This window comes from Desulfobaccales bacterium (assembly GCA_041648175.1).
GTDB lineage: Bacteria > Desulfobacterota > Desulfobaccia > Desulfobaccales > 0-14-0-80-60-11 > 0-14-0-80-60-11.
In genome coordinates this window covers 115,343-173,013 of record JBAZPO010000007.1, presented here as the reverse complement: position 1 = coordinate 173,013, position 57,671 = coordinate 115,343, and the positions used below count along the sequence as shown (strand labels likewise).

Below are 57,671 nucleotides of genomic sequence, written 5' to 3'. Positions count from 1 at the left end.
TGTTGGTGGGGCCTGGCATGTACGAACGGAAAATCGATCACGGGATTACCGTGGTGGCCACCGGCGCCCATGAATACCAGCCCAAGGAGTTTCTCTACGGCGAACATGACCGGGTGATGACCCAGTTGGAACTGGGCGATTTTCTCCACCGAGCGCCGACGGAGGCCGCCGATTGGAACCGGGTGGTCATGGTGCAGTGCGTGGGCTCACGGAACGAAGAGAATCCCAACTGCAGCCGCATCTGCTGCCAGGGCGCGGTCAAGTATGCCTTGCAGTTGAAGGGTCTCAATCCCGACATGGACGTGGTAATCCTCTACCGGGATATGCGCACCTACGGCTTCCTGGAGGACTACTACCGGGAGGCGCGGGACAAAGGGGTGCTGTTTGCCCGGTTCGAGCCGGACCATGGGCCCCAGGTCACCAATGACAACGGCCAGTTGAGCGTCACCTTTGTGGACCATGTGCTGGGCCGCCCCATCAGCATGGCCGTGGATGCGGTGATCTTGAGCGCCGGGGCCCGGGCCGCTGATACTGAGGAACTGGCGTCGCTCTTGAAACTCCCCCGGAACGCCGGCGGGTTTTTTATCGAGGCCCACGCCAAGCTGCGGCCGGTGGACTTTGCCTCGGAGGGCATCTTCCTCTGCGGCCTGGCCCATTCTCCCAAGCTCATCAGCGAGAGCATCGCCCAGGCCATGGCTGCGTCTTCCCGGGCCGGGGCGTTTTTGGCAGACGTCAACCAGACTATCAGCGGCGTCACCGCGCATGTGGAACCGGACCGCTGCGCCGCCTGCCTGGTGTGCGTCCGGACCTGTCCTTACGGGGTGCCGCAGATCAACCGGGATAATGTTTCGGAGATCAACGAGGCCCTGTGCCAAGGCTGCGGCACCTGTGCGTCGGAGTGCCCGGCCAACGTCATCCAGGTGGCCCATTTTGAAGACGACCAGATCAGCGCCAAGATTAAGACTTTGTACTGAGGAGTCCAAGCGCAGCTTGGACGACATATAAGCGTTCCCAAGTGCAACTTGGGAACGAGAGAACTCTATATTGAGGAGTCCGCCGATGGAACCGTTTGAGCCGAAAATCGTCGGGTTTTGCTGCCACTACTGAGCGTATTCCGCTGCGGACCTGGCAGGTTCGATGCGATTGCAGTACCCGCCCAATGTGCGGATTATCGAGGTCCCGTGCACCGGTAAGGTGGACGTCATGCACCTGCTCAAGGCCTTTGAATACGGGGCCGACGGGGTCATGGTGGTGGGTTGCATGGAGGGGGATTGTCATTACAGCGTCGGCAACCTTTACGCCAAAAAGCGGGTCAACCGGGTGAAAGATATCCTCGATAAAGTCGGTATTGGCGGTGAGCGGTTGGCGATGTACAACCTGTCTTCCGGCATGGGCGGTCGGTTCGCCGAAATCGTCCGGGAGATTACCGAAAAAGTGTTGGAACTGGGTCCGAGTCCCATTCGAGTTGCGACAGGCAAGGCCCCCAGGCCCATTGCGGAGGTAACCACATGATCAAAGCAGTGCCCAAACCCCTGGAAGAAGTCCTCGACCTGGTCAAAGACTTCAACAAAGTGCTCATTGCCGGTTGCGACGGCTGCGTCACCGTATGCGAGGCCGGCGGTCTGAAGGAAGTCAAGGTGCTGGCCTCGGCCTTAAGGCTCTATTACACCCAGGCAGGCCGGCAGGCCCAGGTTGATGAAACCAGTGTGACCCGCCAGTGCGAAAAGGAGTACCTGGCGCAACTTTCCGACAAGATGGATACCTATGACGGGGTGGTCTCCCTGGCCTGCGGGGTCGGCGTCCAGTACCTGGCCGAGATGTACAACAACAAGATCGTTTATCCCGGCGTGGATACCTGTTTCATGGGGGTCAACGAGGAGCGGGGGGTCTACTCCGAACGCTGCCAGGCCTGCGGCCGCTGCATCCTGGCGGAAACCGGCGGCGTCTGCCCCATCGCCCGGTGCTCCAAGCGCATGCTCAACGGCCCTTGTGGCGGCTCCGATAAGGGTAAGTGCGAAATCAGCAAGGATGTCCCTTGCGGTTGGGAGCTCATCTACGAGCGCTTGAAAACCCTGGGCCAGTTGGACCGCTTTGAAAAACCTGTGGATCCCAAAGACTGGACGACCTCCCGGGATGGCGGACCGCGCAAGATCGTCAGAGAGGATTTACGGATATGAGCGTGACTACTCCCAGTAAACTGCAAAAGATGATTGCGTCGGGCAATTTTGCCATCACCTCCGAAGTCGGTCCTCCCCGGAGCGCCGATGGCGCCGTGATTGAGCATAAGGGCAACCTCATCAAAGATTACGTGGACGCCATCAACGTCACGGACAACCAGACCTCGGTCTGCCGGGTTTGCAGCCTGGCCGCCTGCATCCGCCTCAAGCTCATGGGGTTGGAGCCGGTGCTGCAGATGGTGACCCGGGACCGGAACCGCATTGCCCTCCAGAGTGATATCCTGGGGGCCGCGTCTTTCGGCATCAACAATATGCTTTGCCTCACCGGCGACCACCAGCACTTTGGCGACCATGCCAATTGCGCCAACGTCTTTGATCTGGATTCCATCCAGCTCATCCAGACGGTAAAGATGATGCGGGATGAGGGGAGGCTGTTAGGGGGCTTCGAATTCCAGGTGCGCCCCCAGATGTTCATCGGGGCCGCGGCCAACCCCTTCGCGGGGCCTAACGTTCCCATGCGAGTGGCCCGGCTGGCCAAAAAGGTGGCAGCCGGGGTGCAGTTCGTCCAGACCCAGTGCATTTATAATATGAGCACATTCAAAGAGTTCATGAAACTGGTGGTGGACCGGGGCTTGCACGAGAAAGTCGCCGTCCTGGCGGGCATTACTCCTATGAAGAACGTGGGCATGGCCAAATACATGCAGAAACGGGTGCCCGGCATCGATGTTCCCGATGAGATAGTGCGGCGCATCGGCGGGGTGCCCAAGGAAAAGCAGGCCGAAGAAGGCCTCAACCTAGCAGTGGAACAGATCGAGGAACTGAAAGGAGTGGAAGGCGTCAAGGGTTTCCACATCATGGCCATCGAGTGGGAGGAAAAAGTCCCGGGAATCGTGGAGCGGGTCGGCCTCTTTCCCAGGCCACAAGTGGCTTGAACCAGTGGGTGCATTTGAATATTTTTTCAAACGTCCAAGGGGCCTCATGCTTGTAATTTACTAATTTTGAGTTCATAATGGCACTACGTTCATCTTGAAAGGGGAGGTCTCATGTCTGCAAAGTACATACTGATCGTTGACGACGATCCGGATCTGGTGGAAACCGTAGCTATGATGTTGGAGTCCAAGGGCTTCGAAGTGGGGAAGGCTTACGACGGAATTGAAGGGGAAGAAGCCATAAAAAAGCGCCGTCCGGATGTGTTAATCTTGGACGTCATGATGCCCCGTAAAAATGGCTACGAGCTCTGTAAGGAGTTGAAATCCAATAAGTGGACCCAGGAAATTCCCATTATCCTGCTTACTGCAGTGGGCGAGGCCGTGCCTACCACCAGCTACAGCCATGCGGAGGGGATGGCCGTGGAAGCCGAGGACTTTATTCCCAAACCCGTGGATGCTGCCACCCTGGTGGAAGCAGTGCAAAGATTACTCTAACTAAGAGCATGTATCCGACGAACTTTGGAAAAATTTCACCGTCTCAGGATAGGTGGCCTTAAAGTCCTGGAGGGGGGCGCCTGTGTTACGTCCTCCTCCCCGATGGAAGACAATCGCTTGGGTCCGACGGTGTGCGCCCCTCTGGCCCAGCACCGCATCAACCTCACCTTTTTGACCCATGTGGCCGGCGACCGCGCCGTAGTGTGCACCGCCGGCAACGTCGGGGAAGCCGCCTTAACCCTGCTTCAGGCCCAAGCCGACCCCCAGGCGCGGCTTGCCTTGCAGCCGGGGACTGCCATTCTGGCTATTTATCCCCACGACAAGCGCCCGGAAGTCATCGGCACCTTCATCAAGAGCCTCGCGAGAGCCCGGGTGGTGATCCACGGCCTGGCCAGCTCTCCCTCCGCCATCTCAGCGGTGCTGTCGTCCAAAAGAATCAAGCCCGCGGTGGAACAATTATTCGAGCACTTTCGTTTTCCGGGCTTTGCCTCTACCCAGGAATTTTTTTCGGCCCAGCCCCCTCCCAGGGAATATCTGGAAAAGGTGGTGGCCACTTACCAGGAGAAGATTAATAAGGTGTATTGGATCATTCCCCAGCCGGACCTGGACCTCTGGGGCATGAGCATCGCCACCGCGGACATCCTGGCGGGCTTTGCCGCGGCGCTCATGGAGATGGGAGACCTGGGTCTGGCCGTGCCGTTTCTGGTGGCCTTGCCGGGGCTCGGGGGCCGGGAATTCATCCTGTCGTTCAGCACGGCCCGGCGTCAGCCCGGTGGGGTCGACCACGGCAGCGATGTCCGGCGTATTTTGAAAAATCACCTGCCGGATCTCAGGCCCATGCGTCTCACGCCGGTAGCAGGCATTTATCTCCATGGCCCTCATTTCGGCGACCGCTACGGTATTGCCCATACCCTGGTTTCGGCCCTGGAGCAGGCCCATATTTCCCTTTTGGCTTTGAGTTGCACGATCTCGTCCATCTCGTTGATCATTCGACAGCACCAACTGGCCGCAGCCCAGGTGATTCTCGGGAAAACCTTTGCGGCTCCGGTGGAAAACGCTCCCGCCGCGTCCGGGCATTGAGATGAGAAAAACAAGGCGGGAAGACCCCGCCCCTGCGTCCGAAGAAATAAGGAACGGGATATGAAACCGGAAGACCAGGCCCGTCGCGGCAAACCCAATCCATTGGCGTCGATGGGGACAGCACCCGTGCCGCTGGAATTCCTGGGCCCGCTCCTGACTGATTTTTCTGACCCCGTGGTAATCACCAACCAGCAGCGGGAAGTGGCCTTTCTCAACTGCGCCGCCCAGAAACTCTTTGGCGGCAGCCTGCGTCCGGGGGACCCCTGCCCTCTTTGTTCAGAGACTCACCTCATTACCGAAATCGGAGAAAATGCGTCCCGGTTGAAGCGGTGTCCCCAGAGGGGGGAAAACCCTAAGCAGGTTCCTGTGTTGCTGAAGGCGCGCTGGCCCCTCGGCTCCCCTCTCTCCCTCAGTGCAACGCCCATCCGAGGCGCCGATAACGAGAAAACCGGCTGCTTTATCCTCATCCGGGAACATACGGACTTGCTGGTCCACCCGGTGATGGAACAGCAAATGGCCACCTTGTCCAGCATCCTGGAAAATTTCCCCATGCCTTTTTTCCTGGTGGACCCCTTTTTGATGGTCACCCATATTAATGACCACATGGAAAGACTCACCGGCTACTCCCGCGGCGAGGTGGTGGGCCGGATGACTTGCGGGGAACTGCTCAACACCGCTGAGTGTACTACCTGCGATTGCATCCTCAAGCAGGTCATGGAGCAGAAAAAACCCGTCTCCGGGGTTCGCCGGGTGGTCCGGCCGCGCGATGGCCGGGAGGTCCAGGTGACGGTCTCCGCTTCGGTCATAACTGATTCCGAGGGCCGGGTTATTGGGGGGTTCGAGGCCATACGCGATATTAGCCGGGTGGTGGAAGCGGAACAGAAGCTGGACCTCCTCACCCAATTGACCCAGGAAGGGCTTTTGATGGCGGATGAGAACTATCGCATCATCTTTGCCAACACCCGGATGTTAGAAATTTTGAACGTCCCCAGGAGCCGGATCATCGGCATGCACCTGGGGGAAGTACTGACCCCTCAGCATCTCCATATGGCCCAGGAACTGGCTAGTCTGGTTGACCGGAATCTGCAACAGGAGACCCGCTTCTGCAGTATCCTGGACCGGCCCCAGGATGAGGACCACATCCCCCGGGTCTTCGAAACCTGCATGGCTGTCTCGCACCTGGGTAAGAAAGTCCTGACCTGTTTGTATCTGCGGGACCTCACCAGCCGCGTTCTTATGGAACGTGAACTGCAAAAGACCAATGCCTTTCTTGCCAACATCATCCAGAATTCCGTGGATGGCATCGTGGTGGTGGACGGCAAGGGAGTGCCTTTGATTTTCAATGAAGGGGCGGAGCGCATCTTGGGATACACGGCCGAAGAGATGATCGGCAACCCTGAGAATTTCCGCCGTTTCTATCCCGTGGAGTCGGCCTCCGAGATGATGCGGCGGATGCGTAGCGCTGAGTACGGTCCGCCGGATAAATTGAATACCACCCGGATGACCTTTATCAATAAAAATGGTGAGGCAGTGCCGGTCAACTTTTCCGCCGCCATTATTCGGGAACGGGGCCAGGTAGCCGGCAGCGTGGGAATTTTTTCCGATCTGCGGGAAATCCTCATGGTGCATCAGGAATTGGAAGCTGCCCAATCGCAGCTGGTGCACACGGAAAAAATCGCCTCCTTGGGCAGAATGTCCGCAGGGGTGGCCCATGAAATCAATAATCCCCTGGCCGGCATCCTGATTTACGCCGAACTGCTGCAACGGGACCTGGCCGCGGATGACGTCCACCGGGAAAATATCGAGATCATTATTAACCAGACTATGCGGTGCCAGCAAATCGTGCACCGGCTGCTGGACTTTAGCCGCCAATCCCTGGGGGACCAGAAGCTCTTTGACGTCAATGACATCCTTCACCGCTGTGTGGAACTTCTCAGCCACCAGGCTTTCTTCCATAATATCAAGGTGATCCAACACCTGGATCCATTTTTGCCCCAGATTGTGGGCGACCCGGGCCAGTTGCAGCAGGTCTTCACCAACCTGCTCCTCAACGCCGCGGACGCCATGAACGGCCAGGGGCAGATCACCATCGCCAGTCGGCCCTCACCCTCCGGAGACGGGATCGTCCTGACGTTTACCGATACCGGCTGCGGTATTCCCATGGCGATCCGGGATAAGATCTTTGAACCCTTTTTTACCACCAAACCCCCGGGCAAGGGTACGGGTTTGGGATTGTCCATCGTATACGGGGTGATACAGCGGCATGGGGGAACGATCAGCGCCGACAGCCCTCCGGAAGGGGGAACGACCTTCACCGTCAGGCTGCCCCTGGAGTCTCAGGAGCAGGTGCCAGCCATGAAGATCGGGGAGCAGTGAGCAGTAATCAGTAATCAGTAATCAGTAATCAGTTCGGAAGGAAAATGGTTTTCGCCATTATTATTCGCCATTAACCGCTAACTGGAAACTGGTAGCTGCTTTCTGATAACTGATCACTGATTACTGATTACAATTCTGCGCTTGCTGCTCAGGAAAATTAATGATGAACGATCAATATAGCGTATTAGTGGTGGACGATGAAGAGGTGCTGCGGATGGGGTGCACCCGGGTGCTGAACAGTGAGGGCTACCGGGTGACCACGGCGGCCAACGGTCAGGAGGCCCTGGATAAACTGGCCTCCGAGGCGGTCAACGTGGTCCTGTGCGACCTGAAGATGCCGGTGATGGGAGCCCTGGGGGTGCTGGAACAGGCCACCGTCCTTTACCCCGCCACCCCGGTGATCATCATGACCGGCCTGGGCACCGTGGCCGATGCCGTGGAGTGCATGAAAAAAGGGGCCTACGATTTCGTTACCAAGCCCTTCAGCATCGACCACCTCTGCCTGGTGGTCAAGCGCGCCCTGGAAAAACAGCTCCTGGAGCAGCAAACCCGCCAACTCCAGGAAGAACAGGCCCGCAACCTTTACAATCTGGCCCTGGAGCAGAGCCGGATGCACACCATCGTCAATTGCATGGCCGACGGGGTGTTGGTGACCAATCGGGAGGGCGAGGTGGTCCTCTGCAACTCCACCCTCCTGCAACTCCTGGGGGTGAACACGCCCCCGCTCCAACCCGGGCCGCTGGCGGGCTACCTGAACGACGGGGCGTTCCAAGACGCCATCGACTCTTTGTTGGTGGGAGCCGGAAATAACCCGGAAAAGCTTATTGCCCAAGAGCTCTGTCAGAACGGCATCCACCTGCGGGCCCTGTCGGCGCCTTTCTCCGGACCTGACAGCCTGGTCCTGGGCACGGTCACCGTATTTCACGATGTCACCCACTTCAAGGAACTGGATGAGATGAAGAACGACTTCGTGCGCATGGTGTCCCACGAACTCCGGTCCCCCCTGGCGGCCATCAAGCAGCAACATGCCGTGATCCTGGACGGCTTGGCCGGCGATTTGACCGAGAAGCAGCGGGAGTTGCTCAGCCGGGCCCACGCCAAGATCCAGGGTTTGCTGGACCTGATCAACGATCTTTTGGACGTGGCCAAGATGGAAGCCGGCTACGGGCAGATGGAACAGGTGCCTCTGGATTTGCGCCCCATCCTGGCCGAACTCCTGGAACTGCTCCAGGAACGAGCCGCCAACCAGCGGATCACCTTGCACTTGCAGATGGCGGAAAACCTCCCCCTCATCCAGGCCGACCGCCGCAGCATGGAAGAAGTGTTCACCAATCTGGTGAGCAATGCCATCAATTACTCTCCGGATGGCGGCGAGGTCACGGTTGCCGCTATCTCCCACGGCGACTACCTGGAAGTCCTGGTGCAGGATCAGGGGATCGGCATCGAGGCGGAGGAACTTCCCAAAATCTTTGACAAGTTCTATCGGGTCAAGAGTCCCAAAACCCGGCAGGTGATCGGAACCGGCTTGGGCCTGGCTCTGGTCAAGGGGCTCATTGAGGCCCACCGGGGGGTTGTGGACGTGGAGAGCCAGATCGGGGCGGGTACCACTTTCCGGGTTAAACTGCCCACCGTGGCCGGCGGGAAGGGAGTGCATGAAGGAGAGTGACCTCAACCGGCAGATCCTGGTGGTAGATGATGAGGCCGCGGTGCGCACCGGCATCGCCCAGGTATTGTCCCGGCAAAATCTGGCGGTGACTGTGGCCGCCGATGCCGCCCAGGCTCTGGAACAGCTGGCCCGTCAACCCTTTGCCATCGTCTTGTTGGACATCAAGCTGCCGGACCTGAGCGGGGTAGAGGTGCTGAAGTATCTCCGCCGGGACTATCCGGACACGGAAGTCATTATGATCACCGGGTATCCCACCATCCAGGGGGCGGTCGAGTGCATCAGGTTAGGGGCACTGGACTACCTGGTTAAGCCTTTCCGGATCAATGAGCTGGAAAGCGTGGTGCAGAAGGCCCGGGACCACCTGGCCCAGAAAGGCAAACGACTTGCCCCGGAGCCGGAGGGAGCCGGTGGCCTGGGCCTGGATTTTATCATCGGCGACAGTCCCGCCATGAGGAAGGTATTTGCCAAGGTCCGGCGGGCCGCTCCCAGCGACAGCACCGTCCTCTTAACCGGCGAGTCCGGCACCGGCAAGGAGCTCATAGCCCGGGCCATCCACCTCCTCAGTCCCCGGGCCGACAGGGAATTCGTTCCGGTGGACTGTTCAGCCCTGGTGGAGACTTTGCTTGAAAGCGAACTTTTCGGGCATGTCAAGGGTTCCTTCACCGGGGCCCTCCAGACCAAGCACGGGCTCTTCGAATTGGCCAACCATGGGACCTTCTTTTTCGATGAAATCAGTAACCTGAGCCACAACATCCAAGCCAAGCTCCTCCGGGTAATTCAAGAGCGGGAGTTCATGAAGGTGGGGAGCCAGAGACGCATTAAACTGGATATCCGCATTATTGCCTCGTCCAACCGCGATCTGAGCGAGGCCATTAAAGCGGGCACCTTCCGGGAAGACCTCTTTTACCGGCTCAGCGTCATCCCCATCCACCTCCCCCCCTTGCGGGAACGGACCGGCGACATCCCCCTGCTTATAGACCATTTTCTCCGGAAGCATAGTCAGAAAGGCCACCGGGAGATGACCGGGATTTCCAGCCGGGCACTGAAGCTGTTAAATGACTATTCCTGGCCGGGCAACGTCCGGGAGTTAGAGCATACCATTGAGCGTATTCTGATTCTGGAAGACGGGGCCATCATCCAACCGGAACATTTGCCCAGTTTCATCTCACAGCGTCAGGGGGAGTTGCAGGTCTTCTCCGACGATAACTATTCTTTGGAGGAGTTGGAAAAACGCTACATTCAGTTTATTCTGAGCCGGACCAAAGGGCGGCGACAAGAAGCCGCCCGGATTCTGGGGATCAACCGCAAGACCCTGGGGAACAAGATTGAGAAATACAAGCTGCGGTGAACTGGTTACGAGTGGCCAAGCAGCGCCCCTCAGGTAACCACCACATCAACCGCATTGGGTCCTTGATTTGCAGCCATTGCTGATAGCCTGCCAAAAATCAGAGAACATTTTACAAAAAGTTTTGGTGAGGATGGTCAGATCTAACCAGAGAGACCGGTGCTGAACGTACTCGATATCGTAGCGTATCCAGTCACTGAAATTGAGGCCGGCGTGTCTCTTAACCTGCCAAAGGCCAGTTACCCCGGGGGGCACGGACAACCGGGCATCCCGCCATCTGGGATTATAAAGCATTTCCTCCATCGACAGCGGCCGCGGTCCCACCAGGCTCATATCCCCGATGAGGACATTCCAAAACTGGGGGAACTCGTCCAGGTTGGTTTCCCGCAGCCATTTGCCCACCCGAGTAACCCGAGGATCAGAGACCATCTTGAACATTGGCCCATCCACTTCATTGAAAGGCTGCAACCGCCGCTTTAGGTCAGGGCTATTTTCTATCATGGTCCGAAGCTTGTAGATGATGAACTTGCGCCCATGCAGACCATGCCGTTCCTGGCGCAGCAACACAGGGCCAGGGGAATCGAGCTTGATGGCTAAAGCGATAAGCAGCAGAAATGGAGCGGTTATGACCAAGCCCACTGAGGAAAAGATGATATCTATCAGGCGCTTAACCATTAGATAGAGCGGGCCGGCAGGGGTAAGCCACTCGGTTTCGCACGGCGCACCCGCATAGTTGCGATTATTTCGCTCCCTAAGGGACAAGGGAACTTCGCCGCGTTCCCCGGACTGACCCTTGACGATGGCCACCTCACGGAGGATCACCCCATCGCTAATCGTGACATCCTCACCAATAATGCAACTGTCGAGATAAACCCCGCGGCCTAGCGCGGCTTTTCCCATTAAGACGCAATCATTAATAATGGAGCCTGCTCCTATTTGGCATTCTGGGCCGATGGTTGTAAGTCCGAGAATTAAACCATTCGCTTCGATGCGGGTGGAGGCCGCAATCATTGCGGGAGGAAGCAATTTAGCAGTGGGATCAATCTGAGGACCAGGAGTATCGTTTGGAGAACCTGTCGAAGGCATGGGGTTCCGGGGAGGCTTAACCAGCCCGAGCAACGCATCTTGGTTGGCAAAAAAATAATCTTCAAAGCTGGAGATCGTGCGGCAATAGTCCGGAACCTCCCAAACTCCGGTGGCAGCCCCCGTCTCATAGAGTGGAGGGAAGAGTTGTTCTTTGAGATCAAAATAACGCGCCTGGGGAATAAAATCCAGGACCGACTTTTCAAACAGATACAGACCCACTGGCCGCAGCTTGCTTCGCTTACACTGGAAGGGGTGAATCCGGTGGATAGCTCTGATCCCTTTGGCGGTGTCGGTCTCAATGCGCTCCATCCACCAAGGAGCCTCCTGGATTTGAATGGATGCTGCGGTGGCCAGGGCGCGGTGCTCGCGATGATAAGTGAGCATGCGCGTCAGATCAGTATCCACCAACAAATCCCCGTTAACGACCCAAAACGATTCGTCTTTAATCCTGTCAGCCACTTCTAACAACGATCCACCGCTGCCATATCCGGTTTCTTGGATCAGATAATCCATGGGCGGGGGTGCTGTGGACAAAAAATTGGCAACGTCGGACTGAAGGCCTTGCGGCACGCAGAATATCAGGAGATTGGCCCCGGAAGCGCCTAAGGCCTCGGCCGTATAATAATAGAGCGGGCGATTGGCGATGGGTAAGAAGCATTTGGGGGTGGGTGCCAGGGACACCCCCATAAAACTCGCCATCCCACCGGCCAATATTATTGCAGTAGAAGCTGGTTTCATGAACTTTTTTCAAGCTACCAATCTCTTGGGAGATTTTTCGGTAACCCCTTTCCACCTTGCCGGTTAGCCCTCTTCATCCTCCCTGCGCAGGCCATATTTTGCAGGGTTTCAGAAAAGACAGTATTAGCGTATTTATCGGAATGGCATTAATTAAACATGATTTTTCGCAGTCAGGAATCTGGACCGACACCGCCAGATCGGGAAACCCTCCTGGCCGGATTAGTTCATTTCACCGGGAATCTTTACCATAGAATGGTCCCATTTTGTGGAAATAAATCACAGTTAGGAGATTGCCGCATGTCCCTTAGGCAAACCGGGTTGGGCAATGGGTTTATGGTGTGATGGCCTGTTGATCCTTAAGTCGATTTCGTGATAGCCTTTGCGTGACTTTCCGGCTCTATTCATCCAATTTTATGGGATGGCTTGCCCTTGACAAAAACGCTGGAGGCCAGTATATATATGATTTGTGCCTTCGGGCCGTTAGCTCAATTGGTAGAGCAAGTGACTCTTAATCACTAGGTTCGGAGTTCGAGTCTCCGACGGCCCACCAAAGAATTCAAGGGGTTAGCCGATTTGGCTAACCCCTCTTTTTTTACCGTGTGTGGATTTGTGTGTGAATTTCCTCCAGGGGAGTATCCTGGCAGGCCCGCTCAAAGACTGCCATGGCTTCCCGCTCAGCCTCACTGATGGAGTGCAGGTAGATCTCGGTGGTGGTCCGGTTTTCATGGCCCAGGATCCGTTGGATGGAGCCGATGGGAACGTTGGCCCGCTCCAAGACCGAGGCCCCGAAATGCCTCAATGCGTGATAGCGGAAATACTTCACTCCGGCTTTACGGCATAAAATCCGCATCAAGCCCTTTCGGTCCTGGTAAGGACCTTCCACGAACCCTCCGGCTTTGCGGCTCCAGTGACGGCCCCAGAAGACCCAAGGCTTGGTCTTATCACGGTTCTTATACCTTTTGGCAAGCATGCTATGGAGCCTGGTGGTCATCGATACCTTCCTTGGGGTCAAGTGCCCGCCCTTTTTCTTTCGGGTGTAGAGCACCACGTACCTTGCTTCCAGGTCTACGTCCTCCCAGGTCAGACGGTTGATTTCGCTCACCCGGCCCATGGTGTCCATGATGGCAACCAGATAATCCTGACTATCCGGGTCTGCTGCCAGAAGTACCCTGGCTACATCTTCTTTGGAAGGAACGTACCTGAGTTTGCGCTCCACTGGCATAAACTCTAAACCTTTGGTGGGATTGGCTATGATTAAGCCTTGCTTGACACCGAAATTAAAAATTGCTCTAAGGTATCGAAGATCCCTGTTTGCGGCGAAGGCTGAATCTTTTCCCCGATGGATTAGATAAGCTTGGACCATCTGAGTCGTGATATCGCCGCAGTTAAGATCTTGCCAGTTTTTTAGCAGCTTCTTGGCCAGATAAATATGTTCCAGGTAGTAGCTTTTACACTTATAGGCCTGGACATAATCGAGCCGCAGATTAAGCAGATCCAAAAAGGCCATGTCGGTTGGGGTTTCCACCGTCGCCGGCGGGTTTTTTAGCTCCTCCCTTTTTTTGGCCTCGGCTTCCTTTGCCTCCTTTTTGGTTTTGAACCAGGCTTCCGTGTGCCTGGTACCCTGTTGGGTGAAGTCGTATCGCCACCCCTTGCCTTTCTTGAAATAGGTGCTCATAAAGGTCTCCCTTGCTTGGAAAAATGAGAGAACCCCCGAGCTTCCTGCCGCCCAATAATCTCCAGTTTTTATAAACCCAACTTTCACTTTTTCGGAGAAATTGAGCGACCTCCTCAGGGGTCATTATCTCAAAACGGTGATCAGATTCAATACCAGATGACGCCAATGTTGTTTCTCCCAATACCCAGCCGGCCGGCCAGGAAGAATGAGAGCTCAGGATAGGGACGTTGCCGTATTAACTGGCTAACGTTTAAAAGTTATGGACCGGCTAAATGCACTTTTACGAGCAACCGAGCCATCGATATAGCCTGGTATTATGTAGCCCTTAAGCTCCAACATATGTGTCAAAGCGGCGCCAGTATCGGCGTCACCATGCCTTAAAATGCAAAGGGCGCTGGATTTTGAAGGTCAGCGCCCTTGTCCTTAAATGAAATTGAAGCTTGCAAGATTGGTCGTTGCGATGTGAGCATGCCCAACTTGCAGCAAAAAATTTATTTCTCGATAGAACTCACCCCCCCCCTTATAATTTGCGGGCCATTCGGGCCATTCGAGCCAGACCCGCACGAACATGGGGACTTCAGGATTGATTAGTGGACCGTTTCCTCAAGATGTCCAGGCTCCTGGGCCGCGCAATCGATCCGAACCTCAAGGCCATCTTCCTCAGATACTTGCGGCGCTTCTTCCGCCTCCTTTATTTGTTCATCCACTCCAAGAGTGGTTTTGGTCAGGTGAATAATGCGACGCCTGTTTCCGTGGATCACTATTCGGTCAGTGTTCCGGCCCGGTTCCGTCGATGCCAGCAACTTTCTTTCCGCCAACCTTTTCCAGAGGGTGTGGGGTTTGATGGGGAATGGGGAACCTTGACTCTGGGCCAGCTTCTGAACTTCAGCAAACGCTGCATCGGGGTTGAGGTAAATATGTGGATCATCCACCCAGCCGATGCAATTTCCCATAGGCTGATATTCTCCAGGTTGGCCACCACTTCTCTGGCGCCAGCCCCAGTCGGTGCAGAATTTGGGCTCCATGTGCGAGTTATAATCAGCAAAGTGAGCCCGCCCGCTGGTGATTGTAGCCATGAGAAGCAGTATAAACATCCGCACCACATCCTCTGAAATCTGATGCTGGACTTGGCTTTTTGCCGCCTGGATAAGGGCCGACCAGCCCTGCTCCAGGAGGGTATCAGCCTCATCTGGAGAAAGAGCACCAGCTTCCTCCGTAAATTGCGCGAAGAGATTCAACCCTATCATGAGACTATCCACAATGTCTGGAGTCCTATCGTGAACCTGCTGGAGTTCTCCCCGTGCCTCCGTCCGTTAGAACTGCCAAATGTTCGGAATATCTTTTTTGATTTGGTCGAAGTCCCGGATCAGCCACTTCAGATAGGCTGACATGGCACTGGCCAAAAGGCCGTCAGCTGCAGCACGCTGGACCTGGGTGAGCTTATCGAGATTAACCATGCCGGGAGAAATCTCCAAGATCATCATCCTGCCCCGCAGACTATGCCCCTGAGGGATATCTTCACCACTGGTCAAGATCAACCCCCGGGGAAAATACTCTTGGCGAAGGCTTCCGTCGGCCTTCATCCTGGACCGTCCCGTTAGGTTGCCCTGGCCGCGTAGAAGGCGCTCTGCTTTGGCATGCATGGCCTGGATCTCCGTACCCATGGGGATAAAATCATCAATGGTGATGATTGCATCTTTAGCTATGAAGGCCTGCTTCTCCAGGGCATTGGCAGTACCAGTCCAGTTCCCCGGAAGATTCTTTCCATGAAAGCCAGACCCATAGTGTGCTTGGGCCTGGGCCGACAGATCAGACTTCTGCGTCCCGGTAAAACCGGCTATAAAGATAGAGAAATCAACTGGCATGATTTCTCCCACGGGTGCGCGGTAAATGCCGGCGAGCAAAGGAAATGTTATTCTCGGAGGCGCCAGATCCAAGAATTGCAACGATGCCCGGATGGCGTCACGCAGTTGATCTCCGGTCGGCGGGTCCGGCAAAATATATTCGGTCATCCGGCCCTGGCCCAAACTGACTGCAAGGTTGGGGATCGAACCGTTTTTCCCGATCCCCCCACCCCCATGGAGGTAGATCATTTCCCCGTCAATTTGCTTCCAGCCGACATGACCGTAAATCATTTCCCGGGCTACCTCGCCGCTCAACAACTGGATGGCTGCCCGGAGGTGATCCTTAATGGTCTGACCGGCATTGACAATGGCCTGTGTCCCCACAGTTGGCGGTCACCCATGACATTCCGGCGAACTGGCTGGCCGGCACTTCGATAGGGGGCAGAGGTTGCCCATTTTGGCGCGCACCTTCAATTTCAAATATGGTGGTTTTGTCTAAACCATCATCACAGACCTTCTCCCGTACAAGTGAAGCGGTAAAATTGCAAAGCGGTTCGACAACCTCACCATGGTCAGTTTGACGACGGCGGGCCAAAACTCCATCGATGGGCAGATAAGGGCAGCTCATACTCACTGTCTGGGTGCCATCGCTGCGATCATGGGCATGCCGAATGGCCTCGCCCAGCTCTTTCATCGAGATATTTGCTGCCTGTAAGCTCTTCCTGATCCGGGCCCATTCACCGGGGTCATTGCTCTTGACCACTCTCAGGGCCAACAAGATCGATGGCTCAAAAGCCACACCTGCGTCTGCTTTAACCTTGTCCGCCAGTCCGACGAGAGTCTTTTTGGCCGCGTCCAGCTCGTTCTGCTGGTCTGCAGCTCCTGGACCCGCCGCATACCTGGAAGAGATACTCTCGGCGATTTTTTCCACCTCAGCTTCCATTAATGGCGGTTCACATTGATTTTGGTTCACTTGCAGTAATACCTCCTTGATTTGGAAAAATTCCATGCCATTGCGTCTTAAGGAACCGGCGATGGAAGTCAACGTGGTGTTCCTCCTGCCCTGGGGGATCTTTCCCGTGGCGGTTGGAGTTACCGTTTTGGTCCGGGGCTTGCCCGGCAGAGATTGTTTTGGTTGGGCAGTGTCCCTGACCAGTCCCCAGTCGTTGATAATTTCGTCCAGCCTGGCTTCGGGGACCCGCACAATGGATTTAAGGACTTCCAGTTGATCCGAAAAAGGCTGCTGAAAATCCGTGCCCGGGTCCAGGAACAAGGTGTAGCCGTTTTGGGCCGCCTTCCCCTGGAACGGCAAGGCGATCAGATTGCCCAGCGGCCTGATCGGCGTAAGTTCATCCTGACTCGGGAACATCCTATCAAAGCTGGAGATTGTGGCGTCGTCATCAACGGCCTGCGCTTCCTGCAGCAGGGCAAAGCCAACCAAGCGCGCCTTCCAGGCCGGTACTGGCTCATCAAAGAAGATATGGACGTGATAGCCGTGCCACTTTTAGATCTCAGCAGGTAACACCGAATCCCTTGAACTTCACAGACCTCGTAAAATCTCCTCACATCTCGAAAGGGATCATGAGCTCCATCATGATTATCAAAATCAAAGGCCAAGCAATGACAGGTGTTATCTTCCAATAAGAGATAAACACCAAGAATATGATCACCTTCTATGTGCTTGATTAACAGGTCGTCACTTAGTGTGACATAGTCTTTATTGGGGCAATGTCTGCAAGGCTTTTGGCAAAGGTGTTTCTGCCATGCGTTGCGGCAAATAGGAGTGTAGCCGCTACTGTTAACATTGTTTTTTTTCCAATAACGTGGCACCACATCTTCTCGACCTTTAAAAGCTTCCTTATAAAGTTCCAAAAGTAGTTTATGATTATTAACATTAATATTTTGCATTATGTATCCTCTTTGTCTTATTGTTTTAAGAATTGGCTTAGAAAGTAATAAACTTATGGGCCTCGCGCAAAATTCATACCACTACTCCTTATGCTACTGATAAAGTATTTTGCTGCCTTAGAGGGGCGACTATTGTGCTAAACAGGCACTGATCATCTCTCTCAGTACTTTCCATCGATAGCTTCGACTGCGAAATAGAAGTTTCCATTTCATGCGTTCATAGATAAGCAGTTTCTTACATTCACGAGCAAAATGTATGAAATGCAAGTACCGTCAGCTATTCGCTGAAAGCATATACAGTTAGGATCGCAATTCTTGATAGTCTCAACAATCTCATCTATCATCACAGGGTTCGAAGTGTAATTCTGTTGCTTATATTCCACTATCTAACTCATGATTTGTCTTCATGGCCTGTTAACGACTGGATCAGATTGGCTTGTATGAAGTCTTCCAGATCCAAGGGCCTAAACAATACCCGGGCTCCTATCTTTATAAAGCTGAGCTTTCTTTTCCACACTAAGCCTCTTACTGTGTGGAGTGAAATGTTGAGACGTTCAGCCATCGTATCATGTCCAACAGGTTCTCACGACCAACTTGTTTCTGACAGTTTTTAAATTGCGGTTCGTTCATAGTATTATTACCATCTCAAAACATACGTCTCCATTTCACAAAAAAAGCACTCAAAGAGTGCCAATGTTTGCGAATGTTGTTTAAAGTTGGCCTCAAAAGCCGACAGCAATCCCTAAAGCTGGACAATTTTACCCAACAGAATGGATGCAGATTAAGTTGTGTTTGAATCAGATAGCTGTGAACAGGTAGGGTTTAGAAGAAACTACGAAACTTTTTTATGTAATAGTATTATTCTTCATATGCTCACCTCCTTGATCTGCTAAATAAATTGTTAGCATGGCCCGAATAGAGCCATTATGCCTGTTGTGCGATTTGAGCATTATCTTTGACTGGAGTTCTTTGCCTGCTAATGCAGTCTCTGCCGGCGGTTATTCTCTCCCAAGAGCCAATATCCTAAAGACAAACTTCTCCCTTCAAGACTTGAGACCGGCATTAAGATCAGCCAAGCTAAGCGGTGTCTCAACCGCCCAGGATCATGCCATTATTTGTGCCCGGGCCACTCACGGGCAGGTTGATTGCTTTTCGTTACTCTCTATAAACCCATAGTATAAAGATTTGTCGCTCAATCATCCCCATCAAGCAGGATTATTTTCCAATCATACCGATTTTTTTATCATGGAGGATATAGCCAACCCGCCTTTTGCAAAGGCCGAAAGTTAAGCACCTTACATCGATTTGTCAAGGAAAAATCTTCCCGGACACAATTTTCTTTGACCAGGGTACGGGTATCCAGGAAGTGGTTTTTGGACCCTGGCTGCTCTGGCGCTTCGGCTCGCCTTTTTCATGTTGCCATGATAAACGTGACTAAAATTCTGTCAAGCCACCTGTCCGCAGCCCTTGGTTGGGGAAAATGATGGAGGAGTACTGCCAGCAGATTTCGGTAGCCTCAGGATCAGACCCCCCTGAAAAACCACGGCATCTTTATAGAAGAACAGTCCATATCATCAACTGGAATTTTGTCAAGCTACCCGGCTTGGGTCCCGGGCGATGGCATGAGCGACCCAATGGGGGTCCCTAGTCTATGTCGACACCTTTTCACAAACACACTATCTTTTTCCCTCACCCAACCTCATTTCCGCATATCCAAAACCCTCCTGATCCCCCAGAAGCGGATTCCATGCAGTGATTAGTTCACTGAAAGTGCATCCAAGAGAGTCCAGCGGCTCGAACATAAGCGAAAAGATCAACTTTTTATCCCGAGAAGCTTTCCAACTTGGATGAGGGTTGCAGCTACAGAAGGGGGGGGTCTTCGCCCTCAAAATCCTCCATTTTGCTATATGGGCCAGTGAAAACTGTCACAATTTTTCTATACAATAATATTGCCTTTTTGCTTTACAAGATAGGTTATATTTGCTAACGTGCCTTCCGTGATGGTTGGTCTGTTCGGCTAATTCCCTGCCGCATACAAGGCCTGCTGCAATGGATTGCAGCCCCAAAGTGGGGTAACTTGGGATTCTAAAGGTTTTCCTGGGGCAGGGACGCAATTGGAAAATGCGGATTCCCAGATCGAAAGTTTCCTGCCAGGGTTGCGGCGACTGGATTGCTTGATCCAGCGAGCGGTCGTTGCCGCCGAAGCCGCCTATGGTCCCGGGGCATTTGCCGATTTTTACCGTGGCCTCTACATAACCCAGGAAGAAGTGGCGCAGTTATTGGAGCGCGAACCGGGCGCTTCGGTCCTGCAGACCCACGATAATGAAAATAGTATTCTCCTCTGCGAAGCTTTCACGGACCCTAATTCCCGGCTGGGATGGCTGGCCCGTGCTTTCGGCCTGTCTCCCTTTGACCTGGACCTAATTCTTATTGCCCTGGCACCGGAACTGGACCTGCGTTACGAGCGGCTCTACGCTTATCTCCAAGATGACGTCACCCGCAAACGGCCCACGGTGGACCTGGCCCTCAACCTTCTGTGTACTCAAAGGGAAGAAAAACTAGCACGGCGCTCCTTCTTTGAATCCGGGGCTCCTTTATTGCATCATGGATTGCTGCGGCTCCTGCCTGATCCTCACCAGAGCGAGCCGCCACTGCTGGCCCATTACCTGAAGCTGGATGAGCAAATTGTTCGCTTTCTGCTGGGCGGCGAACGCCTGGATCCGCGACTGCGCCTCTTCTGTGAATTACTAACACCTGAGGCCCCCATGGCAGGCTGGGAGGATTTTGCCCAAGGGCTGAACATTTTGCCGGCCCGGCTGTGCCGGGCCTGGAATACGGGGCAGCCGTTGCGCCTCTATTTCCATGGTTCTCCAGGCGCCGGGAAACGCCATGCCGCCGAGGCCCTGGCCTGGAAGGCAGGGGTGCCCCTGTTGACCGCCGATTTGGCTGGGATGCCGGCCTTTCTACCCGATTTCGAGGCAGCCGTGAAGGTGCTGGGGCGGGAAGCCTGGTACCATAATGCCTTGCTCTTCCTCGACAACCTGGATGCTCTGCGAACAAATGATCCGGGGCAGAGGTATAATGCCCTGATGGGCGCCCTGGCGGCCGATCGGGGCGTCACCATCCTGGCCGGGACCCAACCGTGGGTGCCTCCCCGACGCTTTCCTCTGGGTGTTCTTAATCTTTCCTTTTCCACCCCTGGTTTTACCCTGCGGCGTTCTCTATGGAGCGACCATCTTGCCGCGGTCGGCCTTAACCCCGATCCGGCCGACATAGAGACCCTGGCCGAGCGGTTCCGCTTGCTTCCCGGGCAGATTGCCGAGGCGGTCCAGGTCGTCCGCCACCTGTGGGAAGATGAGGGTGATGGGGACTTGGCCCATGATGAATCCTGGCCCAGCCTGCCGTGCCTGTTCGAGGCTGCCCGGGCTCAGTGCGGCCACGATCTGGCCAACCTGACCCGGAAAATCGAGGCTCGTTACGGCTGGGAAGATATCGTTCTACCCCCGGAGGCCCTGGGGCAGTTGCGCGAACTGTGCCACTGGTTGACCTATCGGCATCAAGTGTTGAAAGATTGGGGGTTCGATCGCAAATTATCTCACGGCAAAGGGATCAACGCCCTGTTCATCGGCCCCTCAGGGACGGGGAAAACCATGGCGGCCCAGGTCATCAGCCGGCAATTGGGGCTGGATCTTTATAAGATTGACCTATCCGGGGTGGTTTCTAAATACATCGGGGAAACGGAAAAGAATCTGGACCGGATTTTCACCGCTGCCGAAAATGCCAATGCCATATTGTTTTTCGATGAAGCCGATGCCCTGTTCGGCAAACGCAGCGAAGTGCGGGACTCCCACGACCGCTATGCCAACATCGAGGTCAGCTATCTTCTGCAAAAGATGGAGGAATATGAAGGTGTGGCTCTCCTGGCCACTAACCTGCGGCACCACCTGGATGAATCCTTTCTGCGGCGGCTGGCCTTTATCATCAATTTTCCTTTCCCCGATGTCGCTTCCCGACGCCACATCTGGGCCGGGGTCTGGCCGGCCCAAACGCCCGTGGCCGAGTCCCTGGACCTTGATTACCTGGCCCAGCGACTTCAGGTGAGCGGCGGCAACATCAAGAACATCGCCCTGGCCGCCGCTTTCCTGGCCGCGGCCGACGGCGGCTTGGTGACCATGAACCACGTCCTGCAAAGCACCCGCGGGGAATACCAGAAGCTGGGGAAGGTGATGGGTGAAGAGCTATGGGACGACATCAGCCCAGCCCCTGTTCAAGGTAATCGCACATGAACGATGCAAAGGCAGCCAGGGTTTTACAAGGAAAAGAGGGAAAACAGGCCAGACCCTCTGCGCCGGAATATCTTCCTATGAGGGGTATGTCCGGTCCAGTTGCCGATATCCTCGACCTGCAGAAATCAGCGGGCAATCGTGCTGTGGAAGCATTATTGCGCGAAGGCCTAAGCGGCGGCCGACCGGTGCCCCATAACCTACGGAGCGAGATGGAACAACGTTTCAATCAGGATTTCACTCAGGTCCGCCTGCATGATGACGCCAGCGCTGCCGCGACGGCCGAGGGGCTCACGGCCAAAGCCTATACCATCGGCAATCACATTGTCTTGAATCAAAGCCGCTTCTCCCCTGAAACCGACGCCGGCAGGCGCCTTCTGGCGCACGAATTGACCCATGTGGTGCAGCAAGGCCGCGCTGGCACTATGCAACCCACCCAGGATGGCTCCGGGCCGCTCGAACAGGCGGCGTCGAGGGCTGCCGACTCATTTGCCCAGGGCGCAGGGCCTGTCGTGGTTCAAGGGGCCAGCGCTCCCGGTCTGGCCTGCGAGCCGGATGATAATGGCCCGTGGTGGAAGCGCAAGCTGCAAGGCCTGCGACAGAGTGCCGGTATAGCCGCCGGCGTGGTGAAATCCTCTCCTGGCAAGCTTTTCCAAAACCTGAAAGAGAAATACGAAGACGTTGAACAGGATGTCAGTCAAGTAGTGGATCGGGCCAAAGAGAAATATCAGACCACCAAGGAGACCTTGGTCACCAAGGTCAGGCAGCTAAATACTGGGGGAAATCGCGAGAAAGTTCGTCAATTCTGGGAGAAGACGCGTCCGAGCACGTTATTGGCCTACGCCACGTCCGAGGTCCGGAAAGAGACCGAGGAATGGGCGGCCAGGTCCGAAGGGGGCCCCTCCCGGGCTGGCCGCGCAAAAGCCGCAAATAACCTGGCAAAGGCAGCTAATGATTTCGCTCAGGCTCTGAAGAAACTCGATATCGAGCCGGTTGAAAAATTCGCCGAGGCCACGATGAGGGGGGGGCCGATTGCCGGCGTCAAGGCCTGGCAAAACAGCATGGATGAGGGACTCGAGGGCCTGACCAGGAATTTCAAAAATGCAGTGAATGACTTTGAAGACGGCAAGTTCGATGTGCCCCCTCAGGCTTTCTTCGACCCCAGGGCGCACCCTACCCTGGCGAAGGCAGAAGCGGGCCTTCAGGCTGTCAGTGAGACTGTGGTTAAGGCAAAGCGCCAGGTGAGCGGGGGCGTCGCCAAATCCTTGTGGTCGATGGGAGCCGGAATCGCCAAGATTGGCGTGCATCCCATTCAAACCATCAGGGGTTTGGGGGAAATGCCCAGTATTCCCGGCGCCCCCAACCCATTAAAGGATGCTGGACAGGCTGTGGCCCTCCTGGATAATATCATCACCTCGGGGAAGCCCACCAAACAGGTCATAAAAGAGCATATGCTCCAAAAGTTCAAATATGATCCAAAACAAGAGTGGGAAAAATACAAAGGCTTCATGAAAGGGGTCGGCGAGAACTATATCGAAGCGGGCCAGCAAGGGCGCTGGTGCGAAATTCCCGGATTGCTCCTGGGGGACGTCGGTAGTTTCTTAATTCCCGGTGGCGCAGCCACAAAGGCCGGCGCAGTTGGTAAAGGGGCCAAGGCTCTAGGTACAATAAGAGAGGTTGGAAAGGGGTTGCAAGTCGCCACCAAGACCAGCGAGCTGGCGAAAGGGGTCGAATTAGCGGCCGGAGCAGCAAGGGAAGCCGAGATCGCCAAAGGCCTGGCCTCCGGAACCTCAAAGACCGGCGAGTTCGCGGAATTGGCCAAAGGCGGTCTAGTAACGGAGGAAAGCAAGGGCGCCTCCCTGGCCACCCAGACGGGTGAAGGGGTGAAAGGCGCTGAAGCGGGAGCCGCGGCCAAAAAACCGGCAGCGCCAACCGAAGCCGCCCCGGCGGCGGAAGCCAAAGCGGCTGAGACGCCCGCGGCCGCTGCCGAGGCAAAGAAGCCGGCAGTGGCTCCAAGCGAACCTAAAGCGCCGGCAATATCCGAGACCAAAGCCCCTCCAAAGGCTCCCAAAGCGGCTGCCAAACCTAAAAAGGCTAAGGCAGCGGTGCCAAAAAAGGGAAAAACAGCTGCGCCCAAAAAGAAAGCGACAGCGGCAGCTAAGACGCCGAAGGCCAAACCGGCTCGCAAGCCTAAAGCCAGGAGAGAGAAACCTGAGATTACCGCGCAGCCCAAACAAGGGCCCCGGCCGCCTGAAGGCTACGAGGATATTTACGAAGGCGTGGGGATGTCCGAAAGGAAGAGCATAGGCACCAAAGCGGTGCGTGAAGAAACTGAGGCCGGTCTTTTTGCGCATGAGCGCCTGGAGCAACTAGAAGAATTAATGCAAGATTTTAATAAATCGGCAGACAAATATGTCGACAATATCCCTAAAGGCGACCATATCAAGCCCGAATTTCAAATAGAGCACCCGGATTTTCCATCTGGACGAAAACCGCGTGTTGATCGGCTCGATTGGAAAGAGGCAAAAATATATGAAATAAAGCCTAATAATCCTTATTGGATCAACAAAGGTAAAGTTCAAGGACAACAATACGCTGAATGGATGAATAAATTCCATACAAGGACGGATGGCAAACGATGGACCTTTGGGGGTGTAATAACATATGACCAAGATGCATTAATGAAATTTTTACATGATATTAAATATTTTCCCAAATAAAGATAAAAGGTGTAATTAAAAATAATTTATTTCAAAGCAATAATATTGCTCATGTTGAGCTAAGCATCGACAGAAAATAATGATGCGACTAAATCAAAAAAGACCTATTGCCCATGTTCCAAAACCTTGACGACACTCTTATAGCCATAGTGGGGGACTCGGAGGTGCTTCCGGATCTCGATGATGTCGCGGTCAGTTTTGTTACCCCGGATAAGACTTTTAATTGGAAAAAAGATACCTTGAACCTCTTTCTCTATGAAGTGAAGGAAAACCGCAAGCGGCGCGAACCGGCGCCCTACCTGGAGCAAGTGGGTTTGCAGCTTTTCCAGCGTCGGCTGCCGCCCATCCGGGTGGACTGCACCTATCTGGTGACGGCCTGGGCTGACCCCAATGTGAGCGGGGATCTCAAGACCAACAAAGAGCACAAGCTGCTCGGGGCTGCGCTCCAGTGGCTCAGCCGCTTCGGCACCATCCCTGATAAATTCCTCGCGGGCGATCTGGCCAAGCAGCCTTATCCGCCGCCCGCCATGGCGGCCCAACTGGACGGCAAGCACTCCGACGGGGCCTTCTGGAGCGCCCTGGGCATCCCACCCCGACCCGCCTTCACCCTGGTGGTGACTATCGCCATGGACCTGGGGATCCCCGAGCAGAAGCCCACCCGCATGGTCACCAGCCTAATTTCCCGATACGGCCAACAGGACCAGCCGGGAACGGAAGAGAGACTTATTCAGGTGGGGGGTTGTGTGCTCGATGCCACTGTCGATCCGCCGGCGCCGGTGGCCGAAGCTTGGGTGCAATTAGAAACGCCCGGAGGCGAGGCTCTAGGAGCCACCCAAACGGCCAGTGACGGCTGCTTCATTTTCGGGTTACTGCCACCTGGAAATTACCGCCTGCGCTGGCGGGCCGCCGGCCGGCCGGAGCCTCCGGCCCGGCCCATTCAGGTGCCGTCGTCCACGGGCAACTACGACCTGAAGTTCACCTAAAATTTCGGCCAGGGCACACGGACCCCGGCGCACCAGACGGAAGGAGGAAAAATCATGCCGGTCCAAGTTTCTTATCCGGGAGTTTACGTCGACGAATTTGCTCCCGGCGCTCCCATCGAGGGGGTGGGCACCAGCACCGCGGCCTTCATCGGCACCGCCGCCTGCGGGCCCCTGGAGAAGCCCACCCTGATCCAGAGCTGGGATGGTTTCAAAAAGAAGTTTGGCGACATTCTGGTGGAGCAGCCCCCCAGTTACCTGGCGCCGGCGGTTTACGGTTTTTTCCTCAACGGCGGCACCGCCTGTTACGTCGTCAGAGTCGGCAGTGGCCAGAATTCGGCGGCTAACCTGGACAGCCACCAGGCCGGCAACAAACCCATCCTGGTGGCCCGGGCCCTGGCGGAAGGGCCGCAAGGCAACGCCCTGACGGTGCAGGTACAGGAAAGCAGCCGTCTGGCCACCATGCTGGAAAAGATTTTTCCCAGCAAAAATGCAATCACTGGCCTTTCCGTAGACCGGCGAACCATCACGGTGAGGGATATTCAGGGGTTCAGCGGCGGCGAAGTCATTGCCCTGGTCAAAGAAACCGATAGAGCAACGGTGCTGGTGGCAGAGCCCCAGGGGAATGACCAACTGGTTCTGGCCGGTGCCGTGCCCGGAAACGTTGTTTTCATCGGGGGTGAGGTGATCTCCGCCGGATTGCTGGCAGTAGTCCGGGCCGGAGCCAAAATTACAACTCTTGACGCCGATCGCCAGACCTTGACGGTGGACAACCTGAAAGGGTTTGCACCAGGCGACCGTCTATTGGTGAAAAAAGCCGGGGAAGCCTCCCAGCAGGCATTGCTGAAGGCCATAGAGGGCAACGATAAGCTTATCCTGGAAACCCCATTGCCCGGAGTGGTGGCCTTCACTGATGTGCGTTCCGATGATCTGGCTTCCGGCCAGCGCGCCTTCAGGGTGGCAACGCCCGCAGCCCTCAACCTGAGGCAGGCCCTGCCGAAGGGTACCGCCTTGAAGTTCAACCTTGCGGATCCAGGAACGGAGGAAATCGTCACCGTCGAGTCCGTCGCCGGCGATACCATTACTATAAGAGACGGCCTGGCGAATACATATTCCTTGGAAAATGCCGCCGTCCCGCCGACGGTCGGCTCCCTGGAATTCGATCTGATCATCCGGGACACGAGCAATCCAAAAAAAATTGTCGAATCCTTTGCGCAACTTTCCATGAACCGGGCTCACCCCTATTTTTGGCAGCAGGTGGTGGCCTCTCAACTGGTGAGCCTCGAAGAGTCTGCAGATCCGCCTTCACCTTTGCCGGCGGATCTCAGGCCGGTGGCTAAGCTCTACAATCTGGCTGACGGTGCTGCTGATGATCGGAATGCAGCGCAGGGTTTAATCAAGGGGAAGCCGGAACAATATCTGGATTTGCTTAAACCTTATGATGAAGTGGCCCTGGTCTGCGTCCCGGGCTTCACGGGCCAGAATGTGCAGAAAGCGGTGATCGACCACTGTGAAACGATGTGGGACCGCTTTGGCATTTTAGATTCAGAGCCCAAGGCCGGGCTGGACAAAGGCATCAGGAAACAGAGTGATGGCCTGGCTTCCGAGTTTGGCTTCGCGGCCCTGTATTACCCCTGGATCCAGGTTATTAATCCCGTAACCGGGGGGTTAGAACTCTGGCCTCCCTCGGGGCACCTGGCCGGCGTCTATGCCCGGACTGATGCCCGGGAAGGGGTGCATAAGGCCCCGGCCAATACCAATATCCGCGGAGCCGTGGGCCTGGAGCGCCTTCTCACCGATGCAGAACAAGGTCCCCTCAACATCAATTACGGGGTCAACGCGCTGCGGGTTTTCCGTGGTCAAGGCACCGTGGTCTGGGGGGCCAGGACCATCACCACTCAAGACCGCAACTGGCAGTATGTCAATATCCGCCGTCTCCTGCTTTTCATCGAGGAGTCCATAAAAGAAGGAATTCGCTGGGCCCTCTTCAAGCCTAATAATTTGCAGCTCTGGGAAAAATTAAAGCGTTCCATTTCCGACTTCCTCACCCGCGTCTGGCGGAGCGGGGCATTGTTCGGGGAAACCGCGGACAAGGCTTTTTATGTCCGGATTGACGAAGCGCTAAATCCTTTTGCCGAACAGGCTCTGGGACGGCTGAACATTGAGGTGGGCGTGCGCCCCACCTATCCGGCGGAATTTATCATTTTGCACATCGGCATCTGGGAGGGTGGCTCGGAAGTCACCGAATCGTAACCCGGAGAGGATAACACCATGGTAACGGGAAGACGAATAGACCCATTCATGAATTTCAATTTCATGGTGGAGATTGATGGCATTATACGCGCCGCCTTTCACGAGGTCTCGGGGTTCGACTCCACCATCGACGTGGTGGAACACCGGGAGGGCGGAGAAAACACGACGATGCGAAAGCTCCCCGGTCTCACCAAGTACAGCAATATTGTCCTCAAATGGGGGATAACGGACGATATGGAGCTGTATAATTGGCACCGCCAGGCTATCTTGGGAAACGTCCAACGGAAGAGCGGCTCCATTATTTGCCTGGACCGACAGGGTGTCGAAGTGGCCCGGTGGAATTTTACCGACGCCTGGCCCAGTAAATACGACAGCCCCAACTTAACCGCTGAAGGCAATGATGTGGCCATCGAAACTCTGGAGTTGGCCCATGAGAAGGTCGAAAGGGTGAAATAGTCATGCTGCAAACGGAATTTGAATTCACCCTACCCCTGGGCTATGTGGACTCGGAGGGGAACCTGCACCAGAAAGGGGTTATGCGCCTAGCCACCGCCGCAGATGAAATCCTCCCCCTGAAGGACCCGCGAGTACAGGCAAACCAGGCATACCTGGTTATAATTCTCCTTTCCCGGGTGATAGCCAAATTAGGATCAGTGACCCCCATGACCACGCAGGTCATCGAAAATCTTTATGTGGCTGACCTGGCTTACTTGCAGGCACTCTACAATCAAATCAACAGCAGGGGAAAACCCACACTTGAGGCCGTCTGCCCGAAGTGTGCGCATCAGTTCGAAGTGAGTTTGAACAGCCCGGGGGGGTCATAGGCTACCCCCTCAAAGAGCTGTACGAGGAGGTAGCCTTTATCGCCTATCATTTCCACTGGTCGCCCGAGGTCATCCTTAACCTCGAGCATAGCGATAGACGCCGATGGGTGGAAGAGATATCGAGGATAAATCAAAGGGTGAACACCACAGAATAGGCCAGAGAGAATGGGCACGATAACTTCTCCAGAGATGAGCATAACCGCACCATGGAGGCCTATAGTCCGCAGGATCGCTGCATGCAACCGGGCAGCAGATTTTGTCCGTGGCATCATCGGCCGTTATGTGCACTTCCACCAACCCTGGCCCATGACCGCTCTGGTGTTCAGGCTGCCTGACCGAGGTGAAGCCAGCTACCATTTCCTTAATTTCCACATTGCGCCCCGGTTACGTTTTGCCCTGCTCCAGTGGCATCTTGGTTCGACATCTTCCTCTGATCGTCCCTTGCCGCACCTAAGGTCTCTGGTAGAGAAGGAAATCCTGGAAAGGTTTATTAAGCAGATATCAGTCCGTCATCTGGCTGCGAGGGCACCCGGGGACATAGTTCGCCTCCCGGAGCCTCGTTTTGAGAGGGTCGAACTGCCTCCCGGAATGCAGTATTTCAGGGGAAGAAGAACCACCCATCCCGAGGCACCGGCAAATCGGCCAAGGGTGCTGGACGAAACAGAATACCAGACAATGCCAAGAATCTTCCGGCGATTATTGCCGGCAGGGCCTGACTGGCGCCTGTCCAGGACTGAAGAAGACCAGGGGCCCTTGTATCGGCGGAAAAAGCCGCAGGAACCTCAGAGGGCACGAAGCTCATCCGAGGCTTCCCTGGATCTGAATCATCTGACTGAACAGGTAATTCAAGCCATCGACCGCCGGATCGCCGCCCAGCGCGAACGGTTGGGGAGGCCGTAACATGGCACTGGAAAGGGCAGTCATTTCAGTCATTAAGAATAATGTCACAGAAGAAGAAATCCATGTGATGTTCAATCCCGAAGAATATACGGTTAATCGGGACAACAACTTTGCCCAAATTGCCGTGCCCGGGCTCAGGGCGCCCATCATTCAATTCGTGCATGGCAATATGCAGACACTGGAAATGGAATTGTTCATAGATACATACGAAGAGCACCGGGAAGCCAGCCGGGTGATCAACCGGGCCGGGGAGGATGTGCGCCAGCAGTTGTCAAAAATCACCAGGCTCATGGATATCGACCCCACCACTCATGCCCCTCCTACGCTTCTCTTTACCTGGGCGTCTCTGTCGTTTACCTGCGTCCTGGCCCGCGCCAGCCAACGCTTCACGATGTTCCTCCCAGACGGCACACCAGTCAGAGCCCGCGTCCAGGTTACCTTCAATGAATTTTGCAATATCGATCTTGAGGCCAAAGAAATTAAGCGAGAGACTTCCGATTACTCAAAGCTTCATATGGTCGAAGAGGGAGAAACCATCAGTTCCATTGCCTGGCGCACCTTCGGTAACCCCAAGCTGTGGCGGCCCATAGCTTTGCGTAACGGCCTGGATGACCCGCGCTGCCTGGCCCCCGGAACTCAGCTGATTATTCCCCAGTTGCCCTTCCGGGACCCTGAGACCGGAGAAACCTACCAATAATGGCGAACTTACTTTATGCCCCCGAATTCAAGGTAGTAATAAATAATCTGCCGATCCCATCGGAGTTGCGCGCCTCTATCAGCAGCGTCACTTTTCAGTCCAGCCTTGATGCGGCTGATCGGGTCGAATTGACATTGGTGAATGAAAATCTCCGCTGGCTAGATCACCCGCTGTTGGTCATGGACAAGAGCTTGGTTCTGTCGATGGGTTATGCGCCTGATCCGCTGACGCAGCTCTTTGCGGGAGAGATCGTCAGTCAAAACGCCAGTTTTCCGGCAAGCGGCACGCCAACACTCACGGTGGCGGCACAGGACCGCCGGCTCCGCCTCCAGAGGGGCAGAAAGGCCCGCTGGTTTGCCATCCCGGTTGGTTCATATGGGAATCGCCCGATACCCGATGTGGGCGTGCTGGGGATGGTCTCCTTGGAACACGGACTACTCCCCGTAACCGACCCCATTGGGGCTGCCCTGGCAGTCCTGCTCGGTGGTGCGGCCACCTACGCCGCCTGGGATGATGCCGAAGAGACCCAAAAAATTATTCGAAAACAGGCAAGCGAAAGTGATTTTGATTTCCTGAGGCGGATTGCGGCTGAGAATGGCTGGGAGATGATGATTGATCACTCAGGTGAGTTCAGCGGCTACAAACTCCGTTTCATGTCGCCACTAGATCACCTAAGCCCTGACGTGACGCTGAGGTATGGACAATCACTCATCGATTTCTCGCCGCGTCTGAGCAATGTGGGCCAGATCGCCGGTATTTCAGCTACCATTTGGCTGTCCTCCATTAAGACTGAATTCACCATCAATGTATCCTATAACTGGGACAGACAGGAACTTGAACTGGGAATTACCTCCGGCTTCGGCCTTCCGGGCAGTATGTCCCAGACGCCCGAGGCGCTTGCAGCATCCAGGGAGAAAGATCAAGGAAGTGGAACATCTCCCCCAAAGAAAGAGAAATCCCTGGAGGAATCATCGCCTGAGTCCAGCTGGACCCTGGTGGACGAACAGTTGACTCTGGCCACTGCCCCCCGGGTGATTCTCGGCAAGCTCATTCCATTACTTAACAAACGCCTAACCGGTTCAGGGAGTACCGTGGGCAACCCCCGCATGATTCCTGGAAAAGTCTTGCGCCTGGAGGGCTTGGGAGAGAAATTCAGCGGGCTGTATCGGGTAACGTCAGCAACGCACACTATTGACAGCGGTGGTTACCGGTCAAGTTTTGAAGTCTGCAAAGAAATATGGTTCGGATCCATCCCGCTCCATGAACAGGGAGCGGTTCCTATCCGCGTATCATCCTGAGGTGGAACGATGAATCAAGGGTTGATCGATACCGCCGCGAAAGAGGTACCCGACACCGATCGCCGCATCTACGGAGTTGCGGTAGCTCAGGTGATCGATAACCTTGATAGCTCGAATCAAGGCAGGGTGCAGTTGCACTTTCCCTGGCTACCCGGGGTCGAGCCGTGGGCCAGGGTCGCTGTGCTCATGGCAGGGAATGACTGCGGTAGTTACTTCATCCCTCAAACAGGAGATGAAGTGCTGGTGGCTTTTGTCAATGGCAATATTGCTGCCCCTTGTGTTATCGGCTGTCTTTGGAACGGGCAGGACAGTCCGCCATCAAAATCTTCCCAGGACGCGGTCAACAAACGCATCATTCGGACGCGTCTGGGGCACGAATTGATCTTTGACGAGTCTGAACAGACCATCTCGATCACCAGCTCGACCGGGCAGAAGATAGTGATGGGCCAGGAGACAGTAGAGATTACCACGACACAAAAGACAGCTTCGGTAAAGCTTGAGACCTCGGGGAAAATTACTCTCCAGGCAGACGTCAGCATTGATATTAAAGCTCCGAAAATTAGCATTAACGGCACCAACCTGGAATTCAAGGGAAGCGCAGCAACGAGTATCAATGGCGGCAACCTCTGCCAGATAGAGGGAGCCACGGTTAAGATCAATTAGGTAGGGCAGAAGGAAAAGAAAATGCCACCGGCAGCGCGTGTAGGTGACCCGACAGGACATCCCGGCATTATCACCGGGCCCGGCATCGCGACCGTGCTCATAGGCGGTAAACCGGCAGCAGTGGTAGGTGATCTACATACCTGCTCATTCGTGCCCCCGCCCCCGCACCCGCCGACCCCCATTATCAAAGGAAGCGCTACCGTATTCATCGGGGGGCTGCCGGCAGCCCGGGTGGGGGACACCGCTGGCTGCGGCTCCCCCATTGTGGCCGGGGCCTTTAATGTCATCATCGGAGGCTGAAGATGCCGGACCCGCAGGAAAAGACATTTCTGGGGCAGGGATGGTTTTTCCCGGTGCAACCGAGCCAGGACAAGAGTGACATCTCCCTGGCTGCCTATGAAGAAGACATCCGCCAAGCAATCCGGATTATCCTCGAGACGGACCGGGGAGAGCGGGTGATGCGCCCCGACTTTGGCGCCGGCCTGCGGGCCTTGGTCTTTGAGCCTCTCAACACCACTACCATGGCGCTCATCAAGCACCGGGTGCAGGAAGCCCTGATCACTTGGGAGCCCCGCATTCAGGTTCAGGAGGTCAAGGTGACGGTTGACGGCACCGCCCGAAACCGGGTCAACATCGAGATTGTATACCAGGTGCGCCGCACTAACGTCTTCTACAACCTGGTTTACCCCTTCTATCTGCAGGAGGCCAGATAGTGACCGGGAAGCAAAAGATAATGGGCCCTGGCCCTCAGGCAGCTGCTCTGGAAAAAATTCTGCAAAACCTTCCCGGGTATGTACCTGAATGGTTACCGGCCGAAGGGTCGAGCGCCCTGGCGCTCATGAAGATATTATCCCACTACACCGAAACCCTCGCAGGAGCCTTGGCTCAGGTCCCGGATCGGAGTCTTTTGGCTTTCCTTGACATGCTCGGGATGCATAAATCGCCCGCCCAGTCAGCCCGGGCGCCTTTAGTGTTCACGCTCATGGACAATGCCCCGGTGAATGTGTCGCTTCCGGCCTTCAGCCGGGTAGCAGCCACTCCGCCGCCGGCAGCCCCGTCTCTGGCCCCAGGTGGGGATGGGTCTGCAACACCCCAGCCCATTCTATTTGTTACCGAAAAAACCGTGGCCCTGTACCGAGGCAAACTTGCGGCCCTGTATAGCATTGATCCCGGCCGGGATGAGTTTGCCGACCATACCGCGCGCCTGATCCAGGGATTTAGCCTCTTCGAGGACATGGATCTCACCGGGCATATCATCTACCTCGGCCATGACCAACTATTCAATTTGGCCGGATATATCACGGTCCTGCTGTATTTCACTTTAGAGACGCCAGCTCCCGAGCCCATGCAGGTGCAGTGGGAGTATCTCAGCCAGTCGGGCTGGCTTGCTCTGAATTACCTGGAACAGGATGATACCACCAGGGGCTTTACCAGGGATGGCCAGGTCGCCTTGCGCCGCCAGTGCGGCCCTAGTGCCAAGCAGGAAACGATCCATGGCCGCACCACCTACTGGTTACGCGGGCACCTCACCACCCCGCTTCTGCCGGAAGGGACGGGGGGGAAGCGGACCATCCCCATCATGAACGACATCAGCGCCCGGCTGAATTTCAACCAGAGCGGTCTTCTTCCGGAAGCTGCCTTTGCCGATGCGGTCTCCTTGGATATCAGCAAAGACTTTTACCCATTCGGGCAGCAGCCTGTGCGTTACAGCACCTTTTATCTGGCCAGCCGGGAAGTCTTTCAGCGGCAGGGAGCTAATATAGGCGTTACTATTACGCTGTCGTCTGGAATTACAGTGGTTGGCACCCCAGACATAAGTTGGGAATACTACAACGGAATGGCATGGCAAGCTTTTGCTATAAATTGCCAATTCAACAAGGCTGTTGACGTTGTTTCTTTTAGATCACCACCGGATTGGTGTGAAACCGAAGTAAACGGCGTGAGGAATTTTTGGCTGCGGGTGCGGATATTAGGAGGGGATGACCCTTATGGGCATCCCCTGCGGGTAGTGGTAGACAATCCAGAAAAAATGACTACTAAATTTGAAGAGAAAAATCTCAATCCTCCTATAATTTCAAAACTCACCCTCGGCTTTTCCTATGTGACCGACCCGGAGGCACTGAATCATTGCCTGTCTTATAATGATTTCGTCTTCACCGACCTCACCGAAGCCTGCCGCTGGCCCGATCAGACCTTCAAACCCTTTCTGCCCGTCTCGGATACCAGGCCCACGGTCCATTTCGGGTTCGATCTTCCCTTGCCGGTGGGCTTGGTCAGCCTGTATGTGGATATAGCTCAGGAAGTCTCCGAGAGCGGCGCTGCCGGAAGTTCTCCCTTCATCTGGGAATATTTTGCAGCAGACGGGTGGCAGGAACTTGGCGTGCTGGACGAAACCCTGGGATTCCAGCGTCGCGGCATGATCCAGTTCATCGGACCGCAAGACGCCGTGGCCGCGCCGGGACTGGGCGGAGAACTGTTTCGCCTGCGCGCCCGCCTGAAACAGGGCGAAGAACCATCCCCGGCCGCCCTTCAAGGGGTCTGGCTCAATGCGGTCTGGGCCGCGCAGCGTGATTTCTATGATCGGGAATTGCTGGGCACGAGCGCTGGCAATCCCCATCAGACCTTGAGCTGCCGACATGCCCCGGTACTTGAGGGAGAAGTGGTGGAAATTCCGGAGTGGTCCGGTCGTGGCGACAGTTGGCAGATCTCCATGCAAGAAGTTGCGCCGGAAAACTTACGTTTGGTCAGGGACCCCGCCACAGGAATGACCACGGTACGGGTCCGTTGGCACCCTCAACCCCACCTTTACAGCTCCAAGCCAAACGACCGACATTATGTGGTGGATCGGGCCACAGGACTGATCCGCTTCGGTGATGGGCGGCAGGGATTGATCCCACCGGCCGGCTGCCGGGTGTATGCGTCTTATAGCAGCGGCGGAGGCGTGAGAGGCAACGTGCCGGCCGCAGCGATCTCTGAACTGCGGACAGCACTACCCTACCTCATGGCCGCGGCCAATCCGGTGCCGGCATCGGGAGGAGCTGATAGTGAAGCTGACCTGACCGTGAAAATCCGGGGACCGGAGCTGATCAGACACGCCGGTCGGGCGGTCTCGGCCCGGGATGTTGAGTGGCTTGCCCGGGAGGCCTCCCCGGACCTGGCCCGGGTCCGTTGTCTGCCGCTGACCGGGAGGGACGGCTTTGCCCAGCGCGGCTGGATTACCCTGCTGGTTGTGCCATTTAGCCAGGAACTTCGGCCCCAGCCTGCTGTGGAATTACAGCGCCGGGTCTGCGATTACGTCGCCAAACGAGTACCGGCCACGGTGGCGCAGCATGTCCGGGTCATCGGTCCGACCTATGAACTCCTCAGTGTCAGGGCGGAGATCATTCCGCATGATCCGTACGAAGCTGCCTTGGTGGAGGCCCGGGTGCGCAGCAGTCTCAACAGTTTTCTGCATCCTCTGATCGGCGGCCTGACCGGTCAGGGATGGGATTTTGGAGAACCAGTTTACCTTTCCCAGATCGCCCGGGTTATTGAGACCACTCCCGGGGTGGACTATGGCAGGGAAATCATCCTCAGTCTGGATGAGCAGATATGTGGGGAATCTGTACCGATAGCGGCCGGCAAACTGGTATCCTCCGGCACCCATGAACTCAAACTGGTTCTGGGAGAGGGTTAACTATGCCCATCTCTTTGCCCAGACTTGATGACCGGACCTTCGAGCAGTTGGTCGCTGAGGCGCGTGCCCTCATTCCCAGGTATACGCCGGATTGGACCGATCATAATGTCCACGATCCCGGCATTACCCTCCTGGAGCTGTTTGCTTGGCTCGTAGAGTTGGACCTCTATCGCCTGGATAGAATTTCCGGGGCGACCTACCGGAACTTCCTGCGCCTCTTGGGCATCGAACCCCGGCCTCTGCATGCGGCTGAAGTCAGGCTTACTTTCAGTTTGAAGTCTCCCGGAACGATGCTCAGCCTCCCCAAAGGGTTGCAGGCTGGCGACGGCGCCTCCGGCCTTACTTTTCAGACGGCTCAGGCAATCAATATCTCTCCGGCCACCTTGAGATCTATCCTGGCCGGTCCGGTTGGCTCTCTGATTGATTGTTTCGAGGCCAACGATCATCCTGGAAAACGTTTTTTCCCCTTTGGACCTGCACCGGCGGTAGATAATGCTTTGTACCTGGGATTTGACCAGCCACTCCTGGGACTTAACCAGCCATTAGGTGACGCACCGCCACAGATTAGCCTGTATGTCTGGGTGGGTCAGGCTGAGGCCGACCGGCTGGCTCGCAAGCGCTTGATTGCCGAACAGGAAGCGGCAATTGTGGAGGCCTCGGAAGATACGGAATCCGGCCCAACCCAGCGTATCCCGAACTGGAAACAGCACTATAGCACAGCCACGGTCTGGGAATATTATGCTGGTTCCGACCCCTGGGAGCCCTTAACCGGCGTGGTTGATGAAACCCGGGGGCTTACCCTGAGCGGCCCGGTGCGCTTTATCGCTTCTAAAGATCAGCAAAAGGGCGGCACTACTATCAAAGCTCTTGACCACCGTTATTTTTTCATCAGGTGCCGGTTAAAAAGCGGGGCCTACGAATCGCCGCCTCAGATTTCTCATATTGCCCTCAACGTCGTGAAAGCCAGGCAGGCGGTGGATGTAGCCGAACCCAAACCTTTTCGGAGCACGGGGAACGCCGGCCAGGTTGTGCCGTTGCTCCATAAACCCGTGGTGCCGGGGAGCACGCAAGTAGAAGTTACCCTGAACGGCAAAAGCGACGGAACTTGGCGCGAGGCCCTGTATTGGGACCGGGCGGGGCCCCATGATCGCATCTATGTCCTGTCCCCGGAAACCGGCGAAATAACCTTCGGAGACGGCCGGCATGGCCGCGTACCCCCAGCCGACGCCCAGATAACCATAACCTACCAGGTGGGCGGCGGCCTGGCCGGCAACGTGGCAGCCGGCGCCTTGAGGCATTGTCTGGATAATTCGGCCCTCATCGCAAACTGGGAGGCCATAAAAGAGACGGTATCAATCAGCCAACCCTTTCCGGCCCTCGGCGGCGCCGAGGCCGAATCCTTAGCAGATACCAAGGCCCGGGCGGTGCAATCCCTGGCTTCCATCAAGCGAGCCATCACCCTGGGCGATTTTGAGACTCTAGCCCTGGCCACCCCGGGAGTGCCGGTGGCCCGGGCCTTTGCCCTGGTGGATTATGACCCTGAGCTGCCGTACCTGCCCACCCTGGGAGCAGTAACGGTGGTGGTCGTACCGGACGGGCCGGGTGCCCAACCCACCCCCAGCCCGGAGATGCTCCGGGCCATAGCCTGCTACCTGGAGCGCCGGCGCCTGGTCACCACGGAGGTTCATGTCATTGCCCCCCGGTACACCGCGGTTCGGGTCCAGGCCCGTTTGACGGTTGAGCCGGGGGTGACTGAGGCTCAGATGGCTGGCAAGGCCCGGGCGGCCCTGGATGCCTTTTTCCATCCCCTGCAAGGCGGCGCCGACGGCACGGGCTGGCCGGTGGGTAGGGATGTGTACCGTTCTGAGGTCATGGCCCTGTTGAACAGCCTGCCCGGGGTACTGTACGTGGACCAGGTCACCCTGCAGCGGGAAGATAAGCCCGCGGGCCGTTGTGGGAATATTGGAATCTGCCGGCATGCCCTGGTGGCCTCCGGTCCGCACCAGATAACGGTCCTGAAAAGGAGTGGATGATCATGAGCGAAAAGCCCCTGGAGCGTCTCAACTATTACAACGGCCAGCGTCTGGAGGCGGCCGACCTGAAACTCGAACAGGAATACCATATCCGGGTCCGGCGCTGGCTCAACAAGTCCCTGTATTCGACCGGGGGAATTGCCCAGGGTTTGACGGTGCGAGTGGAAAAGGACAAGGAAGACAAAGATGTTATTGTAGTCGGCCCTGGGTTGGCAATAGATAACGAGGGGCGGGAAATCATTCTCCTGGACGAGCACAGGCCTCAGATCCAACCAGCTTGTTTATACGAAGATTTCACCGGATACCTGTGTATCCAATACCACGAAGAAAAGACTGCAGAGGCATCAGGTTCTTGCCTGGTTCGCCCCCAGCCCGGGGGGGGAACCGGCAACCGCCCGGCCTGGGGCGGGCCCGCCCGGATTGTGGCCGAGCCGGTGCTGGGATTCTATCCGGAAATTCCCCCTGACAGCAGCGGCAAGATCGTGCTGGCCATGGTTACCGTGGACTCGAAAAATTGCAGTGTTATTAAAGTGCTCGATACTTCTGTGCGCCGATATATCGGCGCGGCCTCAGCCTCCAAGGTCAACCAGTATGCCCTGGAAGGGGAGCGGCATATTGATAAGAACAATCCCGGCCGGATTTATTTTCATATTCGCGGGCGACAGCCGCATGCGGTGACGCTGTATTTGCGGGCAGAATGTTTTTCGACATTGTTTTATACGGAGTTGGGAAACCATGATCATAATCTGAGTGACAATAGAAACATAAAAGAAATAAGTGCTCCGATTCTCGGGAACAATGTTGAATTTTATAATCATTCTCATATGTTAGTTTACCAAAATCCTGAAACCCCTGGCAATCCCACGGACATTATTAAAAGTGTTATTATGGACCAGGAAAATTACCGTGCTGATGAACTCAACGACTTCAAAGCCCTAGACGAAAAAGAACATGCCAAAGATAAAGATGATAACGAACTTGGACCTCTTGATACGTTAACTAATGGGAAAGGACACACACACATGTTTACTGCAGATTATTCAAAAGCACCATCGGATAGCCCGCCCCTAAAGTTCAATATGTCAGCGTATGGTGGGGCGAAAAATGACATGATACATTGGTCTGGAGGCCGAATTTATGGGGGTCAGCATACCCACTCTTTGACACTAAATAATACAGGGCCGGTAGAAAATGACTCAAATCTTGCACACACCCACCCATCAGTGAATATCGCCTTGGGAAATGCTGGATGCGATTTAGATGCTCGTACCGGGGCAGCAATGGCACTCACCTATATTAAGAATTTGAAGATCGCCATTGATAAATATGATCCTACGAAAGACCCTAAAAATCGTACGGATGATATTTTGCAACAATTGGCTGATAGAGATCCAGTCAATTGGAAAAGCACAGATCCGGCAATAAAAATAACCCTTGGCGACAGCAATGCCGGCCATCCCCTGGTTACCAATGGAACCGGGCCCATCAGACTCGATTTCCTTACCGGTCTTTCCTTTGATGAATCAGATGGCGGCGAGTATGTTATTGCCCTTTATGTTGAAGATACAGTCGAAGATCCGAATGACAGTGGCGGCAAAATTCTCTACAACCTCTATGTGGAGTAACCATGACTGACCAGCCGGTGCGCTATGCCATCCTGCGGGACGGCAGGGACTGGGAGGGCGTCAGCACGGTGGGGCTGCAGCCGGAACCGGACGGCGCCTTCGCTCTGAGCCGTCTTCCCGGAACGGCCGACGGGCAGCCGATCCTGCTTGCTCCGACAGGCCCCCCTCCGGGGCAGTTTGCGGTGGAGTCGTCAGGGCTGGCTGTGGGTCCGAAAAATTACCTTTACCTCGCCGATACCGGCAGTGACCGGGTCATCCGCCTTGACCTCAAGTGTGATCATGCTGAAGCGGAATTGGCCGGGAGGAGCTGCATCAATGACGCCCCTGGCCTATTCCGCTCTCCCCGGGGCCTGGCAGTCGGGTCAGGCAAATTGCATGTCGCCGATGGCGGCAACAAGCGGATCCAGGTATTCCGGCTGCCCACCCTGGAGTTGGTGGATATCTGGGAAGATGGTTTCCAGGCTCCCACCTGCCTCACCGTCGACAGTCGGGGCCGGGTTTATGGGCTCGACGGCGGCAGAGTAAGGCGTTTTAGTGCTTCGGGACAGGCGGATGATGCCTATAACGCCGCTCTGGCTGATCAACCTCATTTTGTTTCTCCGATCTGTATCGCTATCGGCTCTGGAGACGCCCTTTTCCTCACGGATGAGCAATTGCCTCAGGTCCTGCGCTTCAACCAAACCGGCTCGTTCTCCAAAATGTTGCAGCCAGGCCCGGATGGGCCGGCTCACCCCCGGGCCCTGGCAGCTTACCGTGACCGGCTGTACGTCGCCGATGCCGACAGCGGCCATATCTGGGTCTACGATTGCCTATCGGAAGCATATATCGGCACCCTCCCCGGCTATCGGGGCCCGGTGGCCGCCATGGCCGTTGGTGAAGATGGGACCTTGTTTATCAAGCCTGGAGCCGGAGCTAAATACTATCGTTTTGACGCTGATGCCGCCTGCGTCGACTCCGGAACCCTGGAGGTAGGACCCCTGGACGCCGGCGAGCAATCTGAATGGGAACGGGTAGTCATCCAGGCTGAAGCACTCCCAGGCACGGAGGTGGGTTTTCAGACCTATTTTTCAGATAAGCAGGATATGCCCCCGGCCGAAAGAGATTGGCATCCGGCACCCTCTCTAGACATGCTGCTGCGCCCCTATCCCCGTACCGGCGGCAACCAGATGCCGGCGCGTTATCTCTGGCTGCGGGTAGTCCTGCACAGCGATGATCAACGCCTGAGCCCGCGTCTTCACCAGGTGCAGGCCGAAACCACCGGCAAGAGCTATCTCGATTACCTGCCCGCCATCTATCGCCGGGACGATGCCCCCGACGGTTTCCTGGAAGCCTGGCTGGCCCTGTTCCGTTCCCAACTGCAGGACTGGGAACTGACTCTGGATGATATACACCAGCTCTTCGACCCAGCCCACACCCCCGAAAGCCTCCTTCCCTGGCTCGCCCGGTGGCTGGCCTTCGATCTGCCGCGTGACATGGACATCGATGGAAAGCGGTCGGTGCTTAAAAAGGTGATGGAGCTTTACTCCCGCCGGGGCACGCTGCACGGACTGAAAGATTTCATCCACCTGTATACCGGCGTTCGGCCCCACCTCTTTGAAGCCTTCCGGGAGCGGCATATCTGGCAACTGGAGCATAATTCGTGGCTGGGGTGTAACACCGGACTGGCTGCGGCCCTGCCGGACGGGATGATCGTTCCCGGCTTTACCCCCACTGATCAGGAGTATGAAGGGCTGTGGGGTGAATACTATCAAGGCCCTAATTTTGATCAATTGAGGAAGACGCGCACGGATAAGATGGTGGATGCCTCGGCCTATAACCTGCCGTTTACGTCAGCCGATGTTCCGGTTTTTTCCGTCCGCTGGACTGGCCAGGTACAACCGCGCTTTTCAGAGTTGTATACCTTTTACACTTCATCCGCTAACCGTGTCTGCCTGTGGGTGGATGGCCGCAAACTGGTCGATACCCGGGTTTACCAAAATCAGAATGAACAGAGTGGCACAATTGCCCTGACGGCCGGCCGCTGGTATTCCATCCGGCTGGACTGCTCCGGAAGCCATTGGGATGTCATGCTATCCTGGTCGAGCCGCAGCCAGGCTAAGGAAGTTATTCCCACAAATCGGCTCTATGCGGTCTGGGACGAATGGGCGAATCTTGAGCCCGAGTCTCAAGATCCCGCCGGTACTGAGACAGTTATCGTCGGGCAGACCGTGGTCGGGGAGAGCGGTCCCCTGGGGGCCTCCCAATACGGCCAGCCCCTGTTCAGCGACACCGCGCACCTGTTTACCGTCTTAATACCGGCAGCAGAGGCGCCCGAAGCTTCCCGGCGCGAGAAGCTCAAGAGCGTTATCGAAGCCGAGAAACCGGCGCACACCGATTTTCACCTGTGCCTTCTAAAGCCGCGGCTGCGGGTGGGCTTCCAGGCACGGATCGGCATCGACAGCATCATCGCCGGGCCGCCGGAAGCGATGGACCTGGGCGGCGCCCTGCTGGGGTTGGAATCCTATCTTGGCGATGACAAGGATGAAGGGAAATTCGGCCGGGTGGGCCAACGATCGCATATCGGTCAGTACACCATTTTGGACTGAGAGGAGACCATGATGAGCAAAGACGATTACTGGCGCCGGCTGGCTAAATTAATCCCGCCGCGGCGGAACAAATATTTTTATGGCAAACTGATGGACGAGTTCCATTTTCAGATGGAGCAGTCCTATTTCAACCGCAAGCGCTGGCTGCTGAACCGGCTTAGCCTCGGAGAGGGTATCCTGTGCGGTCTGAACGTTACTGCCAAGGGGAAGGAAGTTTGCGTGGAACCCGGGGTGGCCATCGATGCCCTGGGCCGGGAGATCATTGTGCCCGAGGCGGTCTGCATCGATCCCTGGCAATTAACGGATGATTGCGGCCAGCCGCAGGGGGAGCCGCTTACCAAAGATCCCAAAGATGAGACCGACCATGCCGTGTACATCTGCCTGGCCTATCGCGAATGCGCTGCGGACTTCATGCCGACCCTGGTGGAGGACTGCAATACCCAGGAGCATTGTAAACCTGGGACCGTGGTGGAAAGCTTCTATTTGCTGGTAAAGAAAGACGGGCGAGGTTACCTCCGAAAAAAATCCATAATTGAAACAGAATGTGAGGGACTGCTCAAGTCTCCTGGAATTAAACATTTGATCGGGAGGCCACCGTCTGTTGAAATTGACCCGTTCGGCGTGCGACCGCCTTTTGAAACAAAGCCAGCGGACAACAGACGATCTTCTTTATGTAAAGAGGTGTTTTCATCTGCCTCATGCCCAGTCCTGGAAGAGAGTCCGTATGTAATCTTGGCGGAAGTGACTTTGCAAGGTGCAAACATCAGATCAATTGACATGTGCTCTTTCCGGACCGACCTGTGCAGCAACAGCGAACTGCTTGACCTGCTGCTTTGTCTAACCGAGCCCAGCAAGTTGCAGGGGCCTCCAGGAATAGATGGCCATGATGGGCAAGACGGAGAGGATGGCCTGCAGGGCCCCCCAGGCCCTGGTGTCGAAGTTGATCCAAATCTCGCCCACATAATAGAAACAAATTGGCTACATAATACGAATCTTGACATTTATAATAAACCTCTCAATATCGATAAGTTCATGGAGGGGCTGGTAGTGAAATTTGACAAGGTGATTCAATTTGACAAGGTGATTCAATTTGACAAGGTGATTCAAACTTCAGTTAATCCCGCTCATGAAAATACTTGGTTCCTTGTAACTATGGAATGTCCAATCCTGGGAGGTCAAGGTTATCCCGTACACCCTTTAGGAACTATTGCGGTATATCGTGTTTATGGCTCAATAACCCCTTATGGGGCCGATAGCACAGCAACATTTATCCCAGAAGAAGAATTCCGTATAACATATAATGCTATCATAGCTTATTTTAATAAATTTGCTTTGGAAGTAATTCCGCTTATCCGCGTCATTCTAAAATGCAATTTTCTGGAAGTGGGAGGTGAACTAGGTAAGAAACTAAGTGAGGAAGGCAAGAAACCACCCTGTGTAGATGGGGACTTTCTCAGAGGGGAATTTCCCTCAGGGGATGGCATCGAGGGTGGGGATTTCGAGAGCTGGTTTTACTTATCTCCACGTAAAGAAGGGTAAGAGGTGACTTATGGGACCTTCATTCGTTACTGTTGAAAGAGCTGTTGATTTTCCTGACAAGGCCGATATGGAGCGGGTCAATTATTTCCCGCGGCAGCTCATAACGGCCAACGATATGATCCAGGAGCAGGAGTACTTCCGTGAGAAACTGCGGGCGCACAACCGGTTAATGCACGGCTGGGGGGTGGTCTCGGGATTGGTTGTTACGTACTCTAACGGCAAAATAGTAACAATCGATCGCGGATTTGCCCTTTCCCAGCAAGGGGACGAGATCTATGTCCGGGAGCCCCAGACTCTGGACCTATCGCAATCCTTTCAGGAGACATCTTCAGATTGCGACGGCATAATCCGCAATCCAAGCCCTATTAATTCTGAAGAGACGCGGTATATCGCCATCAGGTACCACGAGTGCATGATTCGGCCGGTGCGAGTCATGCCGGCCCATTGCGGTTGTGAGGAAGCAGTCTGCGAATACTCCAGGATTCGTGAAAGCTTCGAGATAGCCTGCTGTAAGGAGAAACCCGCAAAAGACGATAGCCCCTGGGTGATATTGGCGAGTGTAGCCCTTAAGGATGGCTCTATCAAAGTTGATTACGTTGACAAAAGCAAATGGACACCTAACCCTAACTTGGAAAAGTAAAAATGTCGGTATCTCCGGTGGCCTATCCCTCCAAAGAGGGTGCCGCTAACTACCCTTTTTTCAACACCTCATGAAATCCATGAAGCTATATTGATATGATTACCATATCGTCAAAAAACTTTTTCTCAGCTTGGGAAGTTCTACAACTATAAAAAGCAGTAGCAGGCCCCCAAAACGCTTCAAAGTTACCTAACCCATGCCATGACCATTGGCCAGCTGCTACCGTCGAAATTTGGGCCGATAAACTTATTTGATGTTGGTTATTTTCACCTCCACCGTTCTTACCTGCACACCATTTCCCTTAGTCATCCAGAAACCAAAATAAATTTCCAGAGTCGAAAATAACACAGCCGTTTTCCAGGTACCCCTCCGTAACGCCCCTTGCCTCTGAAATTTAAACATCCTGCTTGGGCTCCTGGTGGTGATGGGACCCAAATAGGGGCCCCAACTTTCTGCTGCGAGCCCCCCGGGTCCCTTTCATGACGCTTAGTACTGACCGGGGAAGAGGGGGCAGCAGTGCCCTGTATCTGTATGGTCGTTACATACTGCAGCTGGTCCAGGGTTAAGAATATGGCCAAGTCCGTGAGGCCAGTTTCCGTTGTCTTCTGTCAAGAAGGCCATGGAGAACTAAAAATCGGGTGGAGCTGCAGGCAACTCCTGAGGTCAGCAACTTGACCGAATAAAACGCCTGCCGTCCGGACCGTGTCAATGGCCAGGGAACCCTTGTTTGGGAACCATAAACCCCTGGTTCGGGATCACCGGACGTTAAACATGGGGGGTGGATGTGCTGCGATACCATAAATCGTGATCAACCAGTACCCGTTCTGATGACGGGAGAGGAGCTGGCCCGGCCCTTCTCAGGCGTAATTCCACAATGAAAGGTGGTGATAAAAATGCTGAACAGAATTAAAAATGCTTTCTCATGGCTGGGCTCTCAGGTCAAGGCCGGGATCAACTGGCTCAAGGATAACTGGCCGACGATTCAGGCCCAGGCCGAGAAGATAGGCCGGTGGGCTTATGGAGTTGTTCTCAACCATGTCCGTCAGGGCGTGGTTTGCTTCAACCGGGGCGTGGTGACCGCAATCGAGACCGCCGAAAGACGGCAGGCGATGCCCTTCCGCCAGGCCTTTGCTGAAGCCAAGGCCGTGGTCAAGGCCATGACTGATGAACAGGTCTGCAATTATGTCGTCTACTGGTTTAAGTCTGCTGCCCCAAAGACTTGGCAGCAGTCGCTACAAGCTCCATCCATCGGGGGGATCGAGTGGCCGTGGTAGGTGCGATTGGTCATTACGAATACGAACCCTGGGAGAAAAAGAGGCCGCTCGAACTGGTGTTTGTGGCCACAGACTTAGAGCTGATCAGGAAAGACAGCCCAGGCCAAGAACTACTGGCTATGGAAAAAAATCCGGAATCTTAAACAGCGTTATGGAATTGCCCGGTCCGTCAAGGAACAATGGCGGGCTTGGCCCATAACTAAAAGCATCCATGTTAAACTTCAAGGAGTAAATCTATGGCACAACGCAAAATGAGATGGAATCCATCCCGAAGGATATGGCGCCAATGGCCAAGCTGGCGGTTGAACCTGCACAACCGACAATCCCATCCCGGCTATCAGCAATCCTGGTCGGGAGGCCTAAAGTCGCGGAAGAGGCGATCCACAAGCTGAACCTGGGCAAGGCCTGCATATTTAAGAGCTGCAGAATTTAACCGGACAGGCCTATCTCGCCCACCAGTTGCGATGGATGCTTTTCGTTAAACCAATGCAGTTGTTGCGGGCCGGCGCAATTTTCGCCGCCCCTTTTTTGTCAGGTACGCCCCAATGAGTTCAGGGCGCCCTGAATGACTGGAAAGTTACGTCATCCTGGGCTTTGCTAGGATTCTAAAATCCCAAAGAGAGGTGATTGAAGTGAGTAAATTTCCAATCTGTCGGCTAGAGTTCGGCGTCGGTAGCATGGAGGACATCAGGTTCCTATATCGAGCCTGGGATGACCTCTGGACCTTGGAAGACCGGGGCAGTACCGACTGTATCCTGATGTATGTCTCGGTGGATGATAGGCTGCCGGATGAAGAAGTGAGTCTAAACTTCAATGCAACTGAAGAAGTCCTGGACAGATTTCTGAACGTCCTGGAACAAAGCGGTTTGAGGTTCAGCTGCAGTGATCTTATTCCAGGCTTCATTAAAACGTGCCGGGAAGATCATGACCGGGGCGGTTTAGATGCTATTGGCGCCAACGGCATGACCCCGGCGGCAGGCGGGATAGCTGAGTGGCTCTGCCATAGAAGAACTTGGAGTGCGGGAGGGATATCTGCCTGCACTCCAATCCATTTCTTCAGATTAATCTTCTAACCGCTTGCACCAAATCTTTTAAACACTACCATAGGCATAAGCTCTTTTGCTGCTGAGAGAAGGGTTTGCTCAGAGGGTGGTTTCATAACTGATCTCGGGAAACCCTGAAACAAGGAGGACGGCAATGAGACGCCTATATGGTCTGTTTGGAATATTGGTAGGTCTGATCCTACTGACAGTTCCAAATCCCGGGGACGGGCAGGAACAGGCGCCGGCTTATTCAACCCCCTTGGGCATTGCCCTGGATGAATATGCGTATCCTTACCCGGTCCAATTTCTTACCCTCAATATCGATGGACAACAACTGCGAATGGCCTATATGGACGTGATCCCCCCAGGCTGGGACGGCCATCGGGGCGCAGTCTTGCTGCATGGGAAGAATTTTTACGGCAGCTATTGGGACAACACCATCAAAGCTCTGACGGCTGCGGGCTACCGGGTAATTGTCCCTGACCAGTTGGGTTTCGGTAAATCCACCAAGCCGGAAATCGATTACAGCTTTGACCTGCTGGCGGCCAACACGGCCCAATTGCTCGATCAGCTGCAGGTGAAGCAGGCCGTAATCGTGGGCCACTCCATGGGCGGCATGTTAGCAGTGCGATTTGCCCGCAACTACCCGGAGCGCACCAGCCGCCTGGTCTTGGAGGACCCCATTGGCCTGGAGGACTATCGCTTCTTTGTGCCACCCCAGCCCACCTACCAGCTTTATGACATTGAAATGAAGATGACGCCCGATAAATACCGGGCCTTTATCAAGCGCTATTTTGTGCACTGGAAACCGGAGTACGAATCCTTTGTGGAGACCCGTTGCCGGATGATGCTCAGCGGCGAATATCCCCGCTACGCCAAGGCTGCGGCCCTTACTTTCCAGATGATTTACCAACAGCCGGTCCGGCACGAATTTCCTTTAATCAAGGCGCCCACTTTGCTGGTTGTTGGCCTGAAGGACCGCACTACGGTGGGGCGGGGGCGGGTGCCCGAGGAGATCCTGCAAGACAAAGGTCGCTACGATCTGTTGAGCAAGGCGGCAGCCAAGGATATCCCTAATTGCCGGCTGGTGGAGATTTCGGAGGTCGGGCATATCCCACATCTGGAGGCGCCGGAGCAGTTTCATCAGGTCTTGCTGGACTTCTTGGCAAAGTGAGGTGGGGCGGCCCAATCCTGGCGACGCTCACTGACCAGCCAAGCATGGCCCAGAAAAGTACGTGCTGGCCCATTAGCCCAAGCTGACCGGTCCAGGAAAGTTGTCGTGAAAGCCAGGAATGCTGCGGTTGTGGTCCAATTGGACCGAATGGACCGGTTTTTAAACTACAGGGGGTCGCTTAGTGGCGATAAAAGTTTCCGCTACACCTCTAGCCCATGGAAACCAGCTTTACTGTGTGTGAATCTGTGTGTGGAAATGGTTCCAGAATATGCTAAAACTTGCAAGAATAGGAAAAGACTTGCTAATTGGATATGTAGTGATTTCAGTAGCTTCCAGTAATTTGAGGAGGTTTGGAAGCTCAGGGATGTTGACTCTTAATCACTAGGTTCGGAGTTCGAGTCTCCGACGGCCCACCAAAGAAATCAAGGGGTTAGCTATTATGGCTAACCCCATTTTTATTTTGGGCTACCATCTGGGCTACCATTTGCACATTGTGAGGGGGATAGTAGAATGAGAAATAGAGTAGACGCGCACGCGGCGAAACTTTTGTGCGACTTTTGCGGCATTTTCATGGACTTGCGACGCGACGAGGACCGTGAAGCGGTCAAAACGTAAAATGAGAAATTTGGCAAAAAAAGAGTCTGGCTCGCACGCAAAATGAGAAAAAGGGGCGTGGCTATTTGGGGGGTGAACGGGGTTTACGGATGAGCTTAATGGGCCGCCAAAAAAAATAAAAATAATGGCAGCTAAAGGGGTAACTGTTAGGAAGAAAGTTAAAGCATAAGCGACGTGGCGGGGTAAGGTTAGTAAGACGAGCTTACCTTCAACCTGGATAGCACTTGAATTTTTCTGATCTTCACATTCCTGCAAGCTTGGATCGTGCGAGCTGAACCGCTCTGCTCAAGCGTGCCGTTAGACCACGAATCATGAGTCGAAACAAACAGACGAAAACATCAAGAGGTGTCTCATGAACTTATTAAGTCAAAGATTAATGTTTCCAGTTCTTTTTATAGGTAGTTTTTTTGCGATACAGGAAGTGACATTTGGGCAAGGGCCAAAGATCGATCTCCCAAAGATCGAACTCAAGGGTGAACTGTACAAATTACAGGAATTGCCCAAATCCCCTGAGGTCAAGAGCCCGCCAGTTATTGCCGAACCAATAAGCGCGCCGGTTCAGGTATGGCTGGCGGCACAGCCGAGTAAAGAGGTCCAGATTGCGCTTTTGAAAAGTGAGGCACTCGGTGAGCTCGAAGAACTGCGTTTTCATCAGTGGCAAGTTTTCTTTCAAGGGCTTACATCGATCCTGACTCGCGAGCAGTCGTCGTCCACAGAGGACGAATTCAGAGAAGCGCGTGCCCATTTCATTAAGTATCTCGACCTATTAAAACAAATTGAGGAACTGACAGGAGAGCAAGCGGAAGCAGAACGTCGCTATAATGAGCGTTTGAAGAATCTGACCGTTTTCCCTAGCGGGGGATATAGCGTCCAAAATAGTGATTCTGCGGTCATCACGCGTTATTATCCTGAGAATCCTCCGAGGGCTTCCTCAGATGAGCAACCAATGCAACAATCAAAAGGTACGCATTGGGAGGACCGCTGTGGGGTAGAAAAGTGCTTGATTAAGGCTGGGTTCGACAAGAATGGATCCCCCTATTACAGGATGGGTTACGACGTGGTTCGTAAGAAGGTCGAGGTTCCTAACAAATAGGCATGGGGGTTTCCGTTCTTAGAGGGGAGCCTGCAAGACGACCGCATGATCTAACCATGCGCTGCAACAAACGGCTGCGGGCCCCGGAGTTTTAGTCGGTGATATGAAACCAGGTTGCCAAGCTTGCATATGGGGAGTCAGGCTCAGCGGCTGTGGGGTGAGCTTTCGCATTCACCCTCCCCCTTTCATTCGCTCCACCGCTACTGAATCCGCATCCCTCTTGACTGAGTAATCTCCAATAACTGCATCTATCCTTCGGAACTTATCACGTTTTTCAAAACTTTCGCTCGCAAGAAGATACCTTCAATTTTCGCCCATCAACCGATAAGTCTCTCGGGTGGCAAGCTAGCTTGAATTTGTTTAAGGGGAATTTGTTATTAACTTTGCTCGAAAGTTAATAAAACTGCCTTTCAATATCTGTTATGCTCAAAAACTTATTTATCCCTCCTCCCCACCCCTTTACAACCTTGGCGACCACCCGGTTCTTATCCTCCCCTTGGACAACCTGCCACCCCACAGCAACTACTTCCCCCTGTGCCCCTCCCTTGATCAGCCAGCCTTTAGGCAGCTACCCACCCTTTTTATCTATCAAGATGCATTCTTCTTTGCCCATGTTTGGCTGGCACCTCATTGGACCTGCCAACCTCTGGTCAGCTCTGAGAGCTCTATGCCGTTTTGTCTAGAGGGGTCTCGATAGATAGCACTCCCGGTTTACGGGACCCATGCATCCGCCATGGCAAGGGGCAAACCAGGCTTCTTCCCAATCTATTCCGAACCCGGGATATCCGTTGTTGAGCATTTGCCGAATTTATTTTAAAGTGAAATAAATTAAGGTTTCCAGGACTTGCTGAAGCAGTGGGCCAAATCATCAGTAGCATGGACCAAAATTTACGAAACTTTTTAGGCCATACCTGCAGTTTTAAGGAGTAAGCCGATCATGCGCATTGCGATGGATAAGGTCAATATCCGGAGGCTACTCACGGGCTTAGGCCTGATGGTAATTGTGCTGCTGGCGGTGGCCTTTGTGCTGGGACTTCTTTCCCTGCAAAGGACGCGGGAGATAGTTTCTGAAGATTTCCAACAGCAGCAACTAATCCTGGCCAAGACCACCGCCCGGCAAATCGAAGACGGATTGGAGTTTTTGCGGCGCGAGCTCAAAATCCTCAATTACTCACCGGCCATCCAATACCTGGAGGAGGTGGCCTGGGCCAACCGCATGCAGGTCAGTTTCAACGACCTCTCCAAACTAGGGGTGACCGAGATTGAGAGGCTGGACTTCCGGGGCCCTAATGCCGGCCGCACCTATATCCTGGACGCCAAAGGCTCCCGTGTCCTGGAGCGACAGTCGTTTGACTCCCCCGAAGTGGCCTGGGCTAAAGACCCGGCCAACCGGGGCCACATTTACCAGGGGCCGATTGCACTTGAACCCCGAGGTGATCACCAGGTCCCCTTCTTCACCCTGGCCACGCCGGTATATGAAGAGAGCGTGGATGAATCGCATCCCAAGGCGACGGGCAAGCTAGACGGGGTGCTGCTGTTTAAAGTCGATGCCAGCCAGTTTGCCGGCCACTACTGCGCCGGCATTCGCTCCGGGCGCACGGGCTACTGCTGGGTGATCAACACAGAAGGGATTTTTCTCTATCATCCGGAGCGGGAGTTCATCGGCGAAGACGCCTTTACGGCCCGGGGCCGGCGCAACCCGGTGATTAGCTTCACCACGATCAACGAGATTCAGAAATCGAAAATGCTGGCCGGAGAAGAAGGGACTTCCCAATACAATTCAGGTTGGCACCGGGGGGTTATCCGGCAAATGGAAAAATTTGTGGCTTACAGCCATGCCAAGGTGAATCCGGACGGTTCCCGCATCTGGCCCGTGGCCGTGGTGGCGCCCACCGATGAAGTCTACGGCACCATCCATTCCCTCTACATCCGGCAATTCTTAATCCAGGGGATTCTCATATTCGCCCTGATCTTGGCCGCCTGTGCAGTTATCTACTATGAAATGCGCTGGTCCGTGGAACTGCAGCGGGAGGTGGACCATGCCACGACGAATTTGCGTCGCAGCCGGGAACAGTATAAATCAGTGGTGGAAAATGCCCGGGACTTTATTTTCTTACTGGATGAGAAGGGGACCTTCATTAGCGCCAATACGGCCGCAGCCCGGGTGTTCGGCACTCCGGCCGCGGGTATAGCCGGGAAATCTCTCTCAGGTCTTTTTGCACCCGACGACGCCGCCGCCTTATTGACGCAGGTGCGCGACACAGTGGATAGCCGGAAAAGCTCCGAAGTCAAGTCCGCGGTACGCATTAAGGACCGGATCTACTGGCTCTCCACCCATTTTGTGCCCGTCTTTGGAGAAGACGGCCGCACGGTAGAACGGATCCTGGTTATGGCGCGGGATATTACCGAGCGTCAGCGTATAGAAGAGCAACTTTATCAAACTGAAAAACTGGCTTCCCTGGGCACCCTCTCAGCCGGGGTGGCCCACGAGATCAATAACCCCTTAGGCGTCATCCTGGGGTTCACTGAAATCTTGTTGGACCGCATACCTTTGGACAGCAAGGAGCATGAGCTTCTCAAAACCATTGAACGGCAGGGCCTCAATGCCAAAAGGATTGTGGAAAAGTTGATGACCTATGCCCGACAGCCTGCGAAGCAGGAAGAATTTACCGATCTCAACAAAGACATTGAAATGGTGACCTCCTTGCTGCAAAATAATCTTTTTACCAATAAGATTGAATTGGAATTGCGCCTGGCCCGGGAGTTGCCCCGGGTTCACGGTGATTCCGGGGAACTGCAACAGGTGTTTATCAACCTGGTGAATAATGCGGTGGCGGCCATGCCAACGGGGGGCAAGCTTTCGGTAATTACCAGGATCAACCCATATAACCAAATGGTGGAGGCGATTTTCGCCGACACCGGCACCGGCATCCCCAAGGAGATCGCCGACCGCATCTTCGATCCATTCTTCACCACCAAGAAAGTGGGGGAAGGCACGGGTTTGGGATTGTCGGTAAGCTACGCCATCGTCAACAAGTATGGCGGAAATCTCCGCTTTGAGACCCGAGTGCAGGAAGCCGCTGGAGTTAATCAAGGCACGACTTTTTTTGTCACATTACAACCCGAAATTGCGGCGAACCTTAAAGAAACCAGGTAGTAAGGAGACTTACCAACCATGGGACTTATTCTAGCTGTGGATGACGAACCCGACATGCTCACTTTGATCAAAATGATCATTGAAGGGTATAGCGATCATCAAGTTACGACCACCAACAACCCGATGGAAGTGGCCGAGTTACTCTCTAAGCAGCGTTTTGATCTTATCATTACTGACTTGAAGATGCCGGGCATGGACGGGATGGAGTTGCTGGAGCTTGCCAAAAAATATGATCAAGATGTATTGACCTTAATGGTCACTGCTTTTGGTTCCCTGGAATCCGCCGAGGAAGCTGTGGCCAAAGGCGCCTTTGACTACATCAGCAAACCCTTTCGAAAGGAAACGCTCCTCATAGCTATTGACAAGGCCATGCGTTGGCGGCAGATGGCGCAACAGATCAAGGAACTTAAAGGCAAACTGGAAAAAGACTAGATCTGGGTTAGGAGACACTTCATGGCGAATCCCGATCAGGGGCTCAGCGGTAAACAGGTATGGCAGCGACTCATCGCCGGCAATATGCGTTTTGTCCAGGGACTGTTCCAGGGCCGTAATATGCTGGACTTAAGACGCACTCTCACCCAAGGTCAGCAACCCGAAGCCGCGGTGCTGTGTTGTTCCGATTCCCGGGTGCCGGCGGAAATCATCTTCGATCAAAGCTTAGGTGATCTATTCGTCGTCCGCACCGCCGGTTTGGTACTGGAACCCACCAGCATCGGCAGCCTGGAGTATGCCGTCGCCCATCTCCATGTACCCCTGCTGGTTATCAAGGGGCACGAATGTTGCGGGGCCGTCACTGCCGCGGTAACCCATCCGGAACACGACGAAGGCCATATCAGCGCCATCGTTAAGCAGATTGCCCCGGCCGCGGCCCAGGCCCGGTTAACCGGCAAGAACGGTCACGATCTGGTGGAAGAGGCTACGAATCATCACCTAAAATTTTTGGACGAGACCTTACGGCGGGAGAGCCGGATCATCGGAGATGCCTTGGAGCGCGGCAGCCTTGATCTGGTTGTGGCCAAATACCTGCTACATTCCGGCAAAGTGGAGACGCTGAACGCCACCTTCTAAGGATTTAAATACCGCCCATGGTGATCTTTACAATATTTTAACGGCACTGCGGACAAGTTTAATGCCCATCTTATATTCCATATTTTATCTTTATAGTATGACCTACCAGATAAGACCGAGAGGGAAGAAGTGGGAGTAAATTCAAAAAGCACGGTAGAAAAGCTCCTGGTATGCGTTGGCACGAGCCCTTCTTCAGCCGACCTGATCCGGGCCACCCAAAAATTGGCCAATAGCCTGAATGCCGAGTGGTTTGCCGTCTACGTCAAGACCCCGAGGATGGTGCGGTTATCTGAAGCAGAGCAAAACCAGGCTGTGCAGAATCTTCAGCTTGCCGAAAACTTGGGAGCTCAGACCCACACCTTGTTCAGCCGGAGTTTAGGCGCAAAGATCGGCGACTTCGCTCGCCGCCATGACGTCACCAAAATCATCGCCGGCAAGCCCCATCACTCATACTGGAAAGATATCCTTTGGGGTAGTGCAGTGGATGAACTGGTGCGGCTGAGTGAGGAGGTCGAAATTTCTTTCTTCAGTGTAGAGCCGGAAAAACCAAAAAAATCGCCTATTCAGGTGAGATTCAGAGGCATAAGTTTCCTCGACTACGGGATGGGCCTCTTGTATTCTGTTCTGGCTACCGGTCTTTCCTTCTTGATCTACCCTCACTTGGAACTGAGTAATCTAATTATGGTTTACTTGGTGGGGGTGATGCTGACCGCCATGCATTGGGGTCGGGGTCCGGCTGTCTTAAATTCCCTCCTCAGCGTTTTGGCCTTTTATTTCTTTTTTGTTCCTGTCCGATATTCCTTCAAATTGGAAGAGACTCATTTCATCTTTACCTTCGCAATGATGTTACTGGTGGCGTTAGTGATCAGTCATCTGGCTATTCGGATTCGGCAGCAGGCCGATGCCGCCCGTTTACAAGAACGCCAGACTGCAGCGATGCACTCACTCAGCCAGAAACTTGCCGGTGCCAGGGGCATTGAGAAGATTTTAGAGGTGGCAGTTAAACAACTCCGGGAGATTTTTGAGTGCCAGGTGGTGGCGTTGCTGCCAGGGGAAAATGGCAAGCTGCAGCCAATCGCCGGTGATCTTTCTGCGCTCTTCCAAAAGGATACGCCAGGAGAACTTCCCGTGGCCCAACGGACCTACCGCACCGGTCAGCGGGCAGGGTGGGGAACCCAAAACTCGGACTCCCCTTTTCTCTATGTCCCATTGCGCGCCACTCATACCGTCATAGGGGTTTTGGCCCTGCGGCTTAAAGATCCCAAATCCGAACTTTGGTTATTGCCGGAGCAATTGCGCCTGGGCCTCCTGGAATCCCTGGCCAAACAAGTCGCCCTGGCTCTGGAGGTGGAACGCCTGGAAAAGACAACGTTAAATACACGAATACCCGCAGAAAACGGACATCCCTGCTAAGCTTACTCAGGCTAATGGTTTTTGAGCGCCTCCAGTTCTCCTTGCATCCGTTTCCACTCCAAAGCCCTCTTGATGGCAATAAAGATGGCCTCTTTGCGGAAAGGTTTGACGATAAAATCGTAAGCTCCTTTTTTGACTGCTTCTTCGGCTATTTCACTGGTACCGTAAGCGGTGATGATGATGATGGGCATATGGACATCAATATTTTTGATGATGTCAATCAAATCTATTCCATCTACCAGAGGCATCTTCAGGTCGGTGATCACCAGGTCGAAAGGTTCCTGCAGAAGCAGACTTTGCACCTCTAACGGATTGTTGGTAGTGATCACCGTATAACCAGTCTTATCCATGAGAATGGTTTTGAGCAATCTCAGCATGTTGGGCTCATCATCGATGACTAATAACCGTTCCGCCATGATACTCTCCTGATGGTGTCTCTATCCTTTTACCTCGATATGCTCACGGATGAAATCTTTTATATACCAATCCACAATCCCCTCAGAAAACAATACCATATCCAATTGCTTCGTGTAGAGGGTAAGCTTCCCGAATAAAACCAACTTCTGGGTCATTTGTTTCAAGGGATATTTTGCCAATCTGGCTTCGATGGTATCGCCTCTGCGCTGGTAGCTGAGGTCCATCCGGTCGATAATGGCTTCGATCAACCTGGCCCGCCGCTCTCGCCGTTCCGGGGTGGAACCGCCGCCGCGAAAAGTGAAGGTGATGTAATTATCGTTTATCTGATCGCTGACGTAGGCCTCCACCAGGGAAAAATGGTAGCCCTGGCGAATGCTGAAATTCATATAATTCTCCGAGAGCACCACATAACTTTGGTCCCGGTAAGGGTCGGCGCCCTGGGCCACCTCTTCTTCGCTTTTCACAAATACCGAACTCAAGCTTTGGGTTCCGGCGGGTTTGCCTTGGGGCCAGCGCATGGCGGTGAGTCCCTGCCAGAAGGCCTTGAACGGAATGGAAGTAATCTGCTCCGGGCGGACTTTGCGCTTCCAGCCTTTCTTTAAACCGCCGCCGAGGTCCAGGATGCACAGCTTAAAAGGCAGGCTCGAATCCAGGTCCACGACTTCCTTGCCGCCCTCAACTTCATTTTCTGTCAGTTTGAACATTTCCCGCATAGAAAATTCATGGGCGAAGCGCACGATGTCATGAATGGTGCGGCAGCTTTCCGGCGCAAAAGTTTTGCTCTGGGGATTAATCAGGTTAAGAGGAATAACCTTCTGCAACACCTCCTTTAAGGTGCGGAAAACCGGGCTGTCGGCCAGGTCATCCAGCTTGGGCTGGCGGGGTTCCAGCAGTTCGCTAATGACGCCGGCATAGACGTTATTATAATTGGCGTCCACGGTCACTTCCTGGCCGGGCTGCAAAACCTGAGTGGCGATGCCTGTGTTGAGGATGGCGGGAACCTGAAATTCCCGGGCCAGGAGCGCCATATGCCCGGTGGGGCTGCCCACGTCGGTAATGATGGCCGCGGCCTGGGGCATAACCGTCACATACTTGGGGGAAGTATGCCGGGCCACCAGGACTCCCCCCGGTGGAAAGTTTCTGAGGTCATCGTCCCGCCGCACCAGCACCACGGGCCCGGCGCCTACCCCGCGGCAGGCGACGCTCCCTTGATCCAGCAGCACGGGATATTGTCTCAGAGTCCTGGCCTTGCCCTCAGAAGCTCTCTTGACGGGTATTTGCAGTTGACGGCTTTGCAAAAGCCAGAGCCGGTCCTCCATGTCCAGGGCCCATTCCACATCCTGGGGCCGCTGATAATGGGCCTCCAGGGTGGCCGCCCACTGCACCAACTGTTTTAAATGGTTCTGATTCAGGCATGGAGCGTTGATCATCTCCGGGGGCACCGGCGCCTCTTGCACTCCACCCCCGGGCAAGTTGACCAGCATCACCTTTTTGGGTGGGAGGCGCTGTTCCAGAATTTTGCCGGGAGGATGATACGCCACCAGGTAATGATCAGGCTCGATTACCCCGCCCACGGCATATTTTCCCAGGCCCCACACCGCGTTAATCAGCACTGCATCCTGGTCCGCCGCTTCCGGTTGCCGGGTGAAGAGGACCCCGCTGGCTTTGGCGTTAATCATGGGCAGCACGGCCACGCTCATAGCCATCTCCTCCTCCCTGAAGCCCTTGTTTTTATAATAAAACAGGGCCCGGGGGGTAAACAGGCTGGCCACAATGTCTTTATAGCGGTTTACCAGGTCGCTTTGGGCCACATTGAGATAAGTGGCGTATTGTCCGGCAAAGGTGAGGGAGAGGTCTTCTCCCACGGCGCTGGAGCGCAGGGCGACTAAAGGGCGTTGCTCCTGCCGGAGGCATAGCTCTTCATAGGCTGCATGGATGGCCTCCTCAAGTTCCGGCGGCACCTCGGCCTGGTTGACCATGCTCTTCAGGTCGTCGCTGACGCTGGACAGACTGTCCATGTCATCGACCCGCCAAAAGCCCAGGAGGTCTGGAATTAGCGTCGTCAGGTGATTAAAATCCAAGAACAGCTTATAGGCATACGTGGAGATGGCGAAACCGGGCGGCACCGGGAGATGGACCCGGTTCTTCACCTCTCCCAGGTTGGCGTTCTTGCCTCCCACCATTTCCGCCATTTCTACGTCCAGGTGATCAAAAGATATGGTCAAGGGGGCTTTTGGGATTTCCCGGCGCTGGTTCAGAACGTCTTCCACCTCAGTGATGATCCGCCTGAAGGCATCAACCAAACCATCGTAGCGGTGATCCCCCAGGTTGTTGAGGGCATCGACCAGGGTGGCGGTAACCTCGGCAAGTTGACTGACGCTG

The 57,671-nt window shown here is 54.8% G+C and carries 42 protein-coding genes and 1 tRNA gene (2 of these 43 running past the window's edge); 36 read left to right on the top strand and 7 right to left on the bottom strand.

What is annotated here, in order from left to right:
- The 9 genes from WC600_08800 to WC600_08760 form a co-directional block, all read left to right on the top strand.
- Nucleotides 1-974, top strand: partial view of a 2Fe-2S iron-sulfur cluster-binding protein gene (locus WC600_08800; GenBank protein MFA4902830.1) — the 3' end only. It extends 2,257 nt beyond the left edge of the window; only the last 974 of its 3,231 coding nucleotides appear in the window; its start codon lies off the left edge, out of view; the stop codon is at nucleotides 972-974.
- A gap of 85 nt (nucleotides 975-1,059) precedes the next feature.
- A complete protein-coding gene (locus WC600_08795) occupies nucleotides 1,060-1,512 on the top strand; it encodes a hydrogenase iron-sulfur subunit (GenBank protein ID MFA4902829.1) in 453 nt (150 codons plus the stop codon).
- A complete protein-coding gene (locus WC600_08790; protein MFA4902828.1) occupies nucleotides 1,509-2,177 on the top strand; it encodes a methylenetetrahydrofolate reductase C-terminal domain-containing protein in 669 nt (222 codons plus the stop codon). The genes WC600_08795 and WC600_08790 overlap by 4 nt, the downstream gene beginning before the upstream one ends.
- Entirely contained in the window at nucleotides 2,174-3,109 is a 936-nt protein-coding gene (locus tag WC600_08785) for a methylenetetrahydrofolate reductase (GenBank protein ID MFA4902827.1), read from the top strand. Before WC600_08790 ends, WC600_08785 begins: the two co-directional genes overlap by 4 nt.
- Nucleotides 3,110-3,220: 111 nt before the next feature.
- Complete coding sequence (locus tag WC600_08780) at nucleotides 3,221-3,601, top strand: response regulator (GenBank protein MFA4902826.1); 381 nt, start codon at nucleotides 3,221-3,223, stop codon at nucleotides 3,599-3,601.
- Nucleotides 3,602-3,718: 117 nt separating this feature from the next.
- Entirely contained in the window at nucleotides 3,719-4,681 is a 963-nt protein-coding gene (locus tag WC600_08775) for an ACT domain-containing protein (protein ID MFA4902825.1), read from the top strand.
- Between the two features lie 60 nt (nucleotides 4,682-4,741).
- Complete coding sequence (locus tag WC600_08770) at nucleotides 4,742-7,057, top strand: PAS domain S-box protein (protein MFA4902824.1); 2,316 nt, start codon at nucleotides 4,742-4,744, stop codon at nucleotides 7,055-7,057.
- A 160-nt stretch (nucleotides 7,058-7,217) separates the two neighbouring features.
- A complete protein-coding gene (locus WC600_08765; protein ID MFA4902823.1) occupies nucleotides 7,218-8,723 on the top strand; it encodes an ATP-binding protein in 1,506 nt (501 codons plus the stop codon).
- The gene (locus tag WC600_08760; protein ID MFA4902822.1) at nucleotides 8,710-10,071 is read left to right on the top strand and encodes a sigma-54 dependent transcriptional regulator; all 1,362 of its coding nucleotides are present in this window, start codon (nucleotides 8,710-8,712) and stop codon (nucleotides 10,069-10,071) included. The genes WC600_08765 and WC600_08760 overlap by 14 nt, the downstream gene beginning before the upstream one ends.
- Before the next feature lie 45 nt (nucleotides 10,072-10,116).
- Here WC600_08760 and WC600_08755 read toward each other — a convergent pair whose 3' ends face one another.
- Complete coding sequence (locus WC600_08755) at nucleotides 10,117-11,892, bottom strand: sugar transferase (GenBank protein MFA4902821.1); 1,776 nt, start codon at nucleotides 11,890-11,892, stop codon at nucleotides 10,117-10,119.
- A 474-nt stretch (nucleotides 11,893-12,366) separates the two neighbouring features.
- Between WC600_08755 and WC600_08750 the strand changes: the two genes are divergently transcribed.
- Nucleotides 12,367-12,442: transfer RNA gene (locus WC600_08750), tRNA-Lys, on the top strand.
- Nucleotides 12,443-12,484: 42 nt separating this feature from the next.
- Here the strand turns inward: WC600_08750 and WC600_08745 are convergent.
- The 4 genes from WC600_08745 to WC600_08730 form a co-directional block, all read right to left on the bottom strand.
- Nucleotides 12,485-13,567 carry a tyrosine-type recombinase/integrase gene (locus WC600_08745; protein ID MFA4902820.1) on the bottom strand — a complete coding sequence of 361 codons (1,083 nt, stop codon included), beginning with the start codon at nucleotides 13,565-13,567 and terminating at the stop codon, nucleotides 12,485-12,487.
- Nucleotides 13,568-14,154: 587 nt separating this feature from the next.
- Entirely contained in the window at nucleotides 14,155-14,814 is a 660-nt protein-coding gene (locus WC600_08740; protein ID MFA4902819.1) for a hypothetical protein, read from the bottom strand.
- A gap of 66 nt (nucleotides 14,815-14,880) precedes the next feature.
- Entirely contained in the window at nucleotides 14,881-15,795 is a 915-nt protein-coding gene (locus WC600_08735; GenBank protein ID MFA4902818.1) for a hypothetical protein, read from the bottom strand.
- On the bottom strand, nucleotides 15,755-16,852 hold the full coding sequence (locus tag WC600_08730; GenBank protein MFA4902817.1) for a primase C-terminal domain-containing protein: 1,098 nt from the start codon (nucleotides 16,850-16,852) through the stop codon (nucleotides 15,755-15,757). Before WC600_08730 ends, WC600_08735 begins: the two co-directional genes overlap by 41 nt.
- A gap of 2,581 nt (nucleotides 16,853-19,433) precedes the next feature.
- Here WC600_08730 and WC600_08725 point away from each other — a divergent pair.
- From WC600_08725 to WC600_08600, 26 genes are all read left to right on the top strand, one after another.
- Nucleotides 19,434-21,605 (top strand): AAA family ATPase, encoded by a 2,172-nt coding sequence (locus WC600_08725; protein ID MFA4902816.1) that lies wholly within the window; start codon nucleotides 19,434-19,436, stop codon nucleotides 21,603-21,605.
- 86 nt (nucleotides 21,606-21,691) lie between these two features.
- Entirely contained in the window at nucleotides 21,692-24,322 is a 2,631-nt protein-coding gene (locus tag WC600_08720; protein ID MFA4902815.1) for a DUF4157 domain-containing protein, read from the top strand.
- Between the two features lie 113 nt (nucleotides 24,323-24,435).
- Nucleotides 24,436-25,305: a Pvc16 family protein gene (locus WC600_08715; protein ID MFA4902814.1), complete on the top strand. Its 870-nt coding sequence runs from the start codon at nucleotides 24,436-24,438 to the stop codon at nucleotides 25,303-25,305.
- 54 nt (nucleotides 25,306-25,359) lie between these two features.
- A complete protein-coding gene (locus WC600_08710) occupies nucleotides 25,360-27,555 on the top strand; it encodes a phage tail sheath subtilisin-like domain-containing protein (protein MFA4902813.1) in 2,196 nt (731 codons plus the stop codon).
- A gap of 18 nt (nucleotides 27,556-27,573) precedes the next feature.
- Entirely contained in the window at nucleotides 27,574-28,011 is a 438-nt protein-coding gene (locus WC600_08705; protein ID MFA4902812.1) for a phage tail protein, read from the top strand.
- 2 nt (nucleotides 28,012-28,013) lie between these two features.
- The gene (locus WC600_08700; GenBank protein MFA4902811.1) at nucleotides 28,014-28,379 is read left to right on the top strand and encodes a hypothetical protein; all 366 of its coding nucleotides are present in this window, start codon (nucleotides 28,014-28,016) and stop codon (nucleotides 28,377-28,379) included.
- A 675-nt stretch (nucleotides 28,380-29,054) separates the two neighbouring features.
- Nucleotides 29,055-29,279 carry a hypothetical protein gene (locus WC600_08695; GenBank protein MFA4902810.1) on the top strand — a complete coding sequence of 75 codons (225 nt, stop codon included), beginning with the start codon at nucleotides 29,055-29,057 and terminating at the stop codon, nucleotides 29,277-29,279.
- A 1-nt stretch (nucleotide 29,280) separates the two neighbouring features.
- The gene (locus WC600_08690) at nucleotides 29,281-29,976 is read left to right on the top strand and encodes a LysM peptidoglycan-binding domain-containing protein (protein MFA4902809.1); all 696 of its coding nucleotides are present in this window, start codon (nucleotides 29,281-29,283) and stop codon (nucleotides 29,974-29,976) included.
- Entirely contained in the window at nucleotides 29,976-31,274 is a 1,299-nt protein-coding gene (locus WC600_08685) for a hypothetical protein (protein ID MFA4902808.1), read from the top strand. The genes WC600_08690 and WC600_08685 overlap by 1 nt, the downstream gene beginning before the upstream one ends.
- Nucleotides 31,275-31,283: 9 nt before the next feature.
- Entirely contained in the window at nucleotides 31,284-31,937 is a 654-nt protein-coding gene (locus WC600_08680; GenBank protein MFA4902807.1) for a phage baseplate assembly protein V, read from the top strand.
- 21 nt (nucleotides 31,938-31,958) lie between these two features.
- Nucleotides 31,959-32,237, top strand: coding sequence for a PAAR domain-containing protein (locus WC600_08675; protein MFA4902806.1), 279 nt, complete (start codon nucleotides 31,959-31,961; stop codon nucleotides 32,235-32,237).
- A 2-nt stretch (nucleotides 32,238-32,239) separates the two neighbouring features.
- Entirely contained in the window at nucleotides 32,240-32,650 is a 411-nt protein-coding gene (locus WC600_08670) for a GPW/gp25 family protein (GenBank protein ID MFA4902805.1), read from the top strand.
- A complete protein-coding gene (locus WC600_08665; protein MFA4902804.1) occupies nucleotides 32,650-35,613 on the top strand; it encodes a putative baseplate assembly protein in 2,964 nt (987 codons plus the stop codon). Before WC600_08670 ends, WC600_08665 begins: the two co-directional genes overlap by 1 nt.
- 2 nt (nucleotides 35,614-35,615) lie before the next feature.
- On the top strand, nucleotides 35,616-37,646 hold the full coding sequence (locus tag WC600_08660) for a putative baseplate assembly protein (GenBank protein ID MFA4902803.1): 2,031 nt from the start codon (nucleotides 35,616-35,618) through the stop codon (nucleotides 37,644-37,646).
- A gap of 2 nt (nucleotides 37,647-37,648) precedes the next feature.
- Complete coding sequence (locus tag WC600_08655; protein MFA4902802.1) at nucleotides 37,649-39,271, top strand: hypothetical protein; 1,623 nt, start codon at nucleotides 37,649-37,651, stop codon at nucleotides 39,269-39,271.
- 2 nt (nucleotides 39,272-39,273) lie between these two features.
- The gene (locus WC600_08650; GenBank protein ID MFA4902801.1) at nucleotides 39,274-41,856 is read left to right on the top strand and encodes a PA14 domain-containing protein; all 2,583 of its coding nucleotides are present in this window, start codon (nucleotides 39,274-39,276) and stop codon (nucleotides 41,854-41,856) included.
- 9 nt (nucleotides 41,857-41,865) lie between these two features.
- Nucleotides 41,866-43,395 (top strand): collagen-like protein, encoded by a 1,530-nt coding sequence (locus tag WC600_08645; GenBank protein MFA4902800.1) that lies wholly within the window; start codon nucleotides 41,866-41,868, stop codon nucleotides 43,393-43,395.
- Nucleotides 43,396-43,405: 10 nt separating this feature from the next.
- Nucleotides 43,406-44,035 (top strand): hypothetical protein, encoded by a 630-nt coding sequence (locus WC600_08640; GenBank protein ID MFA4902799.1) that lies wholly within the window; start codon nucleotides 43,406-43,408, stop codon nucleotides 44,033-44,035.
- Between the two features lie 893 nt (nucleotides 44,036-44,928).
- On the top strand, nucleotides 44,929-45,309 hold the full coding sequence (locus WC600_08635; protein ID MFA4902798.1) for a hypothetical protein: 381 nt from the start codon (nucleotides 44,929-44,931) through the stop codon (nucleotides 45,307-45,309).
- A 632-nt stretch (nucleotides 45,310-45,941) separates the two neighbouring features.
- Entirely contained in the window at nucleotides 45,942-46,382 is a 441-nt protein-coding gene (locus WC600_08630; GenBank protein MFA4902797.1) for a hypothetical protein, read from the top strand.
- Nucleotides 46,383-46,506: 124 nt separating this feature from the next.
- On the top strand, nucleotides 46,507-47,526 hold the full coding sequence (locus tag WC600_08625; protein MFA4902796.1) for an alpha/beta hydrolase: 1,020 nt from the start codon (nucleotides 46,507-46,509) through the stop codon (nucleotides 47,524-47,526).
- A gap of 967 nt (nucleotides 47,527-48,493) precedes the next feature.
- Nucleotides 48,494-49,234 (top strand): hypothetical protein, encoded by a 741-nt coding sequence (locus WC600_08620; protein MFA4902795.1) that lies wholly within the window; start codon nucleotides 48,494-48,496, stop codon nucleotides 49,232-49,234.
- A 937-nt stretch (nucleotides 49,235-50,171) separates the two neighbouring features.
- On the top strand, nucleotides 50,172-52,391 hold the full coding sequence (locus WC600_08615; GenBank protein MFA4902794.1) for an ATP-binding protein: 2,220 nt from the start codon (nucleotides 50,172-50,174) through the stop codon (nucleotides 52,389-52,391).
- Between the two features lie 18 nt (nucleotides 52,392-52,409).
- A complete protein-coding gene (locus tag WC600_08610; GenBank protein MFA4902793.1) occupies nucleotides 52,410-52,823 on the top strand; it encodes a response regulator in 414 nt (137 codons plus the stop codon).
- A 21-nt stretch (nucleotides 52,824-52,844) separates the two neighbouring features.
- The gene (locus WC600_08605) at nucleotides 52,845-53,459 is read left to right on the top strand and encodes a carbonic anhydrase (GenBank protein ID MFA4902792.1); all 615 of its coding nucleotides are present in this window, start codon (nucleotides 52,845-52,847) and stop codon (nucleotides 53,457-53,459) included.
- A 129-nt stretch (nucleotides 53,460-53,588) separates the two neighbouring features.
- Nucleotides 53,589-54,872: a DUF4118 domain-containing protein gene (locus WC600_08600; GenBank protein MFA4902791.1), complete on the top strand. Its 1,284-nt coding sequence runs from the start codon at nucleotides 53,589-53,591 to the stop codon at nucleotides 54,870-54,872.
- Between the two features lie 11 nt (nucleotides 54,873-54,883).
- On the opposite strand, the gene WC600_08595 is transcribed toward WC600_08600, so the two are convergent.
- Complete coding sequence (locus WC600_08595; GenBank protein ID MFA4902790.1) at nucleotides 54,884-55,288, bottom strand: response regulator; 405 nt, start codon at nucleotides 55,286-55,288, stop codon at nucleotides 54,884-54,886.
- Between the two features lie 21 nt (nucleotides 55,289-55,309).
- Nucleotides 55,310-57,671, bottom strand: the 3' portion of a protein-coding gene (locus WC600_08590; protein ID MFA4902789.1) for a PEP/pyruvate-binding domain-containing protein. The gene runs 185 nt beyond the window's last position; only the last 2,362 of its 2,547 coding nucleotides appear in the window; its start codon lies beyond the right edge, outside the window; its stop codon occupies nucleotides 55,310-55,312.

Coding starts and splice junctions, on each gene's coding strand:
- WC600_08760 (MFA4902822.1), top strand. CDS start 8,710: ATGAAGGAGAGTGACCTCAACCGGCAGATCCTGGTGGTAGATGATGAG.
- WC600_08610 (MFA4902793.1), top strand. CDS start 52,410: ATGGGACTTATTCTAGCTGTGGATGACGAACCCGACATGCTCACTTTG.
- WC600_08660 (MFA4902803.1), top strand. CDS start 35,616: ATGCCCATCTCTTTGCCCAGACTTGATGACCGGACCTTCGAGCAGTTG.
- WC600_08720 (MFA4902815.1), top strand. CDS start 21,692: ATGTCCGGTCCAGTTGCCGATATCCTCGACCTGCAGAAATCAGCGGGC.
- WC600_08715 (MFA4902814.1), top strand. CDS start 24,436: ATGTTCCAAAACCTTGACGACACTCTTATAGCCATAGTGGGGGACTCG.
- WC600_08680 (MFA4902807.1), top strand. CDS start 31,284: ATGAATCAAGGGTTGATCGATACCGCCGCGAAAGAGGTACCCGACACC.
- WC600_08645 (MFA4902800.1), top strand. CDS start 41,866: ATGATGAGCAAAGACGATTACTGGCGCCGGCTGGCTAAATTAATCCCG.
- WC600_08675 (MFA4902806.1), top strand. CDS start 31,959: ATGCCACCGGCAGCGCGTGTAGGTGACCCGACAGGACATCCCGGCATT.
- WC600_08710 (MFA4902813.1), top strand. CDS start 25,360: ATGCCGGTCCAAGTTTCTTATCCGGGAGTTTACGTCGACGAATTTGCT.
- WC600_08685 (MFA4902808.1), top strand. CDS start 29,976: ATGGCGAACTTACTTTATGCCCCCGAATTCAAGGTAGTAATAAATAAT.
- WC600_08670 (MFA4902805.1), top strand. CDS start 32,240: ATGCCGGACCCGCAGGAAAAGACATTTCTGGGGCAGGGATGGTTTTTC.
- WC600_08595 (MFA4902790.1), bottom strand. CDS start 55,288: ATGGCGGAACGGTTATTAGTCATCGATGATGAGCCCAACATGCTGAGA.
- WC600_08655 (MFA4902802.1), top strand. CDS start 37,649: ATGAGCGAAAAGCCCCTGGAGCGTCTCAACTATTACAACGGCCAGCGT.
- WC600_08635 (MFA4902798.1), top strand. CDS start 44,929: ATGCTGAACAGAATTAAAAATGCTTTCTCATGGCTGGGCTCTCAGGTC.
- WC600_08785 (MFA4902827.1), top strand. CDS start 2,174: ATGAGCGTGACTACTCCCAGTAAACTGCAAAAGATGATTGCGTCGGGC.
- WC600_08700 (MFA4902811.1), top strand. CDS start 28,014: ATGCTGCAAACGGAATTTGAATTCACCCTACCCCTGGGCTATGTGGAC.
- WC600_08745 (MFA4902820.1), bottom strand. CDS start 13,567: ATGAGCACCTATTTCAAGAAAGGCAAGGGGTGGCGATACGACTTCACC.
- WC600_08705 (MFA4902812.1), top strand. CDS start 27,574: ATGGTAACGGGAAGACGAATAGACCCATTCATGAATTTCAATTTCATG.
- WC600_08790 (MFA4902828.1), top strand. CDS start 1,509: ATGATCAAAGCAGTGCCCAAACCCCTGGAAGAAGTCCTCGACCTGGTC.
- WC600_08625 (MFA4902796.1), top strand. CDS start 46,507: ATGAGACGCCTATATGGTCTGTTTGGAATATTGGTAGGTCTGATCCTA.
- WC600_08695 (MFA4902810.1), top strand. CDS start 29,055: ATGCCAAGAATCTTCCGGCGATTATTGCCGGCAGGGCCTGACTGGCGC.
- WC600_08605 (MFA4902792.1), top strand. CDS start 52,845: ATGGCGAATCCCGATCAGGGGCTCAGCGGTAAACAGGTATGGCAGCGA.
- WC600_08620 (MFA4902795.1), top strand. CDS start 48,494: ATGAACTTATTAAGTCAAAGATTAATGTTTCCAGTTCTTTTTATAGGT.
- WC600_08690 (MFA4902809.1), top strand. CDS start 29,281: ATGGCACTGGAAAGGGCAGTCATTTCAGTCATTAAGAATAATGTCACA.
- WC600_08780 (MFA4902826.1), top strand. CDS start 3,221: ATGTCTGCAAAGTACATACTGATCGTTGACGACGATCCGGATCTGGTG.
- WC600_08770 (MFA4902824.1), top strand. CDS start 4,742: ATGAAACCGGAAGACCAGGCCCGTCGCGGCAAACCCAATCCATTGGCG.
- WC600_08640 (MFA4902799.1), top strand. CDS start 43,406: ATGGGACCTTCATTCGTTACTGTTGAAAGAGCTGTTGATTTTCCTGAC.
- WC600_08740 (MFA4902819.1), bottom strand. CDS start 14,814: ATGATAGGGTTGAATCTCTTCGCGCAATTTACGGAGGAAGCTGGTGCT.
- WC600_08650 (MFA4902801.1), top strand. CDS start 39,274: ATGACTGACCAGCCGGTGCGCTATGCCATCCTGCGGGACGGCAGGGAC.
- WC600_08615 (MFA4902794.1), top strand. CDS start 50,172: ATGCGCATTGCGATGGATAAGGTCAATATCCGGAGGCTACTCACGGGC.
- WC600_08755 (MFA4902821.1), bottom strand. CDS start 11,892: ATGAAACCAGCTTCTACTGCAATAATATTGGCCGGTGGGATGGCGAGT.
- WC600_08765 (MFA4902823.1), top strand. CDS start 7,218: ATGATGAACGATCAATATAGCGTATTAGTGGTGGACGATGAAGAGGTG.